This window comes from Vibrio vulnificus NBRC 15645 = ATCC 27562 (assembly GCF_002224265.1).
GTDB classification, from domain to species: domain Bacteria; phylum Pseudomonadota; class Gammaproteobacteria; order Enterobacterales; family Vibrionaceae; genus Vibrio; species Vibrio vulnificus.
The window spans coordinates 807,401-865,071 of the sequence record NZ_CP012881.1 but is presented as its reverse complement, the minus strand read 5'-3'; the positions used below and the strand labels follow the sequence as shown (position 1 = coordinate 865,071).

Below are 57,671 nucleotides of genomic sequence, written 5' to 3'. Positions count from 1 at the left end.
GATTTTGCTCGCATTCACTTCATTTCTGCGTTGCACGGTACTGGCGTAGGCCATTTGTTTGAATCAGTACAAGAAGCTTACCGCTCTGCAACCACTCGTGTAGGGACATCGGTACTGACGCGCATCATGAAGATGGCAACAGAAGATCACCAACCACCGATGGTTCGTGGCCGTCGTGTGAAACTGAAATATGCGCACGCTGGTGGTTATAACCCACCAATCGTGGTGATCCATGGTAACCAAGTTCGCGAATTACCGGATTCTTACAAACGTTATCTAATGAACTACTTCCGTAAGTCACTAGATATCATGGGTACGCCGATTCGTATTCAGTTCCAAAACAGTGATAACCCGTTTGAGAACCGTGTCAACAAGATGACCCTTTCTCAAGAGCGTGCACGTAAGCGCATGATGAGTGCGGTAAAAAATCGCAAGAAATAATCTGAACTGTTTTTGATGCCCAAGTTTTACTTGGGCATTTTTTTATTTTCCGTTTCCCAATATGGATAACATGCCCACATCATTCATTGAGCGGATGATGCCTCATCGTTGAGATAAGAAATATGCAGATAACACCCACTAAGGTTCGCTTTTGTCATCAGATCTGGCAGTTGGAGAGCGACATTGTACTCACTTCAGTCAATGAACATTCTCTTTATGTCGTGACTCAGCAAACGCCATTTCATCCGGTCAGTCATATTTGGCCAGATCATCCTGCAGATCGGGGAAGCCTTATCGCGGATGGCAAAGAATGGCCAATCATCGGTTGTTGGGTTGGCGCTGTGGAGTGTTCAACGGGGCAACTGTTTGTTGATCAAGCGATACCTGTAAAGCGAGATACAGAGGGATGGAGCTTCGTAGTGGTTCATGAAATTGAAGCCCAGCTTGGGCAACTTGCTGTTGGAAGCAAAGTACGATTCTTTGTCGACAAAGAATATCAACAAAGTCTGAGTCGAGGTCACAGTGCAGGGCATTTAGCCTACCTGGCATTGAATAAAGTCTTGGCACAAGGTTACTGGCGCAAAGATGCCGATCGCAAAGACCCTCATGGCTACTATGATTTTAACAGTTATGCTCAAGAGAGTAGCTTTGTGACGCCAGAGTGTTGTCTAGACATCTATCGACTGGGAAAAACGCTACGCAAAAGAGGGCTGAACAGTGCTGATGTTGTGGAAAATATTCACGAGATTGAATCCGAGGTCAATGTACAGCTTGAGCGCTGGCTTGCTCGCGGAACCGAAATATTCATGAACTGTCATGGCGAATATTTAACCGACTCTCGTTACTGGCAATGTGATTTGGGAGAAGCATCAACGGCGATTATCCCTTGTGGGGGAACGCATGCTGCTGGGTTGAGCGAAATGAAAGAGATTGCCGTTACATTGGTGCTGTTGGATGAGCAGACCATTGAAATGCACACGCAAGTCACGCCCAACTAAGGAAAATGATCTTTATATAAAAAACCAAAAAGGCAGATTTAAATATTCATATATAGAGTTTTATTCTGTTTTGAATTGAAATGCAGCATATGTAACTTATGCTTTCGGGGTGTGGTTATATAAATGTTCTTTTTTAGGCAGATCGCTGATCAAAATAAAATAACCAGACGATCAAGATAAGATCCGATAAGCGTGTTTAAGGTCTGATTATTAATGTTATCGTTCTGTTAGGCTCGTGCTAACCAAACCCTAGAGTTGCTGAGTGAATCAACAACACTAGGGTAAATCATAATAATATTGAGTAAAGTTAGTACACTAGAGCGCTGTTATGGATAGCATGAGACTTTTAGACGCCCATAGGTCGATCAATCAATTATTGGGGAAGTTAGCCTTAGGCTTGGAGAAAGATCAGTTAAATCGAGAAATTGTATCCTTATCAGAGCATTTGTTTGGATCTCGTAAGGCCTCGATTTTGAAGCTGGATCCACAGCACAATACACTGCATCTTGAATACGCCCCAAATCTTCCTGATTTCTACAATCAAGCAATTGAAGGTATCGAGATTGGTGAAAGGGTAGGATCGTGCGGAGCCGCAGCTTATAGCGGAAAGTCCGTGGTCGTGAGTGATATTGAGAGTCACCCGAATTGGCAGCCCTACGCTGAGTTAGCGAAAGCGGCGAATGTGGCGGCATGTTGGTCCGTCCCGATTGTTTCCCGACAAGATAAAGTGCTGGGTACCTTTGCCATCTACAGCGACATGCCTTCTAAACCAGCAAAAGAAGAACTGGAAATCTTGGATCTTCTCGCTGCGCTTTATTCAATAGCACTAGAAAAGTACCAATTAGAAGAACAACTTCACTATCACGTTAATCGAGATCCTCTGACGCAGTGTTATAACCGTCGAATCTTCTACTTGGAATCCGAACCTTTGCTAGAGACAGCTCGGCACAATGAGTATGGGATTGGCTGTTTTTTTATTGATGTTGATGAGTTTAAATACATCAACGACCGGTTTGGCCATGATGTTGGCGATGCCGTGTTAATCAACTTAGCCAACTGGTTGATGGCGCAGTTTCCTCAACAAGCTGTCATTTCTCGTTACGGAGGCGATGAGTTTGTTGCGATTTGCCCATTTGTGCACAAGCAGGTGTTCCAAGCGTTTTATCAGCAATTACAAAGCAAGATCAAAATGTTTTTCTTGATAGAAGATTATTCTGTTTCGGTCAGTATTGGCGCGGACTATGCGGAAGGTGAGTCTTTGGCCAACGTGGATGCACTTATTCGCCAAGCTGACATCTGCATGTATCAAGTAAAACGTGCTCACCAAACCGTGAGCGCAAGATTGAATTGATCTCATAGTGACAACGAGAAAAGAAAATGAACGAGAATCATTGCCCGATTTGCCAGCAAGAGCTGGAGTGGAATGGACAGTATCACTGCCAACAATGTGATAAAGAGTTTACCAAGCTTGGCTTTTGCCCAGAATGTGAGGCTGAATTAGAGAAGCTGCAAGCATGCGGTGCGGCGAGTTATTTCTGTAATCACTGCAACGAGCTCAAATCGAAATCAAGAATCCGCTTTCAGTTCAAAGAGAAAACCGAAGATTAAGCCATGGCTTAGTTCACGGTAGAGCGTATTTCACCATCGGATAGGCGGGTGAGCAACGTGTCGCCCGTTTTGATTTGTGATTGACGTGTAATCACTTCGCCAGATTCACTCTGAGTAATGGAGTAGCCGCGCTTCAGTGTTGCCAAGGGGCTTACTGCGTCAAGTTTTTCAGCGGCGATCGCGATCTGGTGGCGCAACCTTAGCATCTTGCGGTCCATTGCATCCATCATCTTCTGTTCTACTCGTGCAAGCGCATTTTTTTGTTCACTGATTTGACGAACAGGCGAGAGTAATTGCAGTTTGTGCTGAACACGAGAGACCTTTTGTTCTCGTTGTGCCAGATACTTTTCCATCGCTCGTTGTAAGCGGATCTGCAACTCATCGGCTTGTTGAGTCTGACGCATCAAGCGATAGCGAGGATGCTGTTTCTCCAGTCGATGACTCAGCGAGATTATGGTGCGATTTTGCTCGGTGAGGTAATGACGCCAGGCAGAATGCAGTTTTTGCTCACGGCTGATTAAGGCTTGATCTTTGTGGCTGTTATCACGGCTAACCAGTTCTGCAGCTGCGGATGGTGTTGGCGCACGCAAGTCTGCAACAAAGTCCGCAATTGTCACATCAATCTCGTGACCAACCGCAGAGATGATCGGGATTTGGCTGGCGGCAATGGTTCGAGCAACAATCTCGTTGTTAAAGCACCAAAGATCTTCCAGTGAACCGCCTCCACGGCCGACAATCAGTACGTCACATTCGTTACGGCTGTTTGCACGTCCAATTGCTTGAGCAATTTGAATGGCGGCCTCGTCTCCTTGTACCAGAGTCGGATAAATGACCACTGGTAGGGAAGGATCTCGGCGTTTGAGTACATCAAGAATGTCGTAAAGCGCGGCGCCAGTTTTAGAGGTAATAATACCGACGCATTTAGGGTGTTCTGGGATCGTCAATTTCGTGGATTGAGCGAAAAGCCCTTCGCTCGCTAGTTTCATCTTCAGAGCATCAAATTGCTGCTGCAGACGACCATCGCCCTCTGGCTGCATGCTTTCGATGATCAACTGATAGTCACCACGTGGCTCGTATAACGAAAGACGTGCTTTGACTAAAACTTGATTACCATTGGTTGGCTTAAAAGAAACGAGGCGGTTATTCCCTTTAAACATGGCACATTTAACTTGAGCCATTGAGTCTTTGAGGGTTAAATACCAGTGACCAGAAACCGGCGCAGAGAAGTTAGAAATCTCTCCCACTAACCAAACAATGCCTAATTGGTTTTCAAGCAATAAACGAACTTCAGAATTTAAACGTGAGACGGTGAAGATGTTTGGATTGGTCAGAGAAGACAAAGCTAATCCCGTAGACGTGGGTATGGAAGTTAGCCGCAATATAATACATAGCAAGAGGGTGAATGCAAGAAAAAAATTAAAAAATTTGTGGTCAAGCGATTGCGTTGGCCGTATAATCCGTCCGCAATATCTAATCCAAATGTAGCAAGTTGCTTAAAGCCTGCTGCCCTCATTATGCGAAACGATGAGATTGGATTGTTCTTTTTACCTCTACATATTGTGAGATATTGCAAATGCTAAGAATTGCCAAAGAAGCGCTGACATTCGATGACGTACTACTCGTGCCAGCTCACTCCACTGTTCTCCCAAACACAGCTGATCTTCGCACTCAGTTGACCAAAAACATCACACTGAACATTCCTATGATCTCTGCCTCGATGGATACCGTGACGGAAGCTCGTCTCGCTATTGCACTTGCGCAGGAAGGTGGCATTGGCTTTATTCACAAGAATATGTCTATCGAACAGCAAGCTGCTGAAGTTCGTAAAGTGAAGAAGTTTGAAGCGGGTGTCGTAACGGATCCTGTCACTGTAAGCCCTGATGCGACCATCGCGGATGTGGTTTCGCTGACCGACAAGCACGGCTTTGCTGGTTTCCCTGTGGTTACCGAAAGCAATGAGCTAGTGGGTATCATCACTGGTCGTGACGTACGTTTTGTGACGGATCTGTCTAAGAAAGTCTCTTCTGTCATGACGCCAAAAGAAAACTTGGCTGCCGTAAAAGAAGGCGCAACTCGCGCTGAAGTGCAAGAAAAAATGCATGAAGCCCGCGTTGAGAAAGTACTGGTTGTGAATGATGATTTCCAATTGACCGGTATGATCACGGCAAAAGACTTCCACAAAGCAGAACGTAAACCAAACGCATGTAAAGATGCTCAAGGTCGTCTACGCGTAGGCGCAGCGGTTGGGGCGGGTGCGGGTAACGAAGAGCGCGTTGCTGCACTGGTTGAAGCCGGTGTTGATGTATTGTTGATTGACTCTTCACATGGTCACTCAGAAGGTGTTTTACAACGTATTCGTGATACACGAGCGGCATTCCCGAATCTTGATATCATTGGCGGCAACGTTGCAACAGCAGCGGGTGCCAAAGCCCTGATTGAAGCGGGCGTTAGCGCAGTGAAAGTGGGTATCGGCCCTGGCTCTATCTGTACGACTCGTATCGTGACTGGCGTAGGCGTTCCACAAATTACCGCGATTGCAGACGCAGCGGAAGTGGCGAACCAATATGGCGTGCCAGTGATTGCTGATGGTGGTATCCGTTTCTCTGGCGATATCTGTAAAGCGATTGCGGCGGGCGCATCTTGTGTGATGGTTGGTTCTATGTTTGCGGGTACTGAAGAAGCACCGGGTGAAGTGATTCTTTACAACGGCCGTTCTTACAAAGCTTACCGTGGTATGGGTTCTTTGGGCGCAATGTCTCAAGGTTCTTCAGATCGTTACTTCCAGACAGACAACGCAGCAGACAAGCTGGTACCAGAAGGTATCGAAGGCCGTATCGCGTACAAAGGCCGCCTAAAAGAGATCGTTCATCAGCAAATGGGTGGTCTGCGTTCAAGCATGGGCCTAACAGGCAGTGCAACGATCGAAGAAATGCGCACTAAAGCCGAATTCGTACGCATTACGGGCGCGGGCATGCAAGAGTCTCACGTGCACGATGTGCAAATCACCAAAGAAGCACCTAACTATCGCTTGGGTTAATTGACCCTGAGTTGAAATTTAAAGCTTATGGGGAGCGAGATTGGCTCCCCATCCACCAAATTTGATATCGAGATTAACCTCAATGACTAAAAATATTCATGACCAACGTATTCTGATCCTAGATTTCGGTTCGCAGTACACTCAACTTGTTGCGCGCCGCGTACGTGAAATCGGCGTTTACTGTGAGCTTTGGAGCTGGGATGTTGAAGAAGCGGATATTCGTGAATTCAACCCAGACGGTATTATTCTTTCTGGTGGACCAGAGAGCGTGACAGAAGATAACTCTCCTCGTGCACCTCAATATGTATTCGATTCAGGCGTGCCAGTACTGGGTGTGTGTTACGGCATGCAGACTATGGCTGAGCAGCTAGGCGGCAAAGTATCGACTTCTGACGAGCGCGAGTTTGGCTATGCAGCTGTAAAAGTGTCTGGTGAGTCAGCAATTTTCAAAGATCTTGAAGCTACTCAAGATGTGTGGATGAGCCACGGTGACAAAGTCGTTGAGATTCCAGCAGGTTTCACCAAAGTAGGTGAAACAGACACTTGTCCTTACGCTGCAATGGCGAACGAAGAGAAAAAATACTACGGCGTTCAGTTCCATCCAGAAGTAACGCACACTAAAAATGGCCTACAAATGCTAGAGAACTTTGTTCTTGGCGTCTGTGGTTGTGAGCGTCTATGGACCTCTGAATCCATCATCGAAGATGCCGTTGCTCGTATTAAAGAGCAAGTGGGTGACGATGAAGTGATCCTCGGTCTATCTGGTGGTGTGGATTCATCAGTAGTGGCAATGCTGGTTCACCGTGCAATCGGTGACAAGCTAACGTGTGTCTTCGTTGATAACGGTCTACTTCGTTTAAACGAAGGTCAGCAAGTGATGGACATGTTTGGCGACAAGTTTGGCCTAAACATCATCAAAGTTGATGCTGAAGAGCGCTTCCTAAAAGCACTTGAAGGCAAATCTGATCCTGAAGAGAAGCGTAAGACCATCGGTCACGTATTCGTCGATGTATTTGATGAAGAATCGAAGAAGCTGAAGAATGCGAAATGGCTCGCTCAAGGTACCATCTACCCAGACGTAATCGAGTCAGCTGCCTCTAAGACTGGTAAAGCGCACGTAATCAAATCTCATCATAACGTGGGCGGTCTGCCAGACGACATGGCTATGGGTCTTGTTGAGCCACTGCGTGAGCTGTTCAAAGATGAAGTGCGTAAGATTGGCCTAGAACTTGGCCTACCTTACGAAATGCTTTACCGCCACCCATTCCCTGGCCCAGGTCTAGGTGTTCGTGTTCTTGGTGAAATCAAGAAAGAGTACTGTGATTTGCTACGTCGTGCGGACGCTATCTTTATTGAAGAGCTCCATGCTGCGGATCTTTACAACAAAGTATCTCAAGCGTTTACGGTGTTCCTACCAGTACGTTCTGTCGGTGTAATGGGCGATGGCCGTAAGTATGACTGGGTGGTATCACTACGTGCTGTAGAGACCATCGACTTCATGACGGCGCATTGGGCACACCTACCGTACGATTTCCTAGGTAAGGTTTCTAACCGCATTATCAATGAAGTAAACGGCATCTCGCGCGTGGTTTACGATATCTCTGGTAAGCCACCAGCAACCATCGAGTGGGAATAATCTTGCGTTAACGCAGTGCATTGATCCATCAAATAAACCCCGAGTGAACACTCGGGGTTTTTTATTGCTGTTTACTCGGGTTGTTGGTTTTGGAACAGGGGCAGCATTCGCTTTGTCGTAGAACGTTGTTCCATTTGCATGATGCTGAAATGACTCGCAGTTTTGTTCAATAATGGTGAATCTCTCTGACTTTACCAAGGATTAAGGTCTAATCTGCCAGAAATGTAACATTTTTTGTGTAGAGAAAAAGGATAAGGAAGAATGAAGATTTCCCATCTGTCGGTTCTGATCGGATGTACGTTAGCCGCTGGAGCGCAAGCGGCAATGAATATCCAACCAGACCCTCAAAACCCGAATGGATATGTTGTTTCACGAGTGGATCTGCAAGAAGCAGAGCAAGCACAAACTTCAAATCCCATGTACGCGATTTGGTCAAAGGCGTTAGAAACACGCTCGAATACCATCGTCGAAGCCATTGCTCCCGGCGCGGCGAGCAACCCTGATAACGTAAAGCGTACTGAACGTGTTTTCCCACAAAGTGAATGGGATTTTCTCACTCATATGGCTGCGCCCGAATACACTTATACGCGTTTTTTAAAGGCGATCGGTAAGTTCCCCGCCTTCTGTGGTGAGTACACGGATGGACGGGATTCAGATGCGATCTGTAAAAAATCCATCGTGACTGCTTTTGCTCATTTCTCGCAAGAAACCGGTGGCCACATTGCGATTGACAACGTCTCTGATAACCCACTAGGTCTGGAAGAGTGGCAACAAGCGTTAGTTCATGTTCGTGAAATGGGGTGGTCGGAAGGTCAAGCTGGTTACACCACGGGGTGTGGCCAGAACGATTGGCAAAATAAACGTTGGCCGTGTGAAGCGGGGCAGGGCTATTTTGGCCGTGGGGCAAAACAGCTTTCTTACCACTTCAACTACGGTGCGTTTTCGGAAGTGATGTACGATGGTGATGCCACCGTGCTGCTTAAGAACCCTGCTTTGGTGGCGGACTCTTGGTTAAACCTCGCTTCAGCCATTTGGTTTTTCTTAACACCTCAAGCGCCGAAACCAGCCATGCTGCATGTGATCGACCGTACTTGGGTGCCATCCCAACGTGAAGTGGACGCGGGTATTGGCTACGGCTTTGGTACCACGATTAACGTCATCAATGGTGGCATTGAGTGTGGTGAGCAGAATAAAGACAAAGGCCAGCCGGTTAACCGTATTCGTTACTGGGAAGGGCTGGCATCACACTATCAAATCCCTGTGGAAGCGGATGAGAAGAACACCTGTTGGCAGCAAACCCCTTATGGCAGTTTGAACCTTAATGGTGCAACCGACGTGCTCTACACCAACTGGGATGGCAACTGGAAATATTACGCCGATCGCCCGGGAGGTTATTCCTTTGAATGTGAATTGGTGGGCTTCCAAACGGCCTATTCGGCGTTAGTACCAGGCGACTACGAAAAATGTGTGACTAACTTCTACGGCTCGCACGCAAGTTGGCCAGAAGTGCGTGTGGTTGACAAACTGGACCCTGTTGACCCAGGAACCCAACCGGGTGGCAATGAGTGGAGCGCAAGTAAAGTTTACGTTGCTGGCGATCAAGTCACCTACAAAGGTGCGACATACAAGGCTAAGTGGTGGACACAAGGCAACGATCCAAGCTTAGGTGGGCCTTGGGAATTGGTGGCGGGAACACCAACGGACCCAACGCCAACCCCGGATCCTGTTCCAACGCCAGATCCGACTCCGGACCCAGAGCCAACACCGGATCCGACACCTGAACCAACACCAGATCCAACCCCTGTCCCTGGTACCTTTATTCAGTGGGAGCCGGGAGTGACGCAGGTTGCGAATGGTGAAAAAGTGACTTACAACGGTAAGTGCTTTATCGCTAAAAATGGCCCAGGAGTTTGGGAGACGCCAACGCAATCAAACTGGTTCTGGGATGAGATTTCTTGTCAGTAACCTTTCTAACCTCAAACAAACTCTGGCTATGCCAGAGTTTGTTTATTCAGTTCGTTTTATATGAAATCTTAGTTTGCACTTTAGCTAGCTATCTTTTATCCAACGCTTCATTAAAATCCGCGCGTAATTTTTATAAACATTTTTGAAAAGGTACGCGTTTATGTCTACTAAACTGGCTAACCCAGCGCCACTTGGTCTAATGGGTTTCGGTATGACTACAATCCTGCTCAACATTCACAATGCAGGTTTCTTCCCGATTGACTCTATGATCTTGGCAATGGGCATCTTTTACGGTGGTCTAAGCCAAGTGATCGTAGGCATCATGTGCTTTAAGCGTGGTGATACCTTTGGCACCACAGCGTTTACGTCTTACGGCCTATTCTGGTTGACGCTGGTTGCGTTGATCGTGATGCCATACATGGGCCTACCAGCAAGCCCTGCGAATTTCATGGGTTGGTACCTTGCTCTGTGGGGTATTTTCACTGGTTTCATGTTCATGGGCTCGCTTTGCTACCCAACCGCCAAACAAGTGGTATTTGGTTCATTGACCGTTCTTTTTGCACTGCTAGCAGCACGTGATTTTACGGGCAGCGAACTTATCGGCACGATCGCGGGCTTTGAAGGCATCTTCTGTGGTGCGAGCGCAATCTACTTTGCTATGGCTCAAGTGCTAAATAACGAATATGGCCGCACTATTTTGCCGATTGGTGAAAAGAAAGCGCCTGCGGTGAACGCGCAAGAGCTTGCTGCATAAGCCACATCGTTTTGAGAACAGAAATGAAAGGGGTTAGCCAATGGCTAACCCCTTTTCTTATTTGCCCGTGAGGGCAACACTGCCTTTTTCTTATTGTACGATGTTGTGTTTACTTCCTGAGAAGTTAGAGTGAAGGCTGCTCCACGACGGTGGTTTGTTTTTCTTCCGTTTGTGGATCTTGACCGGTTTTACGCTTGTATTTCTCTTCCCAGTAAGTCGCCCCTGAGATACCCAGTTTTACAGGGTTGAAGGTGTAGTCGGTCACGCCTTGCTTTTGTTGCTCTTCATAATCTTGCAGCGCTTTGATCGCCGGTTTTGACATGAAGAAGATGATTAGAATGCCAACGATGTTGAGCCATGCCATCAAGCCAACGCCCACATCACCCATTGCCCATGCTAAGTTCGCGGTTTTCACTGTGCCGTAGAAGACGACAGCAATCAGCGCCACTTTCAGTACAAACATCAAACCATTCACTTTGAAGCTGCGACGGATGTACGCGATGTTCGTTTCTGCAATGTAGTAGTAAGCAAGAATCGTGGTAAAGGCTAAGAAGAACAGCGCAACCGCAATGAATGGTTTACCTACGCCTGGCAATGCACTTTCAATCGCCATTTGTGTAAACACAGGGCCGTTGGCTGCGATTTCTGCTGATATGTTCTGCACAAGGAAACCTTCTGCACCATGAACGTTATACGCGCCAGTGATCAGAATCATAAAGGCGGTCGCTGAACAGACGAGCAGAGTATCGATGTAGATTGAGAACGACTGCACCAAACCTTGCTGCGCAGGGTGATCAACACTGGCCGCTGCTGCTGCGTGAGGGCCTGTACCTTGACCTGCTTCGTTCGAGTAAACACCACGTTTTACACCCCAACCAATTGCAGCGCCGACACCCGCCATTGGTGTGAATGCATCACCCACGATCATGGCAACAATGCGTGGTACTTCACCAATGTTGAGTAGGATAATCACGAACGCTGTGATCACGTAAGCAAGAGCCATGAATGGCACCACGACTTGGGTGAAGTTTGCGATACGTTTTACACCACCAAAAATGATGAATGCTAAGATGATTGAGATGACCGTACCGGTTAAAATTTTTGCGAAACTGAAAGTGCCCAGTGCGGTTTCAATCATCTCTCCTGGGCCAAATGCCGCTTCAACCGCATTACCAATGCTGTTTGATTGAACGCCAGGTAGCAGGAAGCCACACGCAAAGATAGTCGCGATAGCGAAGACCCACGCGTACCACTTCTGACCCATGGCTTTTTCAATGTAGTAAGCAGGGCCACCACGGAATTCACCGTTGTCTTCTTCTTTGTAGATTTGCGCCAGTGTGGATTCTGCATAGGCGGTTGCTGCACCAAAGAAGGCAACAACCCACATCCAGAATACCGCTCCCGGACCACCAAAACCGATCGCTGCTGCGACACCTGCGATGTTACCTGTACCGACGCGACCAGAAAGTGAAACGGCTAATGCTTGGAAAGAGGAGATCCCTTTTGAAGAGCTTTTGCCAGAAAGGAGTAGGCGCCACATTTCGAAGAAGTGACGCACTTGAACGAAGCGAGTCACGATGGAGTAGAACAGACCAGCGCCCAAGCACAGATAAATCAGCACCGGGCTCCAGATAATTCCATTCAGAAAATCAACTAAAGACTGCATGAGTATTTTCCCTGTTAGATGTTTGTGTTGTTTGTTTTCTGTTCGGCATATTAATCTTTTTGTAATGCAATTGTTAATTAAAATATCTAAAACATATCACCTTCGTGACTGTGAACACAAAATGCTAATAAATTGTTAATTGGAAAATGGTAAAAGTGTTGTATAGAACAAGATGCGGGATATTGGTGGCTATTTACTTTTATTGCAGAATAATGCATCGCAGAACTATTCATCTTTTGTATAAGATGAGTTCTGCGATGTTGGGGAATTTTAGATAAATCCTCTAATGGCTTATCTGGTCGTTTTATGGCGTGTTGGGCTAGCTGGCGTAGCGGAAGAGATCCAACCCTGCCGGATTCTCCGTTTGCTCGCCGGTGATGATTTGGCTCAGTAAGTGACCTGAACCACACGCCATGGTCCAACCTAAGGTACCATGTCCGGTATTGGTATAGAGATTCTTGATCGGGGTTTTACCGATGAGTGGTGTGCCGTCTGGTGTCATAGGGCGAAAACCAGTCCAGAATTCCGCCTTGGCAAAATCACCGCTACGAGGGAAAAGATCGTTCACCACCATAGAAATGGTTGCTTTGCGTTTCTCAGGAATCGCAGGATCGAATCCAGCGAGCTCTGCGGTGCCAGCCACGCGAATGCGGTCATCAAATCGAGTCAGTGCCACTTTATAGGTTTCATCCATGACCGTAGAAACCGGAGCTTGGCTTTCATCGGTGATCGGAACGGTCAGGGAATAACCCTTGACCGGATAAACAGGTATCGTTATCCCCAATTGCGCGAGTAGCGCGGTGGAATAACTGCCCATGGCCACCACGTATACATCGGCTTGCAACTCGCCAACATCAGTAGACACACTCACTACTTGGTTACCTTGAGTATTGACCTTATTCACGTTCGTATTGAACAAAAAGGTCACGCCTTGCTGTTGTGCCAGTTCAGTCATCTGTTGGCAAAACAAATAGCAATCGCCCGTTTCATCGTCAGGTAGATAGAGACCGCCCGTCAGTTTATGGCTCACGGCTGCCAATCCCGGTTCTTGTTTAATGCATTCATCGACACTCATACGTTGAAAGCGCGTACCGCTTTGCTCAAGTAATGCGATGTCTTTTTCAATGGCGATCAACTGCTTTTGCGTACGAAAAACCTGCAACGTACCTTGTTGGCGGCCTTGGTATTCAATATCGTGCTCTTGGCGAAGTTGGCTAAGGCATTCACGGCTGTGATTGGCAATCGCCAACATCCTTGCTTTGTTCACTTGATAACGACTGAGTTGGCAGTTGGCCAACATTTGTGTCGCCCATTTCAGCAGTTGAGGATCAAGAGAGGGTTTGATTTTCAGTGGTGCGTGCTCTTCCATCAGCCAGCGAATTGCTTTTTGTGGAATGCCCGGTGCAGCCCAAGGCGAAGAGTAGCCGTAAGAGATCTGCCCTGCGTTGGCAAAACTGGTTTCTTCCGCGCTGCGCGCTTGGCGGTCAACAACGGTCACCTGATAGCCTGCTTTTTGTAGATACCACGCGCTCATCAAGCCAACCACACCGCTGCCCAATACCACTGCTTTCATCGATTTTCTCCTGATTAGAAACAGCGTGAGTTTCTTAGGTTTACAACTTGGTAACAATCGATATAAATTAACTGCTGCTTATAGAAAAACTAAACGCAAGCAGGCGAAAATGATCAAAAGCACTTACGTATCGGCACTGCATACTTTTGTGGAAGTGGGTAAGTACCCCAGTTTAACCGAGGCAGCAAGGCAACTTTGCTTAACCACTGGAGCGGTGAGTCAGCAGCTATTGCAACTAGAACAGCAACTTGGTTTTAGTTTGTTTGAACGGCATTCTCGCGGTATTCGCTTTACGGAGAAGGGGCGGCAACTTCATCAATGTGCAGCGTTGCACTTTGGTGAAATGGCTGCGGAAATCCAACGTTTACAGCAAGAGCAGAGTCGCCCACAGGAAGTGCGTCTTAAACTGACCCCTTCTTTTGCCTTCAAATGGCTAGTACCCAAGTTGGAAAGCTTTCACCAGCAGTATCCCGATATTCAAATCCAAATTTTTGCCGAAGGCGCGTTGGTGAACAGTGATACGCGAGATTTTGACCTCGCGATTGATTACCGCCCACACCCATTTCGTCAAGCCAATACCGAGTTGCTATTGGATGAATATTTGCTGCCAGTGATGAACCCCAGATATTTGCAAACGCACGCTTGGTTGCACAATGCTGTTTATGCGCCAGATGAGTGGAGCCAAGTGGTACTTTTGCACGACGCTATGCCGTGGCAAAACGCGCCTAGAGATTATGAATGGCTTAGTTGGGTCGCGCAGAGACGGCTCGATTTACCAACCGAAAGAGGCCATTTCTTTAATCGAACGGATATGGCAATGTCAGCGGCGGAAGCCGGGGTGGGTATCGCTATGGCTCGTATGGCGCTGATTGATGATGAGTTGCAAACCGGCCGCTTAGTTTCTCCTTTTCAGCCCATCCGAGCAGAGGCGGGTTACTATTTGATCCACAACAGCAAAAACGACAGTACCGCAGCGTTTACCACTTGGCTTAAGCAACAAATTTCAAATTGAGTGGCAACTCAATAACTAGCTCCTACACTTAGTTTTATACCGTGGTCATAACAAATAAATCCAAATCGGTATGACAAGAGGGGCAGCAAATGAAGTCAGAAAAAGGCCGATGCAGCTATCAAAATCCTGATGGCTGGTGCTGCGATCAACCGTGTGGGGAGTCTGGTCTTTGTTACTGGCACGATCCCAAAGTCGATAAAAGCAATGACGACGTAAAGTCGCAGGTTGAGCAATGGGCAGCAGAAGGTAAACCTTTAGACGGATTTCAGTTGGCAAAAACAAACTTGGTTGATCTCAATTTGGTTAACCGTGGTAGCAAGGTTGGGTTTCAGTGTCGAGGTGCCGATTTCTATCGTGCAGACTTAAGTGATGCTCACTTTTTTGGCTTAGATTTACGTGGTTCTTCACTGATGAAGAGCAAATTGGTGTGTGCTAATTTGCACTGTGCAAAACTAGAGGGTTGCAATTTACTTGGAGCGGATTTGGCGCGTGCCCGCCTCGAAAACATTGAGTGGGGGGATGAGCTCAAACAAGAGTATGAAGCTCGGATAGCAATAAAAAAAGGCGACAGAAAAAAAGCGCGTTCACTATGGCAAGAAGCAGAAGAAGTCTGCCGAGGCGTGCGTAAACAATGTGAGAAGCAAGGGTTGTTTGAAACCGCAGGATTGTTTTTTAAAAAAGAAATGCGCTTTCGACGCTATCAAATGCCAAAGTTCAGCTTGCAGCGTATTTTATCTAAGATCGTCGATCTCTTTTGTGGTTATGGTGAAGACCCATTGAGAGTGGTTCTGTTTTCGCTCTTTTTGATTTTTGCCAGTGCTGCGGCCTACTTTTTCTTAGACACCACGTCGGCTAACCCGATTTATGCCGATGTGACGGGTTGGCAGTTCTATTTGCTGGAGTTTCTTAACGCCCTTTATTTTAGTGTGGTTACATTTACCACGCTTGGTTACGGAGACATATCGCCGGTTGGCGTGGCACGATTTATAGCGGCATTGGAGGCGTTTCTCGGTAGCTTTACCATGGCCTTGTTTGTGGTGGTGTTTGTAAAGAAAATGACGCGATGAAAGAAAGCTCACTCGTACATGAGTGAGCTTTTTGTTGTGATGAGTGATTAACTGAGTGATTCTGACTGAAGAGATTGCAACTCCTTTTCTTTGATCAGCTCGTTAAATTCAATGCGCGCTGCTTGAGCTGCTTCAGAGGCTTGCAGTTTGTGTTCTTTAGCCTCCATTGCCGCGTTCGTTAGGCGTTGAATTTCTGTAAGTTGCTCCTCAGGAGCTTCTCCCAGTTCTAAGCCGCTTTCTCCGCGAGAGAGCGCTTCAGAACGTATCACTTTTTTCAGTTTCCAGATGGCAGCGAGAGCCTCACGTTCTTGCTCTGCGGCCTCAACCGCTTCATCTTTCAATCGTTCGAATTTCGCCAGTGCCATACCTTCTCGTGACCAAGGATCAACATCCGGAAACTCTTCTATATTGATAACGGGATCTTCATAACCTTCTTGGTGTGCTAAGTCTAAGCTTGCGGCTTTGATTCCGGAAATCATCAACATAATGGCGATACCTAGCAATGGTAAACCGCCCACAATGGCTGCGGTTTGCAATGTCGCTAAGCCACCCATGAATAAGAGAATGGAAGGCATGAGTGATAAGGTGAAAGCCCAAAACAGTCGGTTCCAGCGTAGTGGATCTTCCGTGACATTGTTTTGTACAACGGACGCGAGAATAAATGAAATCGAATCGAAGGTTGTCGCAGTGAAGATAATGCACAAAATAGTGAATACCGCGATCACGATAGTGCTGAGCGGAAGTTGTTCCAGAATGGCAAAAATGGCTCTTGTCGCACCGTGCTGGTTAAGAATGGCGACTACATCTAACTGACCTGAAAGTTGCAATGATAAACCAAAATTACCCAGTACCATAAAATAGAGCGCACAGCCCATCGAGCCGAAAAAGATCGACCCTGACACCATCTGCTTTATGGTTCTACCTCTAGATATTCGCGCAACAAACAGTCCCATACTTGGGGCAAACACTAGCCACCATGCCCAGTAAAAAATCGTCCAGTCTTGAGGGAAGTGGGTATCCTCGAATGGCCCATAACCGCCAAATGGTTCCGCCCATGTTGCCATAACGAAGAAATTGGACAGCATTCGGCCGATAGAATCTAAGCCGGTTTCCAGCATGAAGAGTGTTGGGCCTGTCACTAAGATGAAAGCGAGCAAGGCAAGCGCACCCCAGAAATTGATGTTGCTGAGTACTTTAATACCACCATCCATGCCTTTATAAGAGGAATAGGCGAACAGCGCAGTACACAGGAGCAGTACACCAATTTGCGAGAGTGTTGTTGAAGGGATGCCAAATAAATAGCTGATCCCTTCATTGATGAGAGGGGCAGCTAAACCAAGCGTGGTGGCTGCGCCACCAAGAAGGCCAAAAATAAACAAAACATCGATCACTTTGCCCAATTTTCCGTAACTTCTTGCTTCTCCAATCACAGGCATCAGTGCCGCAGAAATTTTCAGAACTGGCTGCTTACGAACATAGAAGAAGTAAGCAATGGGTAAAGCTGGAATCAGATAGATAGACCATGCAATCGGCCCCCAGTGAAAAATGCCGTAAGTGGCGGCCCAGCGAATGGCTTCTTCACTGCCTGCTTCTAGTTGGAATGGCGGATTTTGGTAGTAGTAAGCCCACTCGATAGTGCCCCAATAAAGAATGCTGGCACCGATCCCTCCGCAGAAAAGCATCGCCGCCCAGGAGCCTGTGGCAAACTCTGGCTTTTCATCGGCATCGCCCAGTTTAATTTGACCGATATCGCTGAAAATGATGTAAACCATGAAGAAAAATGCAGCCAAACCAAGGCCTAGGTAAAGAAAACCAAGCTTATCGGTCATGAATGTTTTTGCTACGCCTATCCAGTATTCTCCCTGAGATGGCCAAACAAGAAGTGGAATAATCACCGAAAAAAGAAGCGCTAGAGCGCCAAAAAAAGTGGGTTTATCGATGAGTTCAAAGTGCCTTTTCATAAAATTCCCTAGTACAAAATTACAATCAGTATGAAATACTGATTGTTCGATACTAATGAGGGAGTCTATTTGTGCAATTGAAATATCGAATGGTAACCACATGAATTTTTTATAGTATTCATGATGGTGCTAAATTTGGTGGTGAGTAATTACTTTTGAGAATAACAAAAAGGGAAACGTCACCTTTACTGTGGTGTAGGCATAACCGTGTCTTCTATTCGTGGTTATTTTGAACGGCGTCGGTGTTTGATGACAGCATAAATCATCGAACAGAAGAGCAGGGCGCTGATCCCCCAAATAACAAAGTGGTGGGCAGAATAAAAATGGGTGATCTGATGCAAATGTTCGAAGGCAAAGTGAGTCAGTAAGCCAAATACTGCAACCCAAATGCTGGTGGCGAGAAGATTGCCTAAGAGAAATTCTTTGAGGGGCATTTTGGCAATCCCACATGCCAGTGGCATAAATTGTTTCATCCCTTCAACAAAGCGACTGATGACTAAGCACGCTGGGCCATATTTTTGAATGGCCTGTTGCAGCTTGTGAAACTTAGCACCTGAAATGTAGCCTTTTTTATCCAGCCAAGACTCAAAGTGGTAACCCAACAAGTAACCACAGCTGTTGCCGATAAAACAGCTCAACCAAGAGACGATCATCACCCAATAAAAATTCATCACACCATCAGAAGAGAGGATGGATGCAGCGATCATCAGCGATTGTCCTGGCATCGGTACGCCTACGCCCTCAAGCACGATGCTGACGATCAACGCTAGGTAGCCATATTGTTCCAACAAAGGTTGCATAGAAATCAGCAGTTGGTCGAGATGTTGCACGGTCACTGTCCTGAGGGGTGATGCGATAAAGAGATGTTAATACGCCTGTCTATGGCGCGAATCAAGTGTGCTGATGGGTTCTTGCGTGGATTTTACAAAACCGTTCAGTTGTCGAGCGGTAATCAGCAATGGGGATGTGTACAGCTTAAGAAGTATTTAGATCATCATGTACCTAAAGCATTTGGAACATGATGATCCTAATGCTTAAAAAGCAGAACCAACGGCTGAAAAAGTGGGGGAAATAGACATAAAGAAAACCCAGCAAAAGCAGCTGGGTTTTCTAGTTATTCTCTTTTAAATCAGAGCTTTGATTGTGCTCGATTGAGTCGATCATGAACGGCAAACCAGCTTTCGGTTACCGGTGGTCTTTCTACCCAAATTTCCTCACAGCCCCATTTGTCCGCTTCATCGAGTGTGCGATATAAGTCATGCGAGTATTCGGCTACTGAAGAGGGCATCTGTCTGGCTTCAATATTCTCTTGCGCAGTAAACGGCGTGTAGTGAAGGTAGGCGATCTTCTTGTCCCCAACCAGTGCCAGATCGCTAGCTTGAACCAAACGAACGCGGGTATTGGGTTGGTAGTGGCTAGTGACATTACCGGGTACTGCAACATTATGGCTAACCGGAGAGCTCACTTCCTCGCTCAACGTGGTAGAGAGTTGCGCAGCGGTCACTGGGCCGGTACGTAAAATACGGAAAGGTTTTTCAGTCAGATCGACAATCGTCGACTCAAGCCCGTGAGCACAATCCCCTCCATCTAGTACGGCCGCAATTTTGCCACCGAGTGAATTCATGACGTGCTTGGCTGAAGTCGGGCTCAGTTTTTTGTACGGGTTCGCTGAAGGCGCAGCAACTGCCATTCCGGAAGATTGCAATAGAGTCGCAAATACGTCATGCGCAGGCATTCGAATGCCGATGGTCTCTAAGCCACCCGTAACCACAGGCGTCACATGAGGCGCTTTTTTCAACAGCAAGGTAACGGGGCCAGGCCAGTAGGCTTGTGCCAAAGTATACGCTTCTTCAGGAATGTCGATCGCCCAATCGGTCAGTTGCTCCACGCGGCCAATATGCACAATCAAAGGGTGATCGGCAGGTCTTCCTTTCGCGGCAAATATCTTTTTCACAGCGTCTGGATTGGTGGCATCTGCGGCTAAGCCGTAAACCGTTTCAGTAGGGATCGCCACGAGCTCACCGCTGGCGAGAATCTCTTTGGCTTGATCAATGTCTTTTTGCTCTAGGGCAGAAAGATAAAGCGTGTTCAATGTTACTTCCTCAGAATTGGTCACGAGAGACCGATGTACTGCGTTATCCGAGCCCGCGCCGTGCGGTTCAAAACGAAGGCGACATTATACTCAACTAGTGTGAAGATGCGAGCACTAGCAGTGCTGTGCGCTGTTCGCGCAAAATTGCCTCGTTGATTCCTTCATTAAGCTATTGATAAATGGTCAGCAGAGCAAAACTGCTGACCTCGCTCTGCCTTATCATTCGCGTATTTTTCTTCAATGCGTAATTTTTTTTATCCCCTTCCGGTCTATTCAAGCAGCGTATGCATTTCAAATGTGACATTTGACTTCATGGAGGGGAAACATTGGCCGCCGATATCCAAGAAATATTGAGCTTACATCTGAGCTCGCCGCTGTGGCTGTTTATTGGCATCGTGCTGATTTCCTATCTCTTGGAAGATCTTGCCATCGTGCTGGCCGCAGGGTTGGCCGTGGAAGGTTACCTCCCTTCTTTGGTTGCCATCGTTGCCATTTTTGTCGGTATTACGACAGGCGATTTAGCGCTCTATTGGTTGGGCAAATATGGTCAAAGTGTTCGTTTTTTGCGTTATCACACGCTCAAGCATAAAGCGTTTCGCCAGGTGAGAGGGCGTATTCAAAGTAAGGCTTTCGTGAGTTTGTTTGTGATTCGCTTTATCCCTGGATTGCGCACTTTAGGTTACACCCTAAGTGGCTATTGCCTGGTGCCGATGCGTGTTTTTTTGTTGGCGGTCATGCTCGCCAGCGCGCTCTGGGTTGGGGGCGTGTTTGGATCGGTGTACTGGTTAGGTAGCCAAGCTTTCTTGGCACAAAGCTCGTGGCTTTGGTGTTGGGTGTTAGGCGCATTTTTACTGCTGACCGTTATGAATCGTGTCGTGAGCCTGTCTTGGTCAAAAGGAAAAATATCAATATGAATCGAGCCATTGAAATGATTGAACAAGGTCGAGTGAATGCAGGCATGCCGTTGTTAAGTCAATCACCCAAGCGTGAGATATCACCTTATGAGTTTCTGCCGAGCTGGTTTTTTTATACTCCGGTGGTGGCGCAGAGTGTCGTGCAAGGTTTGTGGCATCGAGACATCACACTGCCATTAATTGCAAATCCCGCCATACATCTCAGCGGCATGGTGGGGGAGTCCAAGCATGATATTTTGACCTTAGCGGGCAAAGAGGCGCAGCGCTGGATTTCTCCTTTTATCACCGTCAGCAAGCATGGCCAGGATATTGAGACTTTGTTAGTTGAGATTGAGCAATCGTTGCTTGATGCCGGATTGACTTATCCCTTAGTGGCAAAACCCGATCTTGGTTGCCGTGGCGCGGGCGTGAAGCTTATCGAAACCGAGCTGCAACTCCGTCAATATTTGCACACATTTCCACAGCAAGCGCGGTTTCTGTTGCAGAAAAAAGCGCCTTTTTCCGCGGAGGCTGGGGTGTTTTACGTTCGTCATCCACAAGAAAAGCAGGGGCGGATTATTTCGATCACGTTGAAGTACGCGCCATCGGTGGTGGGTGATGGTCAGCGAACGCTGAAAGCACTAATTGAAGACTCGCCTCGAGCAGGGAAGTTGACGCATTTGTATTTCCCAAGGCACAGCAACAAGTTGGATTGGGTGCCTGGCGCTGGTGAAGAAGTGCAGCTAGCGTTTGCGGGAAGCCACAGTCGCGGTTCGATATTTCGCAATGGTAACCAATACATCACCCCTGAGCTGACTCAGCGTTTAGATGCCATTTTTGATGATTTCAACGGCTTTCATTACGGACGGTTGGATATCAAGTTTGCAGATATTGAACAGTTTATGGCTGGAGAAAATTTCACCATTTTAGAAGTGAATGGTGCCAGCAGTGAGGCTGCCCATATCTGGGATAGCGAAACGCCTTTGCTGGAGATTTTTTCTACGCTGCTTTTGCAATACCGACTGCTTTTCCAAATTGGTGCGCAACAGAAAAAACTGGGCCACCGCACGCCGAAAATCCGTGAATTGCTTCGAGCTTGGCAAACTGAGCGTCAATTAGTTCGTCAGTATCCCGCTACCGATTAGCCCACATTGTTAGGAATTTCCTTATGTTAATGATTGCCAAATCAGACAACCAACAAGCCAGAATGGTGATGAGTTATCCCGCAGTTGTGCAGGGGTGTTTAGAGACTCTTGAACAAGCACAGCAATTTTTACTCGATATTGAAGATCGTCATTATGTGACACCTGCGGCCCCGTACGTAAGCAGCAGTATTGGAGAACACTTTCGTCATTGGTTAGATATTTTTCATGCGATTCGCTTAGCCAGCGAAGAGATTGACTACAACCAACGTCGCCGTGGTCACGCTGTTGAGCATTCTATTGAACAGGCGCAAGCAGAAATCGCGCAACTTACAACGTGGCTAGGGAATTTGAGCGCCGAAGCGGCAGTGATGAAAGTCTCCGTGACCAGTGAAGTGACACTCTATCAAACTCGGATTGCAGAGATGCAATCAACCCTTGAGCGAGAGTTGGCTTTCGCGGCGCTGCACGCCAATCATCATTTCGCTATGGCCAAAGTGGCGGCGCAGGTGATGCAAGTGGAAACCAATAGCGCGTTTGGCATTGCACCAGCCACAGCGACTTACATCCGAGGTGAATAGCATGTGTTCGGTGACTTGGCTTATAGAGCCCGATGGTTATCAACTGTTTTTTAATCGTGATGAGCAAAAGGCAAGGCCACTGGCGTTGCCCCCTCAGCAAGTTTGCATTCAACAAACATCGGTTCTCATGCCGGTTGATCCCAAAGGACGAGGCAGTTGGATCTCGCTCAATGAGCATGGGCTTTCCTTGTGTCTGCTTAATTACTATCAAGGAAAGGTGCCTGCCAGGGAGTTGGTTAGTCGCGGTTTATTGTTGCGTCATCTTTCGCCCCATCAGAGAGTGGAGGACATTGTGAAAGTGTTTCGAACCATTCAGTTGAAACGCTTAGCACCTTTTACTTTGCTGGCGTTTGATCCATCGTTGACGGCGCGTTTTGGTGATGTCATGGCATTTGAATGGAATGGTGACGCACTACGGATCTTGCCTGTGGATAGTCCGCTGTTTTCTTCCGCTGTGCATTTCGATGCTGTGCAGCATTATCGTCAGCAACTTTACCGTGAATGCACAGCAAAAGAGAAAACGCGCGAGTCTCTGTTGGCATTTCATCGTGCCTTTGAGGAAAAAGAGCCACACCTCTCCCCGTGCATGCTACGAGAAGACGCGCATACCGTGAGCTTCACCGCGATCAGCGTCAATCGTCAGCACAAGCGCATGAGTTATCTCCCTGGGTTGCCTGTTTTGCAGCTTTCAGAACGTGCACTCGAAGAACACGGTTATCACATTAATCCTGCCGCTGCAGCGGCAAATGATCATTGAGTAAGGAGTTCACAATGAAAAAATGGTTTGCTGTTTTATTGATGCTGGTGAGCGCGACGAGTTATGCCGCTGATGAAGTCTACACGGGCTTTTTTAGCAACAAGGCTTTGGATGGGTATGACACCGTTGCTTACTTCACACAAAACAAACCAGTGAAGGGAGAGGCCAAATTCAAAACGCAATACAAAGGTGCAGATTGGTTGTTTGCATCGCAAGCGCATCTTGATTTGTTTCTCGCTAACCCAGAGAAATACGCCCCTCAATACGGTGGTTATTGTGCTTGGGCCGTTTCCGAAAAGAGCGATTTTGCTCCGGGAGATCCACAATACTGGGCGATTGTTGATGGCAAGCTTTACCTCAACTACGACCAAAAAATTAAGCAATGGTGGGACGAAGCACCGCAGCGACACATCACACAAGCCGATGCGAATTGGCCAGTGATGCTGAAGTGATAGTCGCTTGATGTTGGTTTTAACGCGCGTGGAGAGAGAAGTATGTTAACCAGTCCATTTCGATTACCCAGACATACGCCTTTTGGCTTGGGAGAAGCACTGGTTGAGTGGATGACAGGTTTAGCAAAGCTTGATGGCTTTTATCAAGCTCGTCCGAACACTCAAAGCAGTTTTGAATTTATGCGCTATACCCTCTCTGCGCTGAATATTGATTATCGTGTCGAGCAGGGCTTAGTCTCGCACATTCCTGAGCAAGGGCCTGTTGTGATCGTGGCCAATCATCCGCTTGGGGCAATTGAAGGTGTGATCTTAGCTGACTTGGTCGGCGCAGTGCGTTCAGATGTAAAGGTGCTGGCCAATCAACTGCTCAAGCGTTTGCCTGAAATTGATGAGTTGTTTATCGGCATCGATGTTTTTGCTGGACGCAGTGCCATGCGTACGAACGCCAACGCAGTGCGAGAAGCTCATCGTCATTTGGCGCAAGGAGGTGTGTTGATTGTCTTTCCTGCCGGAGAAGTTTCCACCTATCGAGAGGGGAGTGAAACCCTATCCGATATTGAATGGAGCCAATCGGTGGCGAAGTTTGTCACTCGCGCCAAAGCCACGACAATCCCCATTTACATCAATGGTCAAAATAGTGCGCTTTTTTACAAAGCCGGAAAAGTACACCCTCTGCTGCGCACCGCTTTGCTTGGTCGAGAGTTGCTGAACAAGAGTACTTCTACGATCGCCATTTCGATCGGAAATCCCATTCCTTATTCCGAGGTGAAAGAGTTTGAACATGAGCGAGATATTGTCCATTACTTACGGCTCAATACGTATCTCATGGGCGCAGAGCAAGATCCACCGTTTGCCTTTTGCTCGCCAGTGTACACGCAACCGCTCATCCAACCGGTTGAGAAAGCTTTGTTAGAGTGCGATCTAGCGGCTCTGCCTTCAAACGCGTTACTACTAGAGCAAGGTGACTACGCCGTCTACTGCGTGGAATCGACAGCGATCCCTAATATGCTCAGAGAAATTGGCCGAGTTCGAGAAGAAAGTTTTCGTGAAGTGGGAGAGGGCAGTGGCTTGGCGTGCGATTTGGATCCCTTTGATGCCAGTTATCGACAATTGTTTGTTTGGAATCACAGTGAAGGTGAGTTGGTAGGAGCTTATCGATTAGGGCTGGTGGATGAACTTACCGTAGAGAAAGGTCTTGATGGGCTCTATTCGCGAAGCTTGTTTCAATACGACGAAGCCTTTCTCAATACGCTGGATAAAAGTATTGAATTGGGGCGCTCAGTGGTTGCCATCAAATACCAGCGCAGTTTGAATGCTTTGCTGCTTTTGTGGAAAGGCATCGCTGCGTTTGTGTCGCAACATCCTCAATACACCCATTTGTTTGGTCCGGTTAGCATCAGCAACGACTACAGTTCAGTGGCGAGACAACTGATGGCAGCCACGCTTTCGATTCATCATTACGATCAAGAAAAAGCGCGATTAGTGACTCCCACCACACCATTAAAAACAAGTACATCACCTTTTTGGCACAAGAATTTGCTCTCGGCATTAGCCAGTGTTTCAGCGCTATCTAAAGTGATTTCGCGTTTGGAAAAAGGCCCTGGCCTACCAGTATTGCTGCGCCAGTATTTAGGCATGAAGGGGAAACTGGTGTGTTTTAACGTGGACCCAGCCTTTAATCACGCGCTGGATGGTTTGATCGTGGTGAACTTGAAACAAGTACCGCTGAAAACGTTAGCCAAATATATGGGCAAAGAAGCTGCCCAGCGCTACCTTGAGCAATAAGGTTTACAAAAAATAGAAGAGACTTAATAAAGGCTAACTCTTTGAATTAGCCTTTATATTGTTGAACGATTCTCAAATAAATAGCGTTGCTTGCAAGGACGTCGATAGGGGAAAGGCGAGTAACCGGATTTAGTTTAGTACCTTTTTTAGTACTCACAGCCAAGTAATTGAGGGACAGAATACAAAAAGGGCGATAACTCAAAGAGTTATCGCCCTTTCCAAACGTTTGGTGGAGCTGGGGGGAGTTGAAATGGTTCCTCGCTTCTCATTAATTCAGTAACTTATATCGATGTTACCAATTTGGTGTTGCATTGGATGTTACATCAATTTCCTGCTTCAAAAGGAACTGAACCCGCGTCCGTGTATTCCTAAATTATTTAAAAATGCTAGCTTGTTATAGCAATTTAATCTAAAGCAATAGCGCTGATATTGAGTATTTTACCCAGCCTCACCATCTATTAGTAGCGATTTTAACACATCGGGAGAAGACGGTAGCATTCCGACTTTTAAGCCAAATGGTTTGAATACCTTGTTGAGAATCTCTGTATTGTAGCTGCCCCGATCATTCTCTATATCTGACAGTGTTTTTCTTGAGACATCGACAAGTCTTGCGAACACATCCTGTTTGAGTCCCAGTATATTAATGCGTAAACTTTTTAACGCTTGGCCTTGTGTTAGCTCTCCAAGCAATAAGTGTTTGATGATTTTGTTTGCCTCTGTTTTGCGTTCTGCTGCACTTACTGCTTTGGCGTTTTTTGAGGTTTTCGATCTAGTCGGAGTATTAAGTTGCGATCGTTCTTTGGTCGAATGAGTTGCATCCGTCCCAGCCTTGGGCTGATGTTGATTTCGGTTTGCTCTTAGACGAGCAACGGTATCTTGTACGGACTCTTTATTGCTTGGCTTATTCATAGTAGCCCCCATTTAGTGAGCTTTTCTGATATATGATTAAGTCCAACGGCTGGCATCTCTAAGATTTGTTCTGGTACTCCTCGTAATGCTAGTCTCTGCTTTAAATCAATGCATTTACTTGCAGTAACCTCTAGTTCTTGTAATAACACTTCTTTTGGCACGAGATCAGATAAGGTGTCCGCTATTCCTACGAAGTCGTAAGTTCCGCCAACCTCTAGTGGGGCTTTCCATTTTGTTGTTCTTGGAATGCCTTCAGGATCAGCTTTCATTGGTGCGAAGTCGTAAACGGGAGCAAGCTTTATGACTCCATCACCTTTTAAGAATGAAGTGTTTCTGCCATGGTTATCACTATTACCAAACAAGATGTTGAGTAGATCTCTCTTCACCCATTCAATGACGAAAGCTTGGATATCAAACCTATACCCTTGGTGTTTAACCATATTGCTTTCAGTAATTTTTTCTATGAGAGTTCGGATTGTTGATTCGTGATCAAGAGTGACTCCTGCGCCTTTTTTCAAAATGGAATACACAGATTCCATGCCAAATCTCTTTATTTGTTGATTAATAATTTGAACATCAAATCGAGGCAGCCATAAGGAAGGGTAGTTTAATCCTTCCTCCAACCGCATGCCTTCGGTGGCGATCGTTTCGACTCCCATTTCGGTTAGCTCGTGGTAGAAGTAGAACTCAGCTCTTAGAATATTACAGTCGATGGTGCTTCTTGAGCCTCTAGGGTACTTTACTAAGTAATGTAAGTCGTGGTTGCTATTGTCATCTTGGTATGGATCAATCCATATTTTTTCGCTGCCAGATCCATGATCGAAACCACATCGGAGGATCAGCTTTGGCGCTTCACCTCCAGCCCCTGTTGCACCACCTGCGGCTGCCCCTCTTTGCTGTGCATAGTCGAGGAAATCACCTGCTCGATTTTTAACATCATCAACAGAGAAGTAGAGGTTGTCTGCTACTTCGTAGCGCTCAGGAAGAGAGTCTTTTATTCTTAAGTTACCAATAGGCGACATTGTGCCAAACTTGAGCAAAACATAGTCTTGTTCATCAGAACTAAGGTCTTCAATATCTAGGTGTTTGATCCAGTATCGTCTACTAGCGCCACTAGGCATAATATCGTCTAGAAACTTTAACCATCCAGGTTTACCCATGTCATCAAAAAAGAATGAGATAGGGTGGTTTAGTGAAACAGCGTGAAAGTCATCTTTATCGTGATGTTCTAGCGCATAGTCGCTGAGGTAGTTGAGTTCAGTCACTCGGAAATTATGTTGGCTACTTTTAGGGAATGAGATGATACCAATATCTATCCATTCACCTCTGATAAAAGCTTGTACGGTTAGCTCTTCCATCAACAACACCTCTACTTATCAATGAGTAAAACTTTACTCTTAAAGTTCCTATCTTTCAACTTGTGAGTAACTATTTACTCATAAACATGTGGCGAGACTCTTTGTGAGTAAATAATTACTCGTAATCTGTAAGCCCAAATTGTTGATGAACAGAATGGATGGAACTATTTATTAATTTTGACGTAGGTCTTGAAATCGCCAATGATTTCAAGGCCGGTCTCCTTTCTCTTACGTAGGGTATGTTTGATTGGGTACGTAGTGACTTTTTGACTTCAGTATGGTGAACAAAGAGGTGACGATATTTGGTCTGAAGTTGGTCGTGAAAGCACCAGTTACCAGATGTTGAAAGGCTCAGATAGTGCATCGTTTAGTACCTTGTTTTAGTACTCACAGCCAAGTGATTGAGGGACAGAATACAAAAAGGGCGATAACTCAAAGAGTTATCGCCCTTTCCAAACGTTTGGTGGAGCTGGGGGGAGTTGAACCCCCGTCCGAAAACCATTCATCATTGGTACTACATGCTTAGTCGATCTTTAATTTCACTACCACCTGCGAACCGACACGCGAATGAATAGCTAACCTGAATTGTATCTTACGCTTCATCCCTCAGGTGGGGGAATCCACGCCAGCTTGATTTGGTTTGACCCCTCGTGATTCCCCGTCTTACAAGCGGAAGCTAGGGCGAGAGGGCTCTGAGCAGTTTATTAAGCTGCTAGTGCGTAGTTTTCGTCGTTTGCGACTATTTTTTTGCGGTTTGTTAACGAGGCCTACCGCACCTCGGCATGCACCTCAGACTGCAAAATTCCCGTCGAATCCTAAATCAGCCCCAAGGTAATTTGGGCATACTACCAGAAAAGCCTAGCCTGTCCAGTAGTATGCGTCTAAGTGGTTAAGTTTAACGCAGCGAGCTCTTCATCACGCGAGCTTTTTGGCGCTGCCAATCGCGATCTTTAATGTCGTCACGTTTGTCGTGTAGCTTCTTACCTTTTGCTACACCAATTTTGATCTTCACCCATGAGCGAGCCCAGTAGAGTGAAAGTGCTGCTAACGTCATGCCTTCGCGGTTGATACGCCCAAGCAAATTATCAAGTTCACGTCGGCTCATCAGCAGTTTACGCACACGGGTAGGGTTAGCTACAACGTGCGTTGATGCTTGATTCAAAGGAGTGATAGTCATGCCACTAACAAAGGCTTCTCCGTCACGCATAAATACGTAACTTTCAGCAATATTGGCTTTGCCTTGGCGAAGAGCTTTCACTTCCCACCCTTGTAGCTCCATGCCTGCTTCAATCTCATCTTCTATGAAATATTCGTGGCGAGCTTTTTTGTTCAGCGCGATAGTGTTACTACCCGCTTTTGGTTTTGAATTTTTCTTTGCCATAGTGAACTCATTATACGGTGTGCAACTTTTATAGGAAATGCTTTTATTTGCGCTGGCTCAGAATAACAGTAAAATTGTTCAGCGCTTTGAAATGAAAGCCATTGAGAGGAGAGTCTATGAAGCAAGTCACCCGGTCTGCACTGGTATCGTTTAGTGCAGAACAGATGTATGCCCTAGTGAATGATGTGGCAAAGTACCCTGAATTTTTGCCAGGTTGTTCTGGGAGCCGAGTGATCGAGGCGTCGGATTCCAATATGGTCGCATCGGTAGATGTGGCAAAGGCTGGTATCAGCAAAACGTTCACCACTGCTAATCATCTTGTTCCAGGTGAAGCAATCATGATGACGCTGGTCGATGGCCCCTTTAAAACACTCAAAGGAGGGTGGTTTTTTACTGCCTTAGATGAGCAAGCGTGTAAAGTTGAGTTAAAGCTGGAGTTTGAGTTTTCAAGCAAGATGATTGAGCTCGCATTTGGCAAAATCTTTAATGAGCTGACCAACAACATGGTCAATGCATTTACTCAGCGTGCGAAGCAGGTGTATTTATGAGTATTGAATCTGAGATGATCCACGTTGAGGTGGTTTATGCTTTACCTCAGGAGCAACGTGTATTAACCCTAGTGGTGAACCAACAAGCGACAGTGGAAGAGATCATTCGTCAATCTGGCGTGTTAGAGATCTACCCTGAGATTGACCTTGGCAAAAATAAGGTCGGGGTGTTTAGCCGTTTGGTGAAATTAGATGCAACGGTGCGTGATAAAGATCGTATTGAAATTTATCGTCCTTTATTGGCCGATCCAAAAGAGATTCGCCGTAAACGTGCTGAGCAAGCAAAAGAGAGTGGTGTGGCGGATCCTGTCACTGGAGGCAAGCCAAGCCCACTTCGCAAAGCGGACTAAGTTCAGTTTCAATACTGGATAAAACAAAACCCCGAATTCATCGGGGTTTGTTGTTATAGGAGCATCGAAATGGAAGCGGAAGAGACTCGATAATGCTTAGCGGAGTCCTTCAAAAAAGCTATCACTGGCAGGAAAGTCGCCTGCAATATCCACCAATGTGCCATCATCGTTGAAGTTAACGATAAGGTTTTTCTGGATGGACTCTTTATGCCCTTCCGTATGGTGGTAGATATAGTACCAAGTATTTGGATAGCCATTTTCGATCAGCATTGGTGAGCCCATGACAAAACGCACTTGTGCTTTGGTCATGCCAAATTTCAATTTATCAACCGCTTGTTGTTCAACATAGTTACCTTGGTTGATGTCGATACGGTAAACCAGTTTTTCTAATACCGAGCAGCCTGTCAGCATTGTGATTGCCAAAGGTAGGGCAATCAGCCACTTCTTTAATTGCATAGCTAAATTCTTAGTAACCTCAAAAATACTGCGTCCGATAATAAACAAGCTCGGGCAAGATGTAAAAAGCTCTGTAGGGTAGAACGTAGGATGAGACAACGAATTTTGAGATGAGTTGCATTTATGAAGAAAAAAGCCAGGCTCAAGGAACCTGGCTGATTGATCAAGAAGGTTACACTACGCTGCGATCAACAACTCTTTCGCATTGGCGAGTGTGGATTCGGTAATTTGGCTTCCACCAAGTAGGCGCGCTAATTCCGATACGCGCTGATTTTGGTCTAACAAGCGCATTTGTGTTTCTGTGGTGCCATTTTTGGTGTTCTTAGCCACAAACATTTGCTGATGACCACACCCAGCAACTTGCGGCAAGTGAGTTACACAAAGTACCTGAGTTGATTCTCCCAGTTTACGCAGCATTTTTCCGACGACTGCCGCGGTTGGCCCACTGATACCCACGTCTACTTCATCAAAAATGAGGCTAGGTGTGTCGACTTTTTGCGCAGTGATGACTTGAATGGCAAGAGAAATACGCGATAACTCACCACCAGAAGCGACTTTAGCAATAGGTTGCAGAGGTTGGCCTGGGTTGGTTGAAACCAAGAAGCACACAGTGTCTAAGCCTAATGGCGAAGGGTGTGTTCCTTCATTGTTGACTTCAATGTTAAAGACCGCCTTTTCCATGCTGAGTTCATGCATACTTTGAGTAATCAGCTTGTTGAGTTCTTTGGCATAGCGACAGCGGGATTTATGCAGTTTTTCCGCTTGTTCAAGATAGCCTTGGTATTTGACCTGTACATTTGCGGCTAACTCATCCATTTTTTCGTCGGAGCAATCTAACGCTTCTATTTGTTGCAGCAGATCTTGATGATGTTGATAAAGCTCTTCAGGTTGAACGTGGTGTTTACGAGCCACTGACATTACCTTGGAAAAACGCTGCTCCACATAGGCCATACGAGCTGGATCTACATCGATACGATCGAGATAATTTCTGAGTTCACTGTTAGCTTCTTCAAGCTGAATGATCGCTTCGGCGACCATATCAGGAAGTGCACTGAGTTTCGGGTCTAGCTCCGCTAATTCAATCAAAGCATTGCTGGCGCTTTGTAAAATACCGAGTGCGTTGACTTCTTCGCCTTCGTAGATAAGTTCTATCGCATGCTGGCAAGTGCTGGCGAGCTCTCCGCTATTGGATAGCAACTTATGTTCTTGTTCGAGCTCAGCAAATTCTTCTTCGCCAATCGCAAGTTCATTGAGTTCTTTTATTTGGTATTCCAATAACTGTTTTTGGGCTTGGTTTTGGAGGCTGTTTTCTTGCAACTGTTTTAGGTGATTATCTGCTTGGCGCCAATTTTGGTAAGCGATACGTGTGTTTTTCAGCAAGTTGAGGTGGCCAGCGTATTGATCCACCATGGCCATTTGATGTTCGCTCTTCATCAATTGATGATGGGCATGCTGGCCGTGAATGTTGATCAGCAGTTGTCCCAATGCTTTTAGCTGAGAAAGGGGAACCGGACTGCCGTTGATGAAGGCTCTAGAGCGCCCTTCACTGGTAATAATGCGGCGTAAAATACATTCACTGCCGTCTAAAAGTTCGTTGTCTTCTAGCCAGCGTGTGGCATGAAGATTGTTGTCGAGTAGAAAGGCGGCACTGACTTCTGTTTTGTCCTCGCCTTGCCTCACCATGCTGGCTTCTGCGCGTCCACCAAGGCATAGCCCCAGTGCATCAATGGCAATGGATTTACCTGCTCCGGTTTCACCGGTAATGGTTGTCATGCCTTTTGACAGCTCGAGTTGTAAAGACTTAACAATAGCAAAATTATTAACACTTAAATGAGCCAGCATTTTGGTTTACCTGTATAACTGAACAATACTGTATATAAATGCAGTATATACTGTTTCTTTATACAGTAAAGATCTCAAAGATAAAAAATGTGAAGGCGGTTTTATTCATCAATAGAGTGCTGTTTCCATAGAAGAAAACGTAAAGGCAAAGCTAAGGTGATGGTTAAGGTGATAAGTTGAATTTCCTTTGTCGGAAGAGTGTTTTTTGATGATCGTACAGAGGGTTAAGGTACGCCTTAACCCTTTTAAGGAAGGAGATTTAGAACAACTTGCTCGACCAACCAAGCTTGTTACGTAATACGTGATAGTAGCTGTAGTCTTTTGGATGGATCAGACGAAGTCGATTTGGGCTCTGGTAGATGTGAATCTCATCGCCGGGAGATACGGGAAGAGAGACTTGGCCATCACAGCTGACTTCTTGTGTTCCTCGGTTGTCTGGCGATACCAGTAGTTTAATTCTGCGATTGCCATCCACGACTAATGGTCTACTTGAAAGTGTATGAGGGAACATTGGCACCAGAGAAATGGCGTTCAGGCTCGGTGATAAAATTGGGCCCCCGCCAGAGAGCGAGTAAGCGGTTGAACCTGTTGGTGTGGAGACAATTAAACCGTCTGCACGTAGGGAAAACGCAAAGCTCTCATCGATGTAAACCTCAAACTCAATCATATGCGCGACTTGCCCCGGATGGAGCACTGCTTCATTGAGTGCCGCGTTGTGGCTTTTTACTTGCCCATGCCGGTGGATTTCTGCTTCAAGCAAAAAACGTTCTTCCTCGATGTAGGCTCCGTCCAACACGGCTTTCAGAGATTGCTGGAAATCTTCAGGGTTCAAGTCGGTCAAGAATCCAAGATTGCCTCTGTTTACTCCGATAACACGGGTGTTGAAGCGAGAGAGAATACGTGCTGCACCGAGCATATTGCCATCACCACCAACCACGATGGCCAAATCGGCTTTTTCACCTAACTCGACCAAACCAGCAAAGTGTTCTTCGGGAACATCATTGAGAATGGCGGAAAGTCGATCGTCAATAAATACCTGATAGCCGAGTGAGTTCAACCAATGATATAGGTCGCGATGTGTCTGAATCGCTTGTTGATCTCTTGGCTTACCGATAATGGCGATCACGTTAAATGGTTTTTTCATAGCTTTTCCGCACTAAAGAGGCTTGAATCGGGATTCATCATCCCCATAATAATGGCAAGTTATCTAACTTTGCGAATTTTTGTGAAGATAAAGCCTTTAAAACGTGAAAGGCTTTAAGGACAAATAGTTGAATTCTGGAGATATCATGAGCAACGAAGAAAACAAAATCAACGAAGAAGCGCTTAAACAGCAAGACGCTGCGGAAGTAGAAGTAGAAGCTGTTGGCACTGATGCTGATATCGAATGGAACGAAGAAGCGGATGAATCAGCGGCGAAGATCGCTGAGCTGGAAGCCGCTTTATTGGCCAGCGAAGCGCGTGTGAAAGAGCAGCAAGATTCAGTGCTACGTGCGAAAGCAGAAGTGGAAAACATGCGTCGTCGTACTGAGCAAGAAATTGATAAAGCGCGCAAATATGCGTTGAATCGCTTTGCTGAAGAACTGCTGCCAGTGATTGATAATCTAGAGCGTGCGATTCAAGCTGCTGACGCTGAAAGCGAAGCGGTAAAACCACTGCTAGAAGGCGTTGAATTAACGCATAAAACGTTCGTTGATGTGGTCAGTAAGTTTGGTTTGAAAGAGATCAATCCTGAAGGCCAGCCATTTAACCCAGAATGGCATCAGGCGATGTCGATTCAGGAAAGCCCAGATCACGAGTCAAACACCGTGATGTTCGTGATGCAAAAAGGCTACGAATTGAATGGTCGAGTGATTCGTCCTGCGATGGTTATGGTTGCGAAATAAGCAAACAGATAGACCGATTCAAACACACAGAGCGGCTTTTGCCGCTCTTTTTTATGTCTCCAAAGCCGCCGAGTCTAGCAAACCAACCCTTTGATTTAGTCGATTATTCTTTGCTTTTCCTTTAATTGAAATTTAATTTCTGATTGGAAATTTGTATCATTATTGTAAACAAAAGCTTCATTTTGTAACTCATGTGTGTATTATGTGCGAACTCCGTCTGAAATATAGGCGGTTTTAACTATAAAACCATAAATTACAAACACAACATTCTGGAGTGAAGGATGGATAAATCACTTTCAAGTAAGATTTTTGTAGGCTTGTTTGCTGGTCTACTTATCGGTACTGCTATTCAGTATCTCTTTAGTGGCGTTGCTATCTTTGATACTTATTTACTGGGTGCTGCAGAGGGCGCTGGCGGTATGTTTGTATCACTAATCAAGCTGCTGGTTGTGCCACTTGTGTATGTTTCGATAGTGTGTGGCATTGTTGACCTAAAAGACATTACTGCGTTCGGTCGCCTTGGTGGTAAAACTTTTGCGCTTTACATTATCAATACCATTATTGCGATTGCGGCAGCGCTGACGGTTGGGCTTATCTTCCAGCCAGGGGCGGATGCACATCTTGCGGGTACCATTTCACAAACGGTAAAACTGACCACAACGGAAACGCCGGATATCTTTTCGTTGGTGGTGAACATTGTGCCAAGCAATCCAGTGCAAGCTTTTGCCAATGGTGACATGCTGCAAATCATCTTTATGGCGATTTTGACCGGTTTGGCAATCCAAGCGCTGGATTCTCGTGGTGGCCCTGCTATCCGTACTTTCAAAATGGCCAATGAGATCATGATGAAGCTGGTTGGCCTTGTGATGAGCCTTGCGCCTTACGGTGTGTTTGCTTTGATGATTCAACTTGGGGCGACTTTGGACGCCAACACGCTGATGTCGGTTGCGGGCTATGTCGCGTTAGTTGTGGCCATGCTGGTGTTTTGGATCTTCTTTTTCTACCCAATGGTGGTGGGCATTACAACTGGGATCACTCCCAAAGCATTTTTGCGGGCAACTCGTGAGCAGATTTTGTTCTCACTATCGACCGCGAGCTCGAATGCAACTATCCCTGTGACCATGAGAACCCTGACTGAGAAGCTTAATGTATCAAAGTCTGTGGCTGGTTTTGGTGTGCCGCTGGGCGCGACCATGAACATGTCAGGTGTGTCTATTTACATTGCGTTGGCGACCATGTTTGTGGCAAACGCATTTGGCCAGCCAATTAACACGGCAGACATCTTTACACTGGGTTTGACGATTCTTCTTCTATCGATTGGTGCTGGTGGTGTACCTGGCGGCGGCGTGGTGATGGTGGGTGTATTGCTTCATCAACTAGGCTTGCCACCTGAAGGTCTTGCTATTATTGCCGCGGTAGACCGCATCAACGATATGTTCTGTACTTCATCTAACGTGGTGGGTGATACCGCGGTGAACACCATCGTTGCGAAATCTGAAGGGGAAATTGGTGTGGAAGCGGACGAAGCGCAAACAGAGGCTTCAACCACAGCGAATGCGTAAGCACACTTTTTCTGCTAAACAAAAGCGAAGCCAAGTGGCTTCGCTTCAGACTGCTGACAAAGGTCTAGCTTTCGAGCTAGACCTTTGATCTAATAGGGGTATCGAAATATGGATACTCCGATATGCTTCAAGAACCGACTCCGCAACAATACGAACTGGAAATGGTGACGATGGAACAGTTAGTTCCTAAAAACCATTTAGTGCGCAAAATCGATAATGCTATCGACTTTGAATTCATTCGTGATGAAGTCGCTCATCTTTATTGTAAAGATAATGGGCGTCCACCTGTTGACCCTGTTCGTCTCTTCAAAATCATCTTGCTTGGTTATATCTTTGGTATAAAAAGTGAGCGTCAGCTCGTTAAAGAAATTGAAGTGAATGTCGCTTACCGTTGGTTCTTACGGATGTCATTAACAGAGAAAGTCATCCACGCTTCGACTCTAAGCCAAAACCGCATTCGTCGCTTTAATGGCACGGATGTATTCGAACGTATTTTTATCAATATCGTAGAGCAAGCCATGACGAAAGGCTTGGTCGCGGGTCAAGAGCTCTTTACGGACAGTACTCATCTCAAAGCGAACGCCAACAAGAATAAACACACCAATAAAGTCACGGCGGTTCGCGCGAGTGCCTATCTTGATATGCTGGATGACGACGTCGCGTTAGACCGAGAAAAAGCGGGTAAGAAGCCTCTTAAGGCTCGTGAATCAGAGTCAAAAACAAAGAATACCAAAACCAGCACCACTGACCCAGAGAGTGGCTTCATGACTCGTGATAATAAGCCACAAGGCTTCTTCTACCTCGACCATCGAACCGTTGATGGTCAACATGGAATTATCCTCGATACCTATACCACCGCGGGCAACATCAATGACTCACAGCCTTACGTTCAACGCTTAGATTACACGCTTGCTACATTCCAATTGAACCCGATAGCCGTTGGACTGGATGCGGGCTACTTTACCGCTCCAGTGGCGGAGTCACTTGAACGTCGAGGTATTCTTGGCGTGTTCGGTTATCGACGTCCATCGAGAACGAAAAATGCGTTCAAAAAGAAACACTTTACTTACGATGCGCAAAGAGACTGCTACCAGTGTCCGAATGGTCAGGCGTTGCTTTATAAAACCACGTCACGCGATGCCTACCGAGAATACCACTCAGACCCGAAAGAGTGTGCGTTCTGTCCAATGAGGGATGACTGTACTCAAAGCAAAAACATGAAGAAAGTGATTACTCGGCATATCTATAGCGATGCCGTAGAGAGAGCAAATCAAATGCGGCTTTCTTCCTATGGTAAGAAGACCTATCGACGTCGAAGTGAAACAGTAGAACGGAGCTTTGCAGATGCCAAGCAACATCATGGTCATCGTTATGCTCGCTTCCGAGGTCTAGCCAACGTGCAAATGCAATGTTGGTTGGCAGCGGCAGCCCAAAACATCAAGAAGATAGCGTTGGTGGTGAACTATCTACGAAAAATGGGCTTAAATATGGCAGAAATAAGGCAGATACTTGCTTCTGTATACCCATGTAATGAATGGGAACTTCTGCGCACGATATAACAAAAAAAAATCACGATCGCGACCTACGGTCGCTTCCAAAAAAGAACCCCACTTAAAAAGCGGGGTTCGTCATCAATCTGAAGCGAAGCCAAGTGGCTTCGCTTTTTTGTACTTTGAAATGATGCCCCATCTTTTTCTCACTGATTGCATCAAGCATCAGTGCTGATGTTCTTGTTCCACAGTACCGACCCAAGTGAGTAAGTGAGGAACAAAACCAAGCGGATGTTGAAGGACCTCTTGTTTGACAAGATCGATTTCCAGCAGTTGGTTATTGGCAGGATCGCTCACAATAAGATGACCTGTACGTTTGTCTTCCGTTAACTGAATTTTTTGTCCTTCCGCCAACGCTGATGGCGTTTCCCATAAAGCGATGTTGTGGCTTTGAATGAAATTCGCCGCGGCATTAAACACTTTCAATGTGCCGTTGGAGCTCACCACAACAAATACGTCGTTAGCAGCATAATGAGCTAAAACCCCTTCCTCCGGAGAGGATTTCCAATTGACCTCTTTCAGTTCTCCTTGGGCGAGATAAAAAGCTTGAGCCTGACGAGTGAGAAACAGCAGTTTATCCGCAGCATCAAAACCCACCACAGTACCAAATCGAGATCCTGTGTCTAAACCTGCTGGATTGGCGAGTTTGGTGAATTGCGGGGTGGTACTTGGTGTCTCAACAACGATCACACCATCACTACACGCAAAAGCCACTTGTGTTTTGGATTGCGCACTGCCGTGAAGCGCTGGGCACGCATCGGGTGCGCTGCTTAATTCGTGAAAATGGTCACCGTGCCGCTCAAGAGCCACGACTTTGTTTGGCAAAGCGGGATTGGCCGCATTGTCGACCATGCCGGTAAAAGCATGTTCCCCAAACAGTTGCGTGGTGCCGTGTACGGCATAACTAAAGGTGTAATGAGCTAGGGCTGTGCCATTAGCGATGCTGGCATCATTTAATACTCGGAACTCTGCGTTTTCTCCGCTGTTGCTGTCGCCATCAAAAAAGAGCGCCGCAGCGTCGTCACTAAGGTCGTAATGCGTTGGTTTGATGCCCTGATACTGGGTCGTGAGCAATTGCGGACGCTCTACGTGTAAATGGAAATGATCGCCATGCGCTTCTGCTTCAATGCCGGAATCGAGAATTTCAACTAGGTTTTGAGTGCGTTGCAGGGCCAACGCGTAGCGCCCATCCGGGCTGGTTTTCAGGCCAGATGGCGTATTTTGTAAATTAAACTGTTCCAATGGTGCCCAATTTTGGCCTTCAAGAACATAGAGATTAGTGCTGCCTTGCTCTGTGACGACCAAACGGCTCATGGCGGATGGCGCGTGGTCTGAATCTTGATGATTGTGATGGTCTGCTTTGTTCTCGCCTTCGCTACAGCCACTGAGTGTCAGCATGACGGCCAGTGAGAGTGCGGTGTATGTAACTTTGGTGGTCAACAGGGGTTGCATTTAAAGATGTCCTTTCATTTGAACGATGGAATAAACCTAGCGAATAAACTTAGTAGGTTAGATTGATTTATGAAATGTTATAACATAACATTTATCTCATTCAATAGTTTTGAGACGTATTATCATTAATTAATCGGAGATGGATGTAGTGAGAATCCCAGCAGTAAAAAAGAGTGGGTTGTTTTTGTGTGGCGCCATGCTCATCAGTAGTTCAGCGGTAAAAGCAAATATTGATATTGGCGTAGTCCTGGATGGCAGCTATCAAAATGAATCTCGCCATTGGGGAAGTCGTGATAAGGGATTTTCGCTTGGGCATTCTGAGCTTGTGCTAAGCAGTAACATTGATCATCACTTCAAAGGCCAGCTCGTTACGGTATTGGCGAGCCATGGTGGAGAAACCGAGCTTGAACTCGAAGAGGCCTGGATAGAAACGCTCAGTTTACCGCTGGGATTCAAACTGAAAGCGGGGAGATTGCTCTCTCACATTGGTTACCTAAACAATAAACACATGCATGAAGATGCGTTTATCGAACGCCCAGTTGTTTATCGCGCATTTCTTGGTGGTCACTATTTTGATGATGGCGTTCAAATGAGTTGGTTGGCACCGAGCGATTTTTATCTGCAGACGAGTATCGAAGCGTTTAGCGGAAAGCTTTTGGATGCAGGGTATAGCGATCCGGTGAGTGTTGGCGTGTATACCGCGAACGTGCAAATTGGCGCAGACTTAGGTGTGGAGCACAGTTGGCGCTGGGGAGTGAGCGCGCTTTACAATGCCAATGGTCGTCAGTTTGTTCATTCTGAGTCATCGGATCACAGTGCGCATGACCATCATCATGATCACGCAGGTCATTCGCATGGGCCCGCGATAACAGGGCGTCATTTATATGGTACGGATTTCACTTGGAAATGGGCGCCGGAAGGTAACTATCGTCAAACCAATCTGAGAGCCAGCAGTGAATTTTGGTATTTAGACAATCGATTTGATCCGCAAATGGCGAGTGTTCCGGGAGCGGAACAAGCAGCACAAGGTTGGTATGCCGAAGTCGCCTATCAGTTCCAGCCGAGTTGGACCATGAGTACACGTTATGGGGAAGTGCGAACTGTGGAGGGAGACGTACACGCTCATGGTGATCACTTGCATGGCGAGTTTTCTCGTGGCGATCTGAAAGAGTGGGATGTCGCGCTGGATTGGCATGCTTCCCATTTTGGTCGCATTCGTGGTCAGGTGACCTATGAAGACAACGTTGATGGTGATGAGACCTTATTTAGTCTGCAATACGTGATGTCATTTGGAGCGCACCATGCTCATGCGTTTTAGTGTTTGTTTGTCGCTGTTACTTTTGAGCATGCCGAGCATCGCTGGGCTGAATGTCTTTGTCTGCCAGCCGGACTGGGCCGATTTAGTTCGCCAGCATGCGCCTGATGCCCGGATTTACTCTGCAACCACGGCGATGCAAGACCCGCATTATGTTCAAGCCAGGCCATCACTGATTGCACAAATGCGCCGTGCAGATCTGGTCGTCTGCTCTGGTGCTGAGCTGGAGATTGGTTGGCTACCTGAACTGCAAAGGCAAAGTCGTAACCCGAAAGTACAGAACGGGCAAACGGGGTTGTTGTGGGTCAGTGACTATGTGCAAATGCTGGATAAACATGAGCAGGTTGATCGTGCTATGGGCGATGTCCACGCGCACGGCAACCCTCACGTCCAATTTGCAGTGGCCGATATGCCGGCTGTATCTCGTGCGTTAGCGGACAGGCTTGCGCTTATCGATCCAGACAATCAGTCCCTATATAAAGGAATGGGGGTAAAGTTTCGCCATGCGTGGCAAAAACGTTTGTCCGTTTGGCGCGAGCAAGCAAGACCATTACGAGGTATGCAAGTGGTGGGTTACCACCAGACCTATCGCTATCTTTATGCTTGGTTGGGAATCGAACAAGTGGCGGATCTTGAACCAAAGCCCGGATTACCACCGACGATGGCGCATCTTCAAAAGTTGAATCAACTCGATTTGATCCAAGTGAGTGGTATCGTCTACTCCAGCCATCAACCTGTGGATTCGGCCAACTGGTTGGCCCAGCGAAGCCAGTTGCCGATTGTGCAGTTGGCTCAAAGTGTTGGCGGAAGAGCACAGGCCAGCGATCTGTTTGCGTTGATTGATGACAGTATTGCGCAACTGCTTCAGTTGAGAAGCGCGCCATGAGCACGCACATGTGGCTAATGACGCCGGCGGCCATTGGCTTGCTGGCTTTGGTGAGTAACATCATTTTAGGAAGGCAAGTGTTACGCCGTGGAGTGGTCTTTATTGATTTGGCCATGGCACAAATCTCGGCATTGGCGATGATCATCGTCGAGCTCTATGCAGGTTTTGACGCCAGTTTGCTGAGTAAAGTGCTGGCCTCGTATCTACTGACTTTACCAGTGGCTGGGTTACTAAGTTATTTAGAGCATCGAGCGATGCCGCACTTGGAAGCCATGATTGGCCTGCTGTATGTCATTGCTGCGTGCGTTTCCATCAATGTGGTGAGCGTTCAAGCACATGGTAAAGAGTTGATTGATTCACTGTTGGGTGGGCGTCTGCTATGGACAGACATCACTGATGTTGGTTTGGTGTTTATGGTGACGCTCAGTTTGCTTTGGGTGCAATGGCAGCGTCGTCATTGGTTGGAGGGAGCAAAATTCTATCTGCTGTTCGCTTTGGCAGTTCCGCCTTTGGTGATCAACCTTGGGGTGTATCTTGAATTTGCGGCACTCATTTTGCCCGCCTTGTTTGCCTTGCTCTTTCGATCTTCGCTCTATTGGTGGGCAGCGATAAGCCTGGGTATTGTTGGTGGGAGCGCCGGATTTTTGATGTCATTGTGGGGAGATTACCCGGTCGGGCCCAGTATTGTGCTGGCCATGGCAGCTGTCGGCGCCGTAGGTGTCATAGTTAAGCGAGCGAGTTTACATTTTCAACGCGCAGAGTCTCGTTCTCTCACGTCTTAAATTATCTTTTCATTTGTGCGGAGCGGATATTGGCTCCGCCATCTGATGACTTGAATCCAATAAAAAAATATCACTTTTTTTCATGTTGCCCCTTGAAAAGGTTTTTGACGCCCCTATCTATGAGGCATAAGTGAAACACACAACTTATTTTGGTTTTGTGAGTAAGGGTTGAATCCCCATTGTCGATCCCCATATAGGGGATAAAGCAAAAGAAAATAGAATTTATTTGGAGATAGCCAGATGGGTAAAATCATTGGTATTGACTTAGGTACTACTAACTCTTGTGTTGCTGTACTAGACGGCGACAAACCACGTGTAATCGAAAATGCGGAGGGTGAGCGCACAACTCCTTCAGTTATCGCTTATACCGATGGTGAGACTCTTGTTGGTCAACCTGCAAAACGTCAAGCGGTAACAAACCCAGAAAACACGCTATTTGCAATCAAGCGTTTGATTGGTCGTCGTTTTGAAGATGAAGAAGTTCAACGCGACATCGAAATCATGCCATACAAAATTGTGAAGGCGGATAACGGTGATGCTTGGGTTGAAGCGAAAGGCCAGAAAATGGCTGCTCCTCAGGTTTCTGCTGAAGTTCTTAAGAAAATGAAGAAAACAGCGGAAGACTTCCTAGGTGAACCAGTAACAGGTGCGGTAATCACGGTTCCTGCATACTTCAACGATGCACAACGCCAAGCAACAAAAGATGCTGGCCGTATCGCGGGTCTAGAAGTTAAGCGCATTATCAACGAACCAACAGCAGCGGCGCTAGCATACGGTCTAGACAAGCAAGGTGGTGATCGCACTATCGCGGTATACGACCTAGGTGGTGGTACATTTGATATCTCTATCATCGAAATCGATGAAGTTGAAGGCGAGAAAACCTTCGAAGTACTCGCAACTAACGGTGATACTCACCTTGGTGGTGAAGACTTTGACAACCGTCTAATCAACTACCTAGTAGCCGAATTCAAGAAAGACCAAGGTCTTGATCTGAAGAAAGATCCTCTAGCGATGCAGCGTGTTAAAGAAGCAGCAGAAAAAGCGAAGATCGAACTGTCTTCTACTAACCAGACTGACGTAAACCTGCCATACATCACGGCAGATGCAACCGGTCCTAAGCACATGAACATCAAAGTGACACGTGCGAAGCTAGAATCACTGGTTGAAGACCTAGTTCAACGTTCACTTGAGCCACTAAAAGTTGCGCTTGCGGATGCAGATCTTTCTGTAGGTGACATCACTGACGTTATCCTAGTAGGTGGTCAGACTCGTATGCCTATGGTTCAAGCGAAAGTAACAGAGTTCTTTGGTAAAGAGCCTCGTCGTGACGTAAACCCAGATGAAGCAGTAGCGGTAGGCGCGGCTGTTCAAGGTGGTGTACTTGCGGGTGATGTGAAAGACGTTCTGCTACTAGACGTAACGCCACTGTCTCTAGGTATCGAGACTATGGGTGGTGTAATGACGAAATTGGTTGAGAAGAACACCACTATCCCAACCAAAGCGAACCAAGTGTTCTCAACGGCGGAAGACAACCAGAGTGCGGTAACGATTCACGTGCTACAAGGTGAGCGTAAACAAGCGATGTACAACAAGTCGCTAGGTCAGTTCAACCTTGAAGGTATCAACCCTGCACCACGTGGCATGCCACAGATCGAAGTCATTTTCGACCTTGATGCGGACGGTATCCTACACGTATCTGCGAAAGATAAGCAGACGGGTAAAGAGCAGAAGATCACTATCCAAGCTTCTGGCGGTCTAAGCGACGCTGAGATCGAGAAAATGGTACAAGAAGCAGAAGCAAACAAAGAAGCGGACAAAAAGTTCGAAGAGTTAGCCACTGCTCGTAACCAAGCTGACCAAATCATCCACGGTACACGCAAGCAAGTAGAAGAAGCGGGCGAAGCGCTACCAGCAGATGAGAAGGCGAAGATCGAAGCCGCAATCAGCGAACTTGAAGAAGCTCGTAAAGGCGAAGACAAAGAAGCGATCGAAGCGAAAATCCAAGCGCTAATGGCAGCAGCTCAAAAGTTAATGGAAATCGCTCAGCAACAAGCTCAAGCGCAACAAGGTTCAGCAGATGCTGGTGCTCAGTCTCAAGAAGACGATGTTGTTGATGCTGAGTTTGAAGAAGTGAAAGACGACAAGAAATAATCTTGTTTAACCAGATGGCAATATGCCATCTGGTGTTTAACTTCCTGTTTGCGGGCGTTTGGGGTAACTCTTACGCCCGTAAGTTTGTAAATACCTGTGTACTTATAGATAAAGGACCGCATTGTTTGAGAACGTCGCACCTTTATCTATATCGATACAAACACCAAGCGGAATCAACCGTTTGCAGTAATTAATTGGTGACGAACAATATGTCAAAACGTGATTTTTACGAAGTATTAGGCGTTAGCCGCGATGCCTCAGAGCGAGACATCAAAAAAGCATATAAGCGCTTGGCTATGAAATTTCACCCAGATCGCAATCAGGGTGACGAGTCTGCTGCGGATAAGTTTAAAGAAGTAAAAGAAGCGTACGAAATTCTGACCGATCCACAGAAAAAAGCGGCTTACGATCAATATGGCCATGCTGCATTTGAACAAGGTGGTGGCGGCTTCGGCGGCGGTTTCGGTGGTGGCGGTGGCGCTGACTTTGGCGACATTTTTGGTGACGTTTTTGGCGATATCTTTGGTGGTGGCCGTCGTGGTGGCGGGCATGCACGTCCACAGCGTGGCGCGGATCTGCGCTACAACATGGAACTGTCGCTAGAAGAGGCCGTTCGTGGTGTCTCGAAGGAAATTGAAGTTCCAACATTGGTTCATTGTGATACTTGTGAAGGCTCGGGCGCGAAGAAAGGCACTTCTGCCGAAACTTGTGGCACCTGTCATGGCCATGGTCAGGTTCAGATGCGCCAAGGTTTCTTCGCTGTGCAGCAAACCTGTCCAACCTGTCACGGCAAAGGCAAGATCATCAAAGACCCATGTAATGTGTGTCATGGTCAAGGCCGTAAGCAGAAAACCAAAACGCTCAATGTTAAGATTCCAGCAGGTGTTGATACCGGTGATCGCATTCGTCTCTCTGGTGAAGGGGAAGCGGGCGAGCGCGGCGCTCCAGCCGGTGATTTGTATGTGCAAGTGCACGTAAGAGAGCACCACATCTTTGAACGTGAAGGCAATAACCTTTACTGTGAAGTGCCAGTCAGTTTTGCTATGGCGGCACTGGGTGGCGAAGTGGAAGTTCCGACACTCGATGGCCGTGTGAACTTGAAAGTGCCATCGGAAACACAAACGGGTCGTATGTTCCGTATGCGCGGTAAAGGTGTGAAAGGCGTTCGCGGCGGCGCAATCGGTGATTTGATTGTGAAACTTGTGGTTGAGACGCCAGTTAACTTGAGTTCACGTCAAAAAGAGTTGCTGAAAGAGTTTGAAGAGTCTTGCTGTGGTGAAGCGGCCACCAAGCATAAGCCAAAATCAGAAGGTTTCTTTAATGGTGTGAAGAAGTTCTTTGACGATTTGACCAGCTAGTCATGTGATAAGATCTCCGTACAAAAAGCCCGTTTGCTCATACCAAACGGGCTTTTTGTTTTACTACCAACAAGCCGCTGGTTTCGCTTGGTTGGTTGAGTTGAGCGTCATTTTTTTTATCGTTTCATTGGCTAGGCAAGGATCTTTGCTTTGACCTTTGTCGGTTTTCGCTTCGGCAGAGATAGTATAGGCGGACGTTGCTGAGCTGGCGACTTCAAACTTATATCTGTCTGAGGAAGAGTCGCATATCAGGCAAGTACTGCCGGATAGGATTTGCGTCCATTGATAACCACCATTGTAGCTACGTTCCAACTCCAACTGAATTTTTGCCATATCTGCTTTGGCTACTGTTCTATGCGACTCGATCACATAATTGTTGTAGCTTGGGTAGCTGATGCTCGCCAATACCCCTACGATGACTACGGCGATTAATAATTCGATCAATGTCATACCAGATGAGTGTTTTTTGTAGTGTTTGCAGGGAAAATTTCGAATCATCACGAACACTTCCTCGTTGATTTTCCTCCTATTTTTCTATGGTGCTAGCATTGGTGCAAGTTGAATTGTTGCTTAGCAATAGATTACATAGGAATTTGGGAAATGACTCGCGGCTTCACACTTTTGGAGCTCTTAATTACAGTGGCTGTACTGGCTGTAATTTTAGCTTGGGCAACGCCTAGTTTTACTCATGTCTCTCAAACGGTGCAGATGCAAAGATTGGCTTCAGAACTGAGCGGATTTTTAAATCAAAGTAAATCAGAAGCGGTTGCAAGAAATGCCAAATTATACGTTCACTTTACCAAAGAAAAGTCCGAAGTAGCTGACAAAGGTGAGTGGTCTTTAAAACTAAGCACGTCCGCCAGTGCAGCGGGCGGTACAGTTCTTTATTTATCGGGTTCGTCATATTCAGGTTTATCTACGTATCACAACTATAATCAGAAATTTATCTCTTTTGACCCAATTAGAGGGAGGCCACAGGGAGGAAGTATTGTCTTTTATCCCACATCAGATGTGACCAAGAAACTCTCGATTGTTATTTCCAATCCACCTGGACGAATTCGGGTATGTAGTCTTTCGGGAGCAAAATTATATGATTATCCAACTTGCTCGTAGAAAGCACCAGAGAGGGAGCTCTCTGGTTGAATTAATGATTAGTGCCATGCTGGGTGTAATATTGATTGGGATTGTTGGCTCATTATTCTTGAGCTTACAAAAATCAGCTAAAGATAAAAGCTTGCATTTAAATTTGATGCAAAGTTTAGATATCACTTTGTCTGTCATTAAAGAGGATATTCAGAGAGCAGGTTACGATGGTGGTTTAGGGAGCTCTCTGAAGTTATCGGGGGCAGCTGGGACTGTATCAGTAAGTGGCGCTTCTTCAATTGGTTTTGTTTACTTCAAAGATGGCTCTTTTGAAAATAAAGATTATCGAAACATTAAGTATAGAAGTGATGGAGATCGACTATTGGTGTGTGAAGAGGGGGTTCTCACCTCATCTCAAATAAAGGTTTTATCGGATATTGGTTCCTGCAAAACACTCCTTGATGATGGCATCTTAAAGGTAAATCAGTTTTCAGTGAGTTCTGCAGTTGTGGCAAATACTCAAGCCTCAAGTAAGGTGACAACAATCATCCTTGGATTAAGTACATTGGATGGTTCGTTGAGTGAAACTTCTACGACGGTAGTTAAGCAAAGGAATTGGCAATGAAATCGAAAGCTATTCAATCAGGTTACGCAACATTGTTGGTTACGTCTATTTTGTTGTTGCTTGCGCTAGTCGTTTCCTTAGCATCTTCTCGTGGTTTGTTTTATCAGATAAAAATAGCCCAGAATGAAGTGAAGGCTCGTCAAGCACATTGGAAAGCAGAAGGTGGATTAGAATGCGCCTATTCCATTAATAAAGTTTATCCGAACCAACTTCCTACTGCACAAGATTATTCTCTTTGTACACTGAGCAATGTGGCTTCAAATCAATCTGTTTCAACACCAGAAAACTTTGTAGTCAATTCAACTGCCGATGGTTATTACAGTTTGGAAAAAACATTAAAAAGATATTCTAGAGTAACTGGAGCCATTCAATCTCGATCTGATTTGATGTTAATTGGCTCGTACTCGTTCACTCCTGAGTTTATCGACCCCAATGTATGTGTCTCCGTTCGCTTTAAAACATCAGTAAGACTAAAAGGAGCATTCGTTACAAAAGATCCTGGAAGTAATGTATGCGGCCCCAGTTACAAAACCGACACACAGAAGCTGGACGCATGTATCCCAAATGACGCGAATTGCTCAGGAACTCAATTTGACTATGACATTAAAGTTGTCGGGAACAATACGGATTACATCGGTGATGGCAAGATGTTTGCTCACGACTTTATACATGATGCCACGCTTGACTCATTTGAGTCTTTCTTCGGAAAACCTAAGGATAAGATTGAGAGTGTCAGAGCAGGTTTCAATGTCATACAAGGCACGGTAGGTACCTCTGGTGGTTCATGCCAAGAACGAGTAAGAGATGCGTTTGCTCTAAATAATAAAGTGTGGGTGAAGGGAGACTGTGATCTAGAAGATGGTTCTGAATTAGCCCCTACAAAAATAGGGAGCACACCAAAGGTTTTAGTTGTCGAAAATGGCCTTTTAGCTGTCTCTGGATCCTATGTCTTTAATGGCATGGTTTACCACTTGTTCTCATCTGCTATCGGAGATATGACATCCAAATGGACGAGTGATGTGTCGGTATCGAGCGAATTGGGATTATTGAGTACAGACGAAAAGAAAAAGTTGACTTTCTTTACCAATGGCGCCTTTGCTCCTACTGGGGGGTATGTTTTTGACACAGTAGGGGGCCTTAGTGTGTTTAATAGTGCTGTAGATTTGGATTTTGATGCTAGTGCGATACCAGCTTTAAGTAACAAAGCAACTTGGTTAAAAGGATCATGGAATGATTTTTAAACAGAAAGGATTTAGTCTTTTAGAAGTATTGATTTCTTTTATACTCATTGGGATTGGTGCATTAGGTCTAACTAAGCTTCAAATCTATATTGAAAGAGAAGCGGACTACGCTTCACAAAGTATCCAAGCGTTACGTTTAGCAGAGAATCAATTGGAATTGTTTCGTACACGAGGAGCATCCAGTGCTTCTTCGGGGGGAAATGTAATCGATTTTGACAGTATAGCTGCATCAAGTTCAAGTTCCTCTTTATCTCCAATTTATACGACTTCTTGGGATGTTGTTTCGAATACAGTGTCAAGTTCATTAAAAACAATAGAGATAAAAACTACGTGGACGGATCGGCTAGGTGATTCGCACTCTATTGAGCTTAAAACAATGATCTCCAAATACAGCGAATTTGATATGTGATGAGTTGATATTGAGTGGTTAAATGGTGGAAGGTGCTTCAGTTGTTATCGTGATGTATTTCAATATAGTGTCGTTTTTGTTTCAAAAAAGGGTTTTTGATTGTATTTAATTTGTTGCACATTGATTGTGTTTTTGCAAAATATGTCTCCAAATATGGAAAAACTTTCGGAACCTTGTGCTTTTCTTAAACGGATTTAATAGAATCAAACGTTGAAAAATAGGCTGAAACAATAATTTTAAGAAGCCATTGGCACCAACATCATTGATTATGGAGTTACCATGAGTAACCAAGCTGTAAATCAAGCGCCATCGCCGAAGCCGAGCGGCATGGATCGTTTTTTGAACTTCATTGAAAGGGTAGGGAACAAGATCCCAGATCCTGCGATTTTGTTCTTCTGGGCACTAGTGATTACTTGGGCTGCGTCTGCACTTTTGTCAAACGTTTCGTTTGATCTTATCAACCCTCGAACTGGCGACGCTCTTGCAATCAAAAACCTTCTGACTGGTGAATCATTAGCCAGTTTCCTTGCAAACATGGTGACTACGTTTACTGGCTTTGCACCTCTAGGGATCGTGTTAGTGGCGATGCTTGGTGTCGGTGTTGCGGACTCTTCAGGCTTTATTACCACAGGCCTTAAGAAGATGCTGAATTTCACGCCAGCTAAGCTTCTGACTCCAATGCTGATTTTGGTTGCGATCGTATCGCACACCGCAGCGGATGCAGGCTACGTACTGGTTATTCCTCTAGGTGGTATCATTTTCCATGCGGCAGGTCGTCACCCTCTTGCGGGTATCGCGGCTGCGTTTGCGGGTGTATCAGGTGGCTTCTCTGCCAACTTTATCCCTTCAGGTATCGACCCTCTATTGGCTGGCTTTACACAAACGGCAGCTCAGGTTCTGGATCCTGCGTACGTGGTTAACCCACTAGCAAACATCTTCTTTACTGGCCTTTCTTCAGTCATCATTGTTGCTATTGGCTGGTACGTAACAGAGAAAATCATCGAGCCTCGTCTTGCGAGCACACCGATTGATGACGATGCGGAAAAAGCACCAGATCTTGGTTCATTCACCGAGTTAGAATCGAAAGCGTTCCGTTACGCTGGTTGGGCGATGATGGCAGGTATTGCGCTGCTTATCGCTGCTATCTGGCCTGAAAACTCAGCGCTGCGTTCACCAAATGGTGAAATTACGGCGTTCTCTGCTCCGATCATGAAGTCAATTGTTCCATTGATCTTCATCCTGTTTATCATCCCTGGTTATGTCTACGGTCGTGTGTCTGGCACGTTCAAATCTAGTAATGACATCATCAAAGCGATGGCAACAACGATGTCGACGATGGGCGCATACATTGTGATGTCGTTCTTCTGTGCACAGTTCTTGTCGGCATTTGCTCAGTCAAACATCGGTACCATGTTGGCACTCTACGGCGCTGAAGGCCTGAAAGCGATGAACCTGCCAGGTGAGGCGACGATTGTTGGTATGATTCTGTTGACTGCGTCAGTGAATCTACTTATCGGTTCAGCATCGGCTAAGTGGGCATTGATTGGTCCTATCCTAGTTCCAATGCTAATGGCTGTGGGTATTTCTCCTGAGCTTTCTCAAGCGGCTTACCGTGTGGGTGACTCTGTATCCAACATCATTTCACCGTTGATGGTGTTCTTCCCACTTGTTGTTGTTTACTGCCAACGTTACGTGAAATCAACCGGTATCGGTACGCTTGCATCATTGATGATGCCGTTCTCTATTGCGATGCTGATTGGTTGGACGGTCTTCTTGCTTGCTTACTGGGCAGTGGGTATTCCGTTGGGTGTTCAAGCACCATACACCTACACAATGTAATAGCATTGGATAAGAAAAAGCCTGCATCAGCAGGCTTTTTGCGTTATGTACTAAGATGTTGCCAGTGAAAGGCGAGATGATCCGCAATAAAGCTTTGGATGAAGAAATAGCTGTGATCGTACCCCGGCTGCAGGCGAATTTGAGTATGTGCAGGAGCGTTTTGTAACGCTTGTTGCAGCGTCTCAATTTGCAGTTGTTCTTCTAAGAAGGGGTCGGCAGCACCTTGATCGACCAGCAACGGACGTGTAAGACAATGCTTTTTGAGCAGTTCAACGGCATCGTATTGTGCCCATTGTTCAGTCTCTTCCCCTAAATAATGGCGAAAGGCTTTTTGCCCCCAAGGTGCCTTAGTGGGGTGACAAATTGGACTGAATGCGGAAATAGAACAATAGCGCTCTGGATTGCGAATCCCAATCGTCAGAGCGCCGTGTCCTCCCATACTGTGTCCTGCAATGGCCCTTTTTTCCGTGACAGGAAAATTAGCTTCAATCAACTGAGGCAGCTCACTCACGATGTAGTCGTACATCTGATAATGCTTTTTCCACGGCGCTTGAGTGGCATTGAGGTAAAATCCAGCCCCAAGACCAAGGTCATAGTGCCCATCGGGATCGTCGGCGACTCCTTCACCTCTGGGGCTGGTATCGGGTGCAACAATGGCCATACCTAGCTCTGCCGCTTTTTCAAATGCCGCCGCTTTTTGCATAAAGTTTTCGTCGCTACAGGTGAGGCCGGATAACCAATACAGGACGGGTACTTTGTGATGGTTGGTGGCTTGGGGAGGCAAAAAAATCGCAAATCGCATCTCGCAATTCAGCGTGCTTGAGTGATGTTGGTACTGCTTGTGCCAACCTTGGAAAACTTTTGATTGGCTAAGGTGGGTCAAAACCATGCTTGCTCCTTTGGCGAGCCGAAGCTCGCCAATGTTAATAGTGGAGGGGTTATTCGAAGTGAACCACTGAGCGAATGCTCTCTCCGGAGTGCATCAGTTCAAAGGCGTCGTTGATCCCTTCCAGTGGCATTGTATGCGTGATGAATTCTTGTAAACCAAATTCACCAGCAAGGTATTGCTCCACAATCGCAGGCAGTTGAGAGCGACCTTTCACGCCGCCAAAAGCGCTACCACGCCAAACTCGACCTGTGACCAGTTGGAAAGGGCGTGTTGAGATTTCTTGCCCTGCTCCTGCGACCCCGATGATGACAGATTCCCCCCAGCCTTTATGGCAGCATTCGAGCGCTTGGCGCATGACGTTGACATTACCGATGCATTCGAAAGAAAAATCCACGCCGCCGTCAGTCATCTCGATGATTACCTCTTGGATCGGCTGAGCATGTTCTTTAGGGTTAATGCAATCTGTGGCACCCAGCTGCTTGGCTAATTCAAATTTTCTATCGTTGATATCAACAGCAATAATGCGACTCGCACCAGCCATACGCGCACCAATAATCGCTGACAAGCCAATCCCACCTAAACCGAAGATCGCAACCGTATCCCCTTGCTTCACTTTCGCTGTATTGATTACCGCGCCCATCCCAGTCGTAACACCACAGCCAAGTAAGCAGATCTCTTCCAGCGGTGCTTCTATATTTACTTTTGCTAGTGAGATTTCAGGTAACACGGTGTACTCCGAAAAAGTTGAGCAGCCCATATAGTGGAAGATAGGCTTGCCATCTTTATAAAAGCGCGTCGTGCCATCAGGCATTAAGCCTTTACCTTGTGTTTCTCGCACGGCTTGGCACAAGTTGGTTTTACCAGACAGACAGAATTTACATTGACCACACTCTGCGGTGTAAAGGGGAATGACGTGATCACCGACTGAGACGCTGGTTACCCCTTCGCCAACCATTTCAACAATACCGCCACCTTCATGACCTAAAATCGCTGGAAAAACCCCTTCTGGATCATCTCCTGACAGCGTAAAAGCATCCGTGTGACAGACCCCAGTCGCGACGATGCGAACAAGGACTTCGCCTTTTCTGGGCAGCATGACATCGACTTCTTCGATGCTCAGTGGTTGTTTTGGCCCCCAAGCTACAGCGGCGCGAGATTTGATGAATTTATCTTGAGTCATGGAGAGGCTCCTTTAAGCGTCTAACTAAGCGGCGGCGTATAGGCACACCGAACCAAGAATTTCAGTATAGTCATTCCAAATTGTTTTATAATCCTGTCAAATTGAGAATGACTTTTACACATGAGTAATAATGAATGTGAGGGAGAAGTGTGATGGCCAATATTCATTGGGAAGGTGTGAATGAGTTTGTTGCGGTGGCTGAAAGCGGTAGCTTCACTCAGGCCGCTACGCGCTTAGAAACATCGGTCGCAAATGTGAGCCGCCGAGTCGGACAGCTGGAAGAGCGACTCGGTGTGAAACTGTTGCTGCGCTCAACAAGAAAAGTGTCACTCACCGAGGCTGGGCAGATCTACGTTCAGCATTGTCGTAGCATACTGGAAGGGCTGCATCAAGCGGAGCTAGCAGTGACACAAATGCAGCAGATTCCACAAGGGAAACTAAGAATTACCGCCCCGGTCACTTATGGTGAACAAAAGATTGCGCCGTTGCTGAATGACTTTCTGATTCGTTACCCTAAAATCGATTTGGAGTTAGTACTCACCAACCAAAAGCTCGACTTGATTGAGCAGGGTGTGGATATCGCGGTTCGGCTGGGCCAGCTTGAAGATTCTAGTTCCATGGCGCGTCGACTGAGCGATCGTCATCTGCATGTTTGTGCAACGCCGGAATATTTTGAACAGCATGGCATGCCTCATACGTTATCGGATTTGTCGTCACACAACTGCCTGGTCGGTACCCATGATCATTGGCGTTTCAAAGAGAGTCATCAAGGTCGCTCCATTAAGGTGAATGGGCGTATTCGTTGCTCTAGTGGTGTTGTGTTATTGGATGCTGCTCTGAAAGGGATTGGTTTGGTTCAATTACCGGATTACTACGTTGATGAGCACTTGCGCGCAGGGCGACTTATCGAAGTGCTGGCGCATTTTCGTGATGATCGTGAAGGGGTTTGGGCGCTGTATCCACACAATCGACATTTATCGCCGAAAGTTCGTTTGCTGGTGGATCATCTGGCACAACATTTATCTGCAGCCGCATAACCGCTATAATCCACAACCCAGACGATAGAGGTAAACATGGCAGAGACACATCAACCTTTTTCACTTCAAGATGAAGTTTTTATGCGCAGAGCCATTGAGCTTGCCGCGATTGCCGAAAGTGAAGGGGAAGTGCCTGTTGGCGCGGTACTGGTCAAAGATGGCGAGGTGATTGCTGAAGGATGGAACCAATCGATAGGTCAACATGATGCGACGGCCCATGCAGAAATACAGACCTTACGTCAGGCTGGGCAGAGTATGGGTAACTATCGTCTGCTCGACACCACATTGTACGTCACCTTAGAGCCTTGCCCAATGTGTGCTGGCGCACTGCTGCATAGCCGTGTGAAACGCATTGTCTTTGGCGCTCCTGATTTAAAAGCGGGTGCGGCAGGGACGGTACTCGATCTATTTTCTAGTCAAGCGGCGTATCATTACGCAACCATCGAAAAAGGATTGTTAGAGTCGGAATGTCGTGAGCAGTTGCAGGCCTTTTTTAAGCGCCGTCGTAAAGAGATCAAGGCGTTGAAGAAGGAACAGCAGGCTCAAAGTGATCATGATGATGTGGACGTGGAAGAAAAGTAGAGGGCAGTAGCAAACATCTGCTTTTTATGGTGCAGATGTTTACTCATCCATTAAGCGTGGTTCACAAGGTGCACAAAAATGCGATTGCGAGCGCTAATTTTTCTTTTTGTATTCGCTAACTTACGTTTACGTCGGTTAGCCGCTACAGTTTTGTTCAGGCGTTTGGATTGGACGCGACGTCTTAACACAACGACCTCCTACTGACGATAAATAATCCCCTTAACGACGACGATAACGTCTCCGCATTCTTTAGAGCCTTGGCTTTAAGAGATGTTTTTGGGGTGGTTAAATATGAACTCTTTCAGTACAAGCTTGACGCTTGGAAAGTGACGCTAAGATTTAGATCGACCGAAGTGGTCTGCTTAGCTTAATTCAGAAGAGCGATTTTAGATAAAGTTGTCGATAAAAAGCAATCGACTTTTACAAAAATCGCTCCACTTCTGCTCTTAAGGTTGGACTTCTGTGGTGAGTGTCGCTTGGCTGACGGTGACATCTGGCGACAGAGCTTCGTTTTCTGCTGCGTCAATGTCGCTAGCCGCCACTAACTCACTATTTTCGAGTGGCGGGATCACTTGAATTTCACCCTCTTGGTCGCTCGCAATCAGAGAGTTTTGTCCCACATGACCAATGATGCTTTGGTAGTAGCGGCGGATATTCTCAACGTAATTTTTCGCCTCGTCTCCACGAGCATAACCGTAGCGAGTTTGGCTGAAATACTTCTTCTGTCTTAATAGCGGCAGTCTCTCTTTCACATCTCCCCAAGAATCTGGATTGCCACCTTGTCGTTTGGTTAAGCGGCGTGCATCCATCATATGACCAAAGCCAACGTTGTAGGATGCTAAAGCAAACCAGATTTTCTCATGTTGAGGGATCGACTCAGGTACACGAGCGACAATACGACGCAGATATTCAACGCCACCGCGGATAGACTGCTCTGGGTCTAAGCGGTTTTTTACGCCAACACTTTGCGCAGTCGGCAACGTCAGCATCATCATACCGCGCACACCGGTCGGCGATTTCGCGAGGGGATTCCAATGTGATTCTTGGTACGCCAGAGCGGCAATTAAGCGCCAGTCAAATTCTGCAGAATATTGCTCAAATAAAGGAGCCCATTTGGGTAATTTATTGTCCAACGCACGGATAAAGGCGCGCGTATCCACATAATCGAAGCTGCCAATGTGGCCAATGTATTTTTCTTCTAGGCGTGCAAGTTCGCCAGATTGACTAATGTTGCCGAAAAACTCAATCATCAGCGCATACAAAGATTCATCCGGTGAACGGCGAACAAACCAAGAAACAGGTTGGTCTTCGGTGACTTCAAATGCGGTGGCTAAATCGGGGTAGAGACGTTGAGCCAGTGATAATTCGATAGAATCGCTGATGGCAAATCTCAGCTCCCCAGTTGAGACGCGGCGAAGCAAATCGTAATTATCGGCATCAGAGACGGTGGTAAATTGCAGCTCTGGGTAATCGTTTTGTAGCGATTTCAACAACGTCACATTTTGTGATTGTTTCACCACTTGCAGAGTGTTGGCAGCCGCATTGTTACTGGTTTCGTCTTCATCTTCTGAGGTGGTTTTGGCGTTTTGGTATTCGACTAACTGTTTTAAGTTACGTGGGCGTAGGGCACCATTTTTGTACACCACGACTTGACTGACGTAATAATAACTTGGCCCAGGGCGAAATTGTTTAATCGCTCTTGGGGTCTGGTTGAGGCCGGTGGCGATCAGGTCGATGTCTCCGCGTTTGAGCATGGGGAACAACTCGGCTTGGCGAAAAGCCACTTTCACTTCAAGTTTGACGCCAAGTTCATCGGCAAACTGACGAGCGAGTTCGTAATCTAAACCGGTTTGTCCATCAGGACCGATGTAATAAGAGAGTTGATTATTGAGAGTACCGACACGGAGTACACCTCTCTGTTTGATCTGATCAAGTTCGCTAGTGGGCTTTGATTCAATCTGACACGCTGATAAAAACAGCGTTGTCGCGATAATAAACAGAAAGTTACGTAGTTGGTGAAGATTAAATATTGGCATCAAGTCTGCTCTCAAAAATCGATTCGTCTCTTTATATCAAAGCGGGCAAGGTAGGCAAAGAAAAAGCGATAGGCAAAATTGTACACCTTTTCTTAGTGACGACATTTTGGTTGTATTTCAAATTTGACAAAAAAAGTGACGCAAACGGTTGCTTTTGGTGTTACATCACAAAAACAATTGCTATATAATGCGCCCGCAACAGAGAGGTGCAATCGGCATAAGTTCGAAGTAAAACAGTATAACCCACTGAATTTATTCCAATATCACCTTAATCAATTGCATAAGAGACCTAAGCACATGAGAATTTTGCGTGGCTCCCCAGCTCTTTCTGAGTTTCGAGTTAATAAACTACTGGAACTTTGTCGTGAACAAGATCTGCCTGTAACGGGCATTTATGCCGAGTTCATGCACTTTGCGGATCTGACCTCTGAGTTAGACGCAGAAGCGCTAGAAAAGTTAGAGAAACTTCTTACTTACGGCCCAACTATCGAAGAGCACGAGCCTCAAGGTCTCTTATTGCTGGTCACTCCTCGTCCTGGCACCATCTCTCCTTGGTCATCAAAAGCGACAGACATTGCACAAAACTGTGGTCTTAACGCGGTGAAGCGTTTAGAGCGCGGCACGGCGTACTACGTTGAGTCGTCATCAGAGCTTTCTAGCGCACAAATCGACATCGTAAAAAGCATTATTCATGACCGCATGATGGAAGCGGTATTTGGTGATTTAGAAGCAGCAGCGGCATTGTTCAGCGTTGCACAGCCTGCACCAATGACTCAGGTGGATATCCTTTCTGGAGGTCGTCTCGCGCTTGAAGAAGCAAACGTTTCACTTGGCCTAGCGCTGGCAGAAGATGAAATTGATTACTTGGTGGAGAACTTTACTAAGCTTGGCCGTAATCCAAATGACATCGAACTTATGATGTTTGCTCAGGCTAACTCTGAGCATTGTCGTCACAAGATCTTTAACGCCGATTGGACGATCGATGGTGTGGAACAGCCAAAATCGCTGTTTAAGATGATCAAAAATACCTTTGAAACAACGCCAGATCACGTGCTGTCTGCTTACAAAGATAACGCAGCGGTAATGACGGGTTCAAAAGTCGGTCGTTTCTTCCCTGATCCAGAAACGCGTCAATACAACTACCATCACGAAGATGCGCACATCTTGATGAAGGTAGAGACGCACAACCACCCAACCGCAATCTCACCATGGCCAGGTGCTTCCACCGGTTCTGGTGGTGAAATTCGTGACGAAGGCGCAACCGGTATTGGCGGCAAGCCAAAAGCGGGTCTGGTTGGTTTTACCACCTCGAACTTACGTATTCCTGGCTTTGAACAGCCATGGGAAACCGATTTTGGTAAGCCGGGTCGTATCGTCAACGCCCTTGACATCATGCTAGAAGGCCCTCTTGGTGGCGCGGCATTCAACAACGAATTTGGTCGTCCAAACCTCCTTGGTTACTTCCGTACTTACGAAGAGAAAGTGACGTCACACGCAGGTGAAGAAGTGCGTGGCTACCACAAGCCAATCATGATTGCTGGTGG

General features: G+C 46.4%; 51 protein-coding genes and 1 other RNA gene (2 of these 52 running past the window's edge). 34 read left to right on the top strand and 18 right to left on the bottom strand.

Features of this window, described 5'->3' with window-relative positions:
- The 4 genes from der to AOT11_RS03920 form a co-directional block, all read left to right on the top strand.
- Positions 1-441, top strand: partial view of a ribosome biogenesis GTPase Der gene (der, locus tag AOT11_RS03935; RefSeq protein ID WP_017419985.1) — the 3' end only. The gene continues 1,050 nt to the left of window position 1, outside the view; the window shows 441 of its 1,491 coding nt (coding positions 1,051-1,491); the start codon falls outside the window, past its left edge; the stop codon is at positions 439-441.
- Positions 442-563: 122 nt separating this feature from the next.
- Positions 564-1,439 carry an alanyl-tRNA editing protein gene (locus tag AOT11_RS03930; protein ID WP_017419986.1) on the top strand — a complete coding sequence of 292 codons (876 nt, stop codon included), beginning with the start codon at positions 564-566 and terminating at the stop codon, positions 1,437-1,439.
- Positions 1,440-1,767: 328 nt separating this feature from the next.
- Complete coding sequence (locus AOT11_RS03925) at positions 1,768-2,790, top strand: sensor domain-containing diguanylate cyclase (protein ID WP_017419987.1); 1,023 nt, start codon at positions 1,768-1,770, stop codon at positions 2,788-2,790.
- 26 nt (positions 2,791-2,816) lie between these two features.
- On the top strand, positions 2,817-3,047 hold the full coding sequence (locus AOT11_RS03920; protein ID WP_017419988.1) for a zinc ribbon domain-containing protein: 231 nt from the start codon (positions 2,817-2,819) through the stop codon (positions 3,045-3,047).
- An 8-nt stretch (positions 3,048-3,055) separates the two neighbouring features.
- Here the strand turns inward: AOT11_RS03920 and xseA are convergent, their stop codons facing one another.
- Positions 3,056-4,387 (bottom strand): exodeoxyribonuclease VII large subunit, encoded by a 1,332-nt coding sequence (gene xseA, locus AOT11_RS03915; protein ID WP_026050317.1) that lies wholly within the window; start codon positions 4,385-4,387, stop codon positions 3,056-3,058.
- 233 nt (positions 4,388-4,620) lie between these two features.
- On the opposite strand from xseA, the gene guaB reads away from it, so the two are divergent.
- The 4 genes from guaB to AOT11_RS03895 all read left to right on the top strand — a co-directional run bounded on the left by guaB (position 4,621) and on the right by AOT11_RS03895 (position 10,439).
- A complete protein-coding gene (guaB, locus tag AOT11_RS03910; RefSeq protein ID WP_026050318.1) occupies positions 4,621-6,084 on the top strand; it encodes an IMP dehydrogenase in 1,464 nt (487 codons plus the stop codon).
- A gap of 82 nt (positions 6,085-6,166) precedes the next feature.
- Positions 6,167-7,720, top strand: coding sequence for a glutamine-hydrolyzing GMP synthase (gene guaA / locus AOT11_RS03905; RefSeq protein WP_017419991.1), 1,554 nt, complete (start codon positions 6,167-6,169; stop codon positions 7,718-7,720).
- Positions 7,721-7,981: 261 nt separating this feature from the next.
- Positions 7,982-9,685, top strand: coding sequence for a chitinase (locus AOT11_RS03900; RefSeq protein WP_017419992.1), 1,704 nt, complete (start codon positions 7,982-7,984; stop codon positions 9,683-9,685).
- A 160-nt stretch (positions 9,686-9,845) separates the two neighbouring features.
- Positions 9,846-10,439, top strand: coding sequence for an acetate uptake transporter (locus AOT11_RS03895; protein ID WP_017419993.1), 594 nt, complete (start codon positions 9,846-9,848; stop codon positions 10,437-10,439).
- Between the two features lie 124 nt (positions 10,440-10,563).
- On the opposite strand, the gene AOT11_RS03890 is transcribed toward AOT11_RS03895, so the two are convergent.
- Both AOT11_RS03890 and AOT11_RS03885 read right to left on the bottom strand, forming a co-directional pair.
- Positions 10,564-12,105: an alanine/glycine:cation symporter family protein gene (locus AOT11_RS03890; RefSeq protein WP_017419994.1), complete on the bottom strand. Its 1,542-nt coding sequence runs from the start codon at positions 12,103-12,105 to the stop codon at positions 10,564-10,566.
- A 319-nt stretch (positions 12,106-12,424) separates the two neighbouring features.
- A complete protein-coding gene (locus AOT11_RS03885) occupies positions 12,425-13,678 on the bottom strand; it encodes a D-amino acid dehydrogenase (protein WP_017419995.1) in 1,254 nt (417 codons plus the stop codon).
- Between the two features lie 25 nt (positions 13,679-13,703).
- Between AOT11_RS03885 and AOT11_RS03880 the strand changes: the two genes are divergently transcribed.
- Both AOT11_RS03880 and AOT11_RS03875 read left to right on the top strand, forming a co-directional pair.
- Positions 13,704-14,690 (top strand): LysR substrate-binding domain-containing protein, encoded by a 987-nt coding sequence (locus AOT11_RS03880; protein ID WP_017419996.1) that lies wholly within the window; start codon positions 13,704-13,706, stop codon positions 14,688-14,690.
- 89 nt (positions 14,691-14,779) lie between these two features.
- Positions 14,780-15,757 (top strand): ion channel, encoded by a 978-nt coding sequence (locus AOT11_RS03875; RefSeq protein ID WP_017419997.1) that lies wholly within the window; start codon positions 14,780-14,782, stop codon positions 15,755-15,757.
- A 47-nt stretch (positions 15,758-15,804) separates the two neighbouring features.
- Here AOT11_RS03875 and AOT11_RS03870 read toward each other — a convergent pair whose 3' ends face one another.
- The 3 genes from AOT11_RS03870 to AOT11_RS03860 form a co-directional block, all read right to left on the bottom strand.
- The gene (locus tag AOT11_RS03870; RefSeq protein WP_017419998.1) at positions 15,805-17,718 is read right to left on the bottom strand and encodes a BCCT family transporter; all 1,914 of its coding nucleotides are present in this window, start codon (positions 17,716-17,718) and stop codon (positions 15,805-15,807) included.
- Positions 17,719-17,942: 224 nt separating this feature from the next.
- A complete protein-coding gene (locus AOT11_RS03865) occupies positions 17,943-18,518 on the bottom strand; it encodes a DedA family protein (protein WP_206760909.1) in 576 nt (191 codons plus the stop codon).
- A 329-nt stretch (positions 18,519-18,847) separates the two neighbouring features.
- A complete protein-coding gene (locus AOT11_RS03860; protein ID WP_026050320.1) occupies positions 18,848-19,810 on the bottom strand; it encodes an L-threonylcarbamoyladenylate synthase in 963 nt (320 codons plus the stop codon).
- 326 nt (positions 19,811-20,136) lie between these two features.
- Here AOT11_RS03860 and AOT11_RS03855 point away from each other — a divergent pair, with 326 nt between their 5' ends.
- The 6 genes from AOT11_RS03855 to AOT11_RS03830 are packed head-to-tail and all read left to right on the top strand — an operon-like array spanning position 20,137 to position 25,420.
- The gene (locus AOT11_RS03855) at positions 20,137-20,724 is read left to right on the top strand and encodes a DedA family protein (RefSeq protein WP_017420001.1); all 588 of its coding nucleotides are present in this window, start codon (positions 20,137-20,139) and stop codon (positions 20,722-20,724) included.
- Positions 20,721-21,848 (top strand): ATP-grasp domain-containing protein, encoded by a 1,128-nt coding sequence (locus AOT11_RS03850; protein WP_038939333.1) that lies wholly within the window; start codon positions 20,721-20,723, stop codon positions 21,846-21,848. The genes AOT11_RS03855 and AOT11_RS03850 overlap by 4 nt, the downstream gene beginning before the upstream one ends.
- Positions 21,849-21,871: 23 nt before the next feature.
- Positions 21,872-22,426, top strand: a complete 555-nt coding sequence (locus tag AOT11_RS03845; protein WP_011078504.1) for a hypothetical protein — start codon at positions 21,872-21,874, stop codon at positions 22,424-22,426.
- A gap of 1 nt (position 22,427) precedes the next feature.
- Entirely contained in the window at positions 22,428-23,183 is a 756-nt protein-coding gene (locus AOT11_RS03840) for an NRDE family protein (RefSeq protein ID WP_017420003.1), read from the top strand.
- A 14-nt stretch (positions 23,184-23,197) separates the two neighbouring features.
- Positions 23,198-23,635: a YHS domain-containing (seleno)protein gene (locus AOT11_RS03835; RefSeq protein ID WP_017420004.1), complete on the top strand. Its 438-nt coding sequence runs from the start codon at positions 23,198-23,200 to the stop codon at positions 23,633-23,635.
- Between the two features lie 42 nt (positions 23,636-23,677).
- Entirely contained in the window at positions 23,678-25,420 is a 1,743-nt protein-coding gene (locus AOT11_RS03830; RefSeq protein WP_017420005.1) for a lysophospholipid acyltransferase family protein, read from the top strand.
- A 438-nt stretch (positions 25,421-25,858) separates the two neighbouring features.
- On the opposite strand, the gene AOT11_RS03825 is transcribed toward AOT11_RS03830, so the two are convergent.
- The 4 genes from AOT11_RS03825 to smpB all read right to left on the bottom strand — a co-directional run bounded on the left by AOT11_RS03825 (position 25,859) and on the right by smpB (position 29,068).
- Complete coding sequence (locus tag AOT11_RS03825; protein WP_017420006.1) at positions 25,859-26,341, bottom strand: helix-turn-helix transcriptional regulator; 483 nt, start codon at positions 26,339-26,341, stop codon at positions 25,859-25,861.
- Positions 26,326-27,687, bottom strand: a complete 1,362-nt coding sequence (locus AOT11_RS03820) for a type II toxin-antitoxin system HipA family toxin (RefSeq protein ID WP_026050323.1) — start codon at positions 27,685-27,687, stop codon at positions 26,326-26,328. The genes AOT11_RS03825 and AOT11_RS03820 overlap by 16 nt, the downstream gene beginning before the upstream one ends.
- 461 nt (positions 27,688-28,148) lie before the next feature.
- Positions 28,149-28,515: a transfer-messenger RNA gene (ssrA, locus tag AOT11_RS03815) on the bottom strand.
- 67 nt (positions 28,516-28,582) lie between these two features.
- Positions 28,583-29,068, bottom strand: a complete 486-nt coding sequence (smpB, locus tag AOT11_RS03810; protein ID WP_017420008.1) for an SsrA-binding protein SmpB — start codon at positions 29,066-29,068, stop codon at positions 28,583-28,585.
- A 116-nt stretch (positions 29,069-29,184) separates the two neighbouring features.
- Here smpB and AOT11_RS03805 point away from each other — a divergent pair, with 116 nt between their 5' ends.
- The gene (locus AOT11_RS03805; protein ID WP_026050324.1) at positions 29,185-29,616 is read left to right on the top strand and encodes an SRPBCC family protein; all 432 of its coding nucleotides are present in this window, start codon (positions 29,185-29,187) and stop codon (positions 29,614-29,616) included.
- Positions 29,613-29,966: an RnfH family protein gene (locus AOT11_RS03800; RefSeq protein WP_017420009.1), complete on the top strand. Its 354-nt coding sequence runs from the start codon at positions 29,613-29,615 to the stop codon at positions 29,964-29,966. The genes AOT11_RS03805 and AOT11_RS03800 overlap by 4 nt, the downstream gene beginning before the upstream one ends.
- Before the next feature lie 96 nt (positions 29,967-30,062).
- On the opposite strand, the gene bamE is transcribed toward AOT11_RS03800, so the two are convergent.
- The 3 genes from bamE to nadK all read right to left on the bottom strand — a co-directional run bounded on the left by bamE (position 30,063) and on the right by nadK (position 33,408).
- Positions 30,063-30,422, bottom strand: coding sequence for an outer membrane protein assembly factor BamE (bamE, locus tag AOT11_RS03795; RefSeq protein WP_017420010.1), 360 nt, complete (start codon positions 30,420-30,422; stop codon positions 30,063-30,065).
- 177 nt (positions 30,423-30,599) lie between these two features.
- Entirely contained in the window at positions 30,600-32,264 is a 1,665-nt protein-coding gene (recN, locus tag AOT11_RS03790) for a DNA repair protein RecN (protein ID WP_017420011.1), read from the bottom strand.
- A 259-nt stretch (positions 32,265-32,523) separates the two neighbouring features.
- Positions 32,524-33,408: an NAD(+) kinase gene (gene nadK / locus AOT11_RS03785; protein WP_017420012.1), complete on the bottom strand. Its 885-nt coding sequence runs from the start codon at positions 33,406-33,408 to the stop codon at positions 32,524-32,526.
- A gap of 145 nt (positions 33,409-33,553) precedes the next feature.
- On the opposite strand from nadK, the gene grpE reads away from it, so the two are divergent.
- From grpE to AOT11_RS03770, 3 genes are all read left to right on the top strand, one after another.
- Positions 33,554-34,150 carry a nucleotide exchange factor GrpE gene (grpE, locus tag AOT11_RS03780; protein ID WP_017420013.1) on the top strand — a complete coding sequence of 199 codons (597 nt, stop codon included), beginning with the start codon at positions 33,554-33,556 and terminating at the stop codon, positions 34,148-34,150.
- A gap of 281 nt (positions 34,151-34,431) precedes the next feature.
- Complete coding sequence (locus AOT11_RS03775) at positions 34,432-35,712, top strand: dicarboxylate/amino acid:cation symporter (RefSeq protein ID WP_017420014.1); 1,281 nt, start codon at positions 34,432-34,434, stop codon at positions 35,710-35,712.
- A gap of 122 nt (positions 35,713-35,834) precedes the next feature.
- On the top strand, positions 35,835-37,271 hold the full coding sequence (locus AOT11_RS03770) for an IS1182 family transposase (RefSeq protein ID WP_017428762.1): 1,437 nt from the start codon (positions 35,835-35,837) through the stop codon (positions 37,269-37,271).
- Positions 37,272-37,427: 156 nt separating this feature from the next.
- Here AOT11_RS03770 and AOT11_RS03765 read toward each other — a convergent pair whose 3' ends face one another.
- Entirely contained in the window at positions 37,428-38,714 is a 1,287-nt protein-coding gene (locus AOT11_RS03765) for a DEAD/DEAH box helicase family protein (RefSeq protein WP_017420825.1), read from the bottom strand.
- 139 nt (positions 38,715-38,853) lie between these two features.
- On the opposite strand from AOT11_RS03765, the gene AOT11_RS03760 reads away from it, so the two are divergent.
- From AOT11_RS03760 to dnaJ, 5 genes are all read left to right on the top strand, one after another.
- The gene (locus AOT11_RS03760) at positions 38,854-40,032 is read left to right on the top strand and encodes a hypothetical protein (RefSeq protein ID WP_017420826.1); all 1,179 of its coding nucleotides are present in this window, start codon (positions 38,854-38,856) and stop codon (positions 40,030-40,032) included.
- Complete coding sequence (locus tag AOT11_RS03755; RefSeq protein WP_017420827.1) at positions 40,016-40,915, top strand: metal ABC transporter solute-binding protein, Zn/Mn family; 900 nt, start codon at positions 40,016-40,018, stop codon at positions 40,913-40,915. The genes AOT11_RS03760 and AOT11_RS03755 overlap by 17 nt, the downstream gene beginning before the upstream one ends.
- A complete protein-coding gene (locus tag AOT11_RS03750; protein ID WP_017420828.1) occupies positions 40,912-41,697 on the top strand; it encodes a metal ABC transporter permease in 786 nt (261 codons plus the stop codon). The genes AOT11_RS03755 and AOT11_RS03750 overlap by 4 nt, the downstream gene beginning before the upstream one ends.
- A 240-nt stretch (positions 41,698-41,937) precedes the next feature.
- On the top strand, positions 41,938-43,848 hold the full coding sequence (dnaK, locus tag AOT11_RS03745) for a molecular chaperone DnaK (RefSeq protein ID WP_017420829.1): 1,911 nt from the start codon (positions 41,938-41,940) through the stop codon (positions 43,846-43,848).
- 209 nt (positions 43,849-44,057) lie between these two features.
- Positions 44,058-45,206: a molecular chaperone DnaJ gene (dnaJ, locus tag AOT11_RS03740; RefSeq protein WP_017789254.1), complete on the top strand. Its 1,149-nt coding sequence runs from the start codon at positions 44,058-44,060 to the stop codon at positions 45,204-45,206.
- A gap of 63 nt (positions 45,207-45,269) precedes the next feature.
- Here the strand turns inward: dnaJ and AOT11_RS03735 are convergent, their stop codons facing one another.
- Positions 45,270-45,704, bottom strand: a complete 435-nt coding sequence (locus tag AOT11_RS03735; protein WP_172840608.1) for a type IV pilin protein — start codon at positions 45,702-45,704, stop codon at positions 45,270-45,272.
- Positions 45,705-45,806: 102 nt separating this feature from the next.
- Between AOT11_RS03735 and AOT11_RS03730 the strand changes: the two genes are divergently transcribed.
- The 5 genes from AOT11_RS03730 (at position 45,807) to AOT11_RS03710 (ending at position 50,403) form a co-directional block, all read left to right on the top strand.
- Entirely contained in the window at positions 45,807-46,319 is a 513-nt protein-coding gene (locus tag AOT11_RS03730; protein WP_026050419.1) for a GspH/FimT family pseudopilin, read from the top strand.
- Positions 46,297-46,914: a PilW family protein gene (locus tag AOT11_RS03725; RefSeq protein WP_026050420.1), complete on the top strand. Its 618-nt coding sequence runs from the start codon at positions 46,297-46,299 to the stop codon at positions 46,912-46,914. Before AOT11_RS03730 ends, AOT11_RS03725 begins: the two co-directional genes overlap by 23 nt.
- Positions 46,911-48,155, top strand: a complete 1,245-nt coding sequence (locus AOT11_RS03720; protein WP_017420832.1) for a hypothetical protein — start codon at positions 46,911-46,913, stop codon at positions 48,153-48,155. The genes AOT11_RS03725 and AOT11_RS03720 overlap by 4 nt, the downstream gene beginning before the upstream one ends.
- The gene (locus AOT11_RS03715) at positions 48,145-48,564 is read left to right on the top strand and encodes a type IV pilus modification PilV family protein (protein WP_017420833.1); all 420 of its coding nucleotides are present in this window, start codon (positions 48,145-48,147) and stop codon (positions 48,562-48,564) included. The genes AOT11_RS03720 and AOT11_RS03715 overlap by 11 nt, the downstream gene beginning before the upstream one ends.
- A gap of 279 nt (positions 48,565-48,843) precedes the next feature.
- Complete coding sequence (locus AOT11_RS03710; protein ID WP_017420834.1) at positions 48,844-50,403, top strand: AbgT family transporter; 1,560 nt, start codon at positions 48,844-48,846, stop codon at positions 50,401-50,403.
- Positions 50,404-50,446: 43 nt separating this feature from the next.
- On the opposite strand, the gene fghA is transcribed toward AOT11_RS03710, so the two are convergent.
- Positions 50,447-51,292 (bottom strand): S-formylglutathione hydrolase, encoded by an 846-nt coding sequence (fghA, locus tag AOT11_RS03705; protein WP_017420835.1) that lies wholly within the window; start codon positions 51,290-51,292, stop codon positions 50,447-50,449.
- Between the two features lie 49 nt (positions 51,293-51,341).
- Positions 51,342-52,472: an S-(hydroxymethyl)glutathione dehydrogenase/class III alcohol dehydrogenase gene (locus AOT11_RS03700; RefSeq protein WP_017420836.1), complete on the bottom strand. Its 1,131-nt coding sequence runs from the start codon at positions 52,470-52,472 to the stop codon at positions 51,342-51,344.
- 152 nt (positions 52,473-52,624) lie between these two features.
- On the opposite strand from AOT11_RS03700, the gene AOT11_RS03695 reads away from it, so the two are divergent.
- A complete protein-coding gene (locus AOT11_RS03695; RefSeq protein WP_026050421.1) occupies positions 52,625-53,509 on the top strand; it encodes a LysR family transcriptional regulator in 885 nt (294 codons plus the stop codon).
- Between the two features lie 36 nt (positions 53,510-53,545).
- Positions 53,546-54,091: a tRNA adenosine(34) deaminase TadA gene (tadA, locus tag AOT11_RS03690; RefSeq protein WP_017420838.1), complete on the top strand. Its 546-nt coding sequence runs from the start codon at positions 53,546-53,548 to the stop codon at positions 54,089-54,091.
- Positions 54,092-54,537: 446 nt separating this feature from the next.
- On the opposite strand, the gene mltF is transcribed toward tadA, so the two are convergent.
- Positions 54,538-56,127, bottom strand: coding sequence for a membrane-bound lytic murein transglycosylase MltF (gene mltF, locus AOT11_RS03680; protein WP_026050422.1), 1,590 nt, complete (start codon positions 56,125-56,127; stop codon positions 54,538-54,540).
- Between the two features lie 297 nt (positions 56,128-56,424).
- On the opposite strand from mltF, the gene purL reads away from it, so the two are divergent.
- On the top strand, positions 56,425-57,671 hold the 5' portion of the coding sequence (purL, locus tag AOT11_RS03675; protein ID WP_026050423.1) for a phosphoribosylformylglycinamidine synthase. The gene runs 2,647 nt beyond the window's last position; 1,247 of the gene's 3,894 nt are visible here — the first part of the coding sequence; it begins with the start codon at positions 56,425-56,427; its stop codon lies off the right edge, out of view.

What these genes read in the sequence shown, in the direction of transcription:
- AOT11_RS03930 (WP_017419986.1), top strand. Translation starts at nt 564, where the DNA reads ATGCAGATAACACCCACTAAGGTTCGCTTTTGTCATCAGATCTGGCAG.
- AOT11_RS03925 (WP_017419987.1), top strand. Translation starts at nt 1,768, where the DNA reads ATGGATAGCATGAGACTTTTAGACGCCCATAGGTCGATCAATCAATTA.
- AOT11_RS03920 (WP_017419988.1), top strand. Translation starts at nt 2,817, where the DNA reads ATGAACGAGAATCATTGCCCGATTTGCCAGCAAGAGCTGGAGTGGAAT.
- guaB (WP_026050318.1), top strand. Translation starts at nt 4,621, where the DNA reads ATGCTAAGAATTGCCAAAGAAGCGCTGACATTCGATGACGTACTACTC.
- guaA (WP_017419991.1), top strand. Translation starts at nt 6,167, where the DNA reads ATGACTAAAAATATTCATGACCAACGTATTCTGATCCTAGATTTCGGT.
- AOT11_RS03900 (WP_017419992.1), top strand. Translation starts at nt 7,982, where the DNA reads ATGAAGATTTCCCATCTGTCGGTTCTGATCGGATGTACGTTAGCCGCT.
- AOT11_RS03895 (WP_017419993.1), top strand. Translation starts at nt 9,846, where the DNA reads ATGTCTACTAAACTGGCTAACCCAGCGCCACTTGGTCTAATGGGTTTC.
- AOT11_RS03890 (WP_017419994.1), bottom strand. Translation starts at nt 12,105, where the DNA reads ATGCAGTCTTTAGTTGATTTTCTGAATGGAATTATCTGGAGCCCGGTG.
- AOT11_RS03885 (WP_017419995.1), bottom strand. Translation starts at nt 13,678, where the DNA reads ATGAAAGCAGTGGTATTGGGCAGCGGTGTGGTTGGCTTGATGAGCGCG.
- AOT11_RS03875 (WP_017419997.1), top strand. Translation starts at nt 14,780, where the DNA reads ATGAAGTCAGAAAAAGGCCGATGCAGCTATCAAAATCCTGATGGCTGG.
- AOT11_RS03870 (WP_017419998.1), bottom strand. Translation starts at nt 17,718, where the DNA reads ATGAAAAGGCACTTTGAACTCATCGATAAACCCACTTTTTTTGGCGCT.
- AOT11_RS03865 (WP_206760909.1), bottom strand. Translation starts at nt 18,518, where the DNA reads ATGCAACCTTTGTTGGAACAATATGGCTACCTAGCGTTGATCGTCAGC.
- AOT11_RS03850 (WP_038939333.1), top strand. Translation starts at nt 20,721, where the DNA reads ATGAATCGAGCCATTGAAATGATTGAACAAGGTCGAGTGAATGCAGGC.
- AOT11_RS03845 (WP_011078504.1), top strand. Translation starts at nt 21,872, where the DNA reads ATGTTAATGATTGCCAAATCAGACAACCAACAAGCCAGAATGGTGATG.
- AOT11_RS03840 (WP_017420003.1), top strand. Translation starts at nt 22,428, where the DNA reads ATGTGTTCGGTGACTTGGCTTATAGAGCCCGATGGTTATCAACTGTTT.
- AOT11_RS03835 (WP_017420004.1), top strand. Translation starts at nt 23,198, where the DNA reads ATGAAAAAATGGTTTGCTGTTTTATTGATGCTGGTGAGCGCGACGAGT.
- AOT11_RS03830 (WP_017420005.1), top strand. Translation starts at nt 23,678, where the DNA reads ATGTTAACCAGTCCATTTCGATTACCCAGACATACGCCTTTTGGCTTG.
- AOT11_RS03825 (WP_017420006.1), bottom strand. Translation starts at nt 26,341, where the DNA reads ATGGGGGCTACTATGAATAAGCCAAGCAATAAAGAGTCCGTACAAGAT.
- AOT11_RS03820 (WP_026050323.1), bottom strand. Translation starts at nt 27,687, where the DNA reads ATGGAAGAGCTAACCGTACAAGCTTTTATCAGAGGTGAATGGATAGAT.
- smpB (WP_017420008.1), bottom strand. Translation starts at nt 29,068, where the DNA reads ATGGCAAAGAAAAATTCAAAACCAAAAGCGGGTAGTAACACTATCGCG.
- AOT11_RS03805 (WP_026050324.1), top strand. Translation starts at nt 29,185, where the DNA reads ATGAAGCAAGTCACCCGGTCTGCACTGGTATCGTTTAGTGCAGAACAG.
- AOT11_RS03800 (WP_017420009.1), top strand. Translation starts at nt 29,613, where the DNA reads ATGAGTATTGAATCTGAGATGATCCACGTTGAGGTGGTTTATGCTTTA.
- bamE (WP_017420010.1), bottom strand. Translation starts at nt 30,422, where the DNA reads ATGCAATTAAAGAAGTGGCTGATTGCCCTACCTTTGGCAATCACAATG.
- recN (WP_017420011.1), bottom strand. Translation starts at nt 32,264, where the DNA reads ATGCTGGCTCATTTAAGTGTTAATAATTTTGCTATTGTTAAGTCTTTA.
- nadK (WP_017420012.1), bottom strand. Translation starts at nt 33,408, where the DNA reads ATGAAAAAACCATTTAACGTGATCGCCATTATCGGTAAGCCAAGAGAT.
- grpE (WP_017420013.1), top strand. Translation starts at nt 33,554, where the DNA reads ATGAGCAACGAAGAAAACAAAATCAACGAAGAAGCGCTTAAACAGCAA.
- AOT11_RS03775 (WP_017420014.1), top strand. Translation starts at nt 34,432, where the DNA reads ATGGATAAATCACTTTCAAGTAAGATTTTTGTAGGCTTGTTTGCTGGT.
- AOT11_RS03770 (WP_017428762.1), top strand. Translation starts at nt 35,835, where the DNA reads ATGCTTCAAGAACCGACTCCGCAACAATACGAACTGGAAATGGTGACG.
- AOT11_RS03765 (WP_017420825.1), bottom strand. Translation starts at nt 38,714, where the DNA reads ATGCAACCCCTGTTGACCACCAAAGTTACATACACCGCACTCTCACTG.
- AOT11_RS03760 (WP_017420826.1), top strand. Translation starts at nt 38,854, where the DNA reads ATGGATGTAGTGAGAATCCCAGCAGTAAAAAAGAGTGGGTTGTTTTTG.
- AOT11_RS03755 (WP_017420827.1), top strand. Translation starts at nt 40,016, where the DNA reads ATGCTCATGCGTTTTAGTGTTTGTTTGTCGCTGTTACTTTTGAGCATG.
- AOT11_RS03750 (WP_017420828.1), top strand. Translation starts at nt 40,912, where the DNA reads ATGAGCACGCACATGTGGCTAATGACGCCGGCGGCCATTGGCTTGCTG.
- dnaK (WP_017420829.1), top strand. Translation starts at nt 41,938, where the DNA reads ATGGGTAAAATCATTGGTATTGACTTAGGTACTACTAACTCTTGTGTT.
- dnaJ (WP_017789254.1), top strand. Translation starts at nt 44,058, where the DNA reads ATGTCAAAACGTGATTTTTACGAAGTATTAGGCGTTAGCCGCGATGCC.
- AOT11_RS03735 (WP_172840608.1), bottom strand. Translation starts at nt 45,704, where the DNA reads ATGATTCGAAATTTTCCCTGCAAACACTACAAAAAACACTCATCTGGT.
- AOT11_RS03730 (WP_026050419.1), top strand. Translation starts at nt 45,807, where the DNA reads ATGACTCGCGGCTTCACACTTTTGGAGCTCTTAATTACAGTGGCTGTA.
- AOT11_RS03725 (WP_026050420.1), top strand. Translation starts at nt 46,297, where the DNA reads ATGATTATCCAACTTGCTCGTAGAAAGCACCAGAGAGGGAGCTCTCTG.
- AOT11_RS03720 (WP_017420832.1), top strand. Translation starts at nt 46,911, where the DNA reads ATGAAATCGAAAGCTATTCAATCAGGTTACGCAACATTGTTGGTTACG.
- AOT11_RS03715 (WP_017420833.1), top strand. Translation starts at nt 48,145, where the DNA reads ATGATTTTTAAACAGAAAGGATTTAGTCTTTTAGAAGTATTGATTTCT.
- AOT11_RS03710 (WP_017420834.1), top strand. Translation starts at nt 48,844, where the DNA reads ATGAGTAACCAAGCTGTAAATCAAGCGCCATCGCCGAAGCCGAGCGGC.
- fghA (WP_017420835.1), bottom strand. Translation starts at nt 51,292, where the DNA reads ATGGTTTTGACCCACCTTAGCCAATCAAAAGTTTTCCAAGGTTGGCAC.
- AOT11_RS03700 (WP_017420836.1), bottom strand. Translation starts at nt 52,472, where the DNA reads ATGACTCAAGATAAATTCATCAAATCTCGCGCCGCTGTAGCTTGGGGG.
- AOT11_RS03695 (WP_026050421.1), top strand. Translation starts at nt 52,625, where the DNA reads ATGGCCAATATTCATTGGGAAGGTGTGAATGAGTTTGTTGCGGTGGCT.
- tadA (WP_017420838.1), top strand. Translation starts at nt 53,546, where the DNA reads ATGGCAGAGACACATCAACCTTTTTCACTTCAAGATGAAGTTTTTATG.
- mltF (WP_026050422.1), bottom strand. Translation starts at nt 56,127, where the DNA reads ATGCCAATATTTAATCTTCACCAACTACGTAACTTTCTGTTTATTATC.